The following is a 56,174-nucleotide window of genomic DNA, read 5'->3' as shown; positions in this document are numbered from 1 at the left end:
TGCGCAGCTGTCCGTTGATGTTGTCGCGGGAGGTGAGCGCCTCCTCGAGGTTCAGGCCACCGACCACGTTGCGGAGTGTGGTCGTCGTGAGCTGCTCGACGGCGCCGAGGTAGTTGGCGATCTCGTAGGTGGCCGCGCGGGCGTCGGTGACCTGGAAGTAGACGACCGTGTCGATCGAGACGACGAGGTTGTCCTCGGTGATCACCGGCTGGGGCGGGAACGAGACGACCTGCTCGCGCAGATCGACCGAGGGGCGCACCCGGTCGATGAAGGGGATGACGAGATTGAGGCCCGGCAGCAGCGTGCGGTGGTACTTGCCGAGCCGCTCGACGACCCCCGCGGTGGCCTGCGGGACGATCCTGATGGATTTGAACAGGACGACCAGGGCGAAGACGACGATCACCGCGACGACGATGGTCGTCACGAGTGCGGAGGTGGTCACGAGGAGCTCCTTTCGGCGGGGACGACGACAGCGGTCGCGCCGTCGATGGCGGTGACGACGACACGTTCGCCGAGACCGAGTGGACGTGATTCGACGAGCGGCGACAGGCGTGCCGTCCAGGTCTCGCCGTTGGCCAGCTTGACCTGACCGGGGCCGTCGCCCGCGATCACGACGCTGCCCGCGAGTCCGAGCAGGGCGTCGGCGCCGATCGGAGCCGGATCACCGCCGCGTCGGAGCAGGCGGAGCAGGGGCGGACGGACGGTCAGCAGCAGCAGCACCGCGAGGACCGCGGCGACCGGGACCTGCACCCAGAAGGGCGCTCCGACGAAACCGGTCAGGAGTCCGCCGATGCTGCCGACGGCGAGCATCAGGAACGTGAACTCGAGAGTGATCATCTCGACGATCACGAAGATCAGGATCAGCGCGAGCCAGAGGATCCACGCGTACTGGAGGACAGCGTCCATGCTGGTTGCTCCTTCCCCGGATGAGCGGTTCCACCGTAACAAGGCCCCCCGGAAGCGGGCTGGGAGGGTCGGCGGCCGGGTCGAGGGGCGCGGGGCGGACGGTTTCGGTAGGATCGCCTGTCGGGGCCCCGGCCCGTCATCGTGCCCGCCCCGGTCTTCGCATCGGCGTCCTGGAGGATCTCCTCGTGTCCAACCCCCTCGCTCCCGGCTCGCTCGACGGCAAGCGCGTCCTCGTCACCGGCTCCTCCCGCGGCATCGGCGCCGACACGATCCGCTACTTCGCCGAGGCGGGCGCCCGTGTGGTCGTCAATTACCGCTCCAAGGCGCCGCGGGCGAACAAGCTCGTCGACCAGATCGTCGCCGCGGGCGGCTCGGCCTTCGCGGTCGGAGCGGACCTCACCGACGCGCAGTCGCGCACCGACCTCTTCGCCCGCATCCAGGACGAGCTCGGGGGACTGGACGTGCTGGTCCTGAACGCGTCCGGCGGCATGGAGAGCAACATGGGCGAGGACTATGCGATGGTCCTCAACCGCGACTCGCAGGTGGCGACCCTCGAGGCGGCGCTGCCGCTGCTCGGCGAGGGCTCGCGCATCGTCTTCGTGACGAGCCACCAGGCCCACTTCATCCGCTCGACGCCGACGATGCCCGAGTACGAGCCCGTCGCGCTGTCCAAGCGCGCGGGTGAGGACGCCCTGCGCGACCGCATCCCCGAGCTCGCCGAGCGCGGCATCGAGTTCGTCGTGGTGTCGGGCGACATGATCGAGGGCACCATCACGGCGACGCTGCTCGAGCGCTCGAACCCCGGAGCGATCAGCTCGCGCCGCGAGTCGGCCGGCAAGCTCTACAACGTCGGAGAGTTCGCCGCCGAGGTCGCTCTGGCGGCCGTCGAGCCGATCCCGGCGGAGAACACGCGCCTGGTGGGCGACATCACGGACTTCGTCGGCGCGTAGCCGCCGCCGGCGCTGGGTCGGCGACGATCCGTCGGCACGGGAAACCGGCGCCGGGCGCCTTTCGTGCAATATCCGATAATGCACATTATGTCATTCCGACTCGGGACCGCTCGTCTCCTCGACCGGCGCCTCCTGAGCTCTTCCAGCAGTGACGTCATGGGAGACCACCCCGTCAGAACCACCGTGGGCAGGAGAACCCCTGTTCGCCTCCGCTTTCCACTGAAACCGACACCGCCGCGAAACATTGGGATTAGCTGAATGCTTTAGTGTCTGAGCATCCGGCGTCGCCTCGTGGCGCCGCCGGTCGCCTTGCCCCACGCCGATGACGTCGGCCGCCCTGCTCCACACCGAGGACACGGGGTCGGGCTCGCGGTCCGATGCCCACGTCCCGAAGGAAGACCATCTGATGAGTGCGAACGCCTCTGCTCCCGCCGTCACGCGAACGCGGGTGACCGCGTTCGACGTCGCCCGCGGCTTCGCGATCATCGGCATGGTGTGCGGCCATTCGATCGTCGGGCTGGAGGCCACCGGGCGCGATCTGCCCGAGGCCTACCAGGTCGCGAACGACGTCTTCCACACGTTCCGCATGCCGTTGTTCTTCCTCCTCGCGGGCGTCTTCCTGATCCACACGATGAAGCGCTTCTCGTACGGCGGCTGGGTCGCCGACAAGGCGCAGTTCCTGCTCTACCCCTATGCGGTGTGGGCGTTGCTGCGCGGAGCTGTCGAACTGGGCGCGCTCCAAGTGGGAGTCGGCGAAGACCTGAGCCCCACGGACGTGCTCGTCGGTCTGGTGTGGGATCCGCGGGCCTGGTATCTGCCGGCACTCTTCCTCGCATTCGCCGTGGTCGGCGGCGCCTACGCGCTGCTCCACCGCTTCGCCTGGTGGGGTGCGGTGGCGGCGGCGCTCGTCGGTGGCCTCGTCCTGCTCTCCGACATCGACGGATGGCCGCCGCTCCTCGAAGTGCACCCGTTCACTCTCTACATGCTGCTCGGCGTCCTGGCGTCCCGACAGCTGGTTCGTGCCACGTCTCTCTCCCGGCGCATCGCGGCCGTCGTCGCTGCGGGTGCGGCTGCCGTGTTCACCGTGGTCGTCTTCCTCCTCTACCCCACGGGCGTGCTGGCGGACGACTTGTCCGTGCCGTTCGTCCTGGCGTCCGTGCCGGGGGTCGTCATGCTCATCGCGCTCGGCCGCGCAGTCGACACCACCCGAGCCGGCCGAGTGCTGCAGAAGTTCGGTTCATGGAGCCTCACCATCTACGTCGCCCACGGGATCCCGCTCAGCCTGACGCGGGCGCTTCTCGACCGGGCCGGCGTCGATTCCCTCCCCGTCCACATCATCGCCGGCACTGCGGCGGGGGTCCTGCTGCCCGCGGCGCTGGCGTACCTGATGGAGCGGTACGGCTTCGCGCGATGGCTGATCACCATGCCGGGCTACCGGCGGAGCCGGACGCAGCGGCTTCCCTGAAGTCGAACGCAGCGAGAGGCGAGCACTCGGTCCGCTGCCCGCTGACGTCAGACGTCGGGTGGACGCCGTCCGCGCGGTTCCGGTCGACGGACAGCTGCCCCGACCGTTCGCGATCCGTCGGGCACTTGTGGCCCGGAAACCTTCGTCGTAAAGTAACTTTACGATAAAGATAGTCGTTCGGAGGGACGTGGTCCTTCCGCTGAGGGTTCGGCGCACCGTTCTCCGCCGCAGCCGACGCCTCCAGGAGCAGCCCATCCATGACGACCGCCACCGTGACGACCCGAGATCCGCTGGAGCCGTCCGGGGTGGAGGCGACCCTGCGGTCCCTCGACGGGCCCGTCTTCGGGTTCGCCGCCCAGCCGCACCTCTCCGAGCTCGCGGCGGCGACCCTCAGCGATCGAGCCAGGGTCGACGGCGTCTCCCTCTCGTACACGTACTACCGGCATCCGTTGAACCGGTCGCATCCGTCGAACTTCGTCGACCTCACTCCGCAGCAGGTCGCCGCCATCGAGAGGGCCGAGTCGTCGAGCCTGCCGCTCTGGATGGTCGAGCAGATCCGGCAGATCCGCTATCCGACCCTGTGGGACGCGGTCCGCACGGCGAAGGCCGGGCCGGGCGACCGCAAGGACGCACTCGAGACGCGCCTCGCCGCCCATGCGAACGACGTCCTCCGCGCCCGCGATCCCCGGCACGTCCCGGTCCGCTCCCCCAGGAAGACGTCGGCCGGCCGACTGCACCACTCCGACCTCCTCGAGACGACCTGCGTGACGGTCGATCGGGAGCCCCACCGCGGCCGGCTCCTCGAGGCGGCGCCGTTCCTCACGGCCTTCGGGGCCCGCATCGGGAAGCGCTACCTGACCGTCGTCTACGACACCCGCACCGCGCCGAAGCTCGCGCTCGAGTTCACGGTCCGCCGACCGGTCCCGGAGAGCGGCACCCTCTGATCCGACGTCGCCCGGGACTCCCTCCGAGCCCCGCGTCGGACTGCGCACCGATCATGTCGCTCACAGTCGGCGTACATGTCGCTGAGTATCGTTCGGAGAAACGGAGGTCATCATGAACAGCTCTTCCTCGACCGGTGCGTTCGGCGCCGGCAACCCGATCGACAGCATCTGGCAGGCGATGGAGCAGGCGCGCGCCGGCTTCGAGAAGCGGGTCGGCACCCGGGTCGGACGCGGCGACGTCCGCGCCGCCGTCCTGGCGCTCCTCGCGGAGCAGCCCATGCACGGCTACCAGATCATCCACGAGATCGAGGAGCGCAGCGGAGGCAGCTGGAAGCCGAGCCCCGGCTCCGTCTACCCCACCCTCCAGCTCCTCGCCGACGAGGGACTGATCTCGGCCGACGAGTCGAACGGCCGCAAGACCTACTCCCTCACGGAGGCGGGCCACGCCCAGGTCGCCGCGTCCGGAACCTCCTCCCCCTTCGCCGAGACCGACGGCGTCGAGGCCGGCGCCCTGCCCAAGGCGGGCATCGCGCTGGCGCAGGCCGCCGCGCAGGTGCAGCGCTCGGGCACCCCCGCCCAGATCCGCCAGGCCGTCACCGAACTCGAGGACGTGCGCCGCCGCCTGTACGCGATCCTCGCGCAGGACTGACCCGGGTGCCGTCGGACAGCCCGGGTCCTGGGGACCCGGGCCGCCGAGCGAGCAGTGAGCGGCGGCGCTACCGCCGCATCCTGCGCTTCGCCGCCTGGCACCTCGCGGTGACCTGGTGGTTCGATCTGGTCCTCCCCCGGCTGGGGCTGAACGTGATCGCCCTGCGCACGCGACCGCACCGGATGCGGCGGTTCGCTCGCAGCTTCCACGTGCTCGCGGTCGAGCTGGGCGGTCTGATGATCAAGGTCGGGCAGTTCATGTCGTCGCGCCTGGACGTCCTGCCGCCCGAGATCACGCGGGAGCTCGAGGGACTGCAGGACGAGGTCCCGCCCGTCCCCTTCCCCCGCATCCGCGCCCTCGCCGAGGCCGAGCTCGGCATGTCACTGGAGCGCGCGTATGCCGGAGTCGACGAGTCGCCCGTGGCGGCGGCGTCGCTCGGCCAGGCCCATCGGGCGCTCCTGTCGCCGCTCGACTCGGCCGACACCGGTCACACCACCGCGATCCTGAAGGTGCAGCGACCCGGGATCGACGCGATCGTCGACGTCGACCTCGCCGCGCTCCGCCGGGTCGGGCGCTGGCTCACCCACGTCCGCCTCGTCTCCGACCGCGTCGACGCCCCCGCGCTCGTCGAGGAGTTCGCCGCGACCAGCCTCGAGGAGATCGACTACCTGCAGGAGGCCGCCAACTCCGTCCGCTTCGCCGCGGACTTCGCCGGCGACCCGCGGATCGGCGTGCCGGACGTCGTCTGGGAGCGCTCGACCCGCAAGGTCCTCACCCTGCAGGACGTCACCGCGATCAAGATCACCGACGCCGACGGGCTGCGCGCCGCCGGCATCGACCCGCGCGACGTCGCTCCGGTGTTCGCCGCGGTGATGTTCGACCAGTTGTTCACGACCGGCTGGTTCCATGCGGATCCGCACCCGGGGAACGTGTTCGTCACTCCGACCCCCGGCGCCGAGCTGCCCTGGCGGCTCACCTTCATCGACTTCGGGATGATGGGCGAGGTCCCGCCGACGACTCGGGCGGGGCTGCGCACGATGCTCATCGCGGCCGCCTCGCGCGACGGCAAGGGCCTCGTCGATGCGGCGCGCGACCTCGGCGTTCTGCTGCCCTCCGCCGACTCCCGCGAGCTCGAGAAGGCGATGACGCAGCTGTTCGCGCGCTTCGGCGGGATGGGCTTCGCCGAGCTGCGCGAGGTCGACCCGCGCGAGTTCCGCCAGTTCGCCGAGCAGTTCGGCGACGTCGTCCGCTCGCTGCCGTTCCAGCTGCCCGAGAACTTCCTGCTGATCATCCGGGCCATGTCGCTCACCTCCGGCGTCTGCAGTGCGCTCGATCCGTCCTTCAACCTGTGGGACTCGGTCGAGCCGTACGCGCAGCGGCTGATCCGGGAGGAGCGCGGCAACGTGGCGCAGGATCTGGGCAGGCAGGCGGTCGAGAACCTCGGTCTGCTCTGGCGGCTCCCCCGCCGGTTGGAGTCGCTCGCCTCGACCCTCGAGGACGGCACTCTCGCGGTGACGGTGCCGAGCGTCGAGCGTCGGCTGAACCGGCTCGACGCGACCGTGCGCCGGGTGGTGTCGGCCGTCCTGTTCGCAGGGCTGCTCATCGCGGGCGCGGTGGTGCGGAGCGACGACGGCGGTCTCGGATCCGCGCTCATGATCGTGTCGATCGTGCCGCTGCTCCACGCGCTCCTGTCCGGGCGCCGCGGCGGCTGACTCCGCACCGCGAGCCGCATCACATCGGTGGCCTAGCGTGGAGGCATGGCCAGGACGATCTCCACGAACACCGCCGTCGACCGTGCCGGGATGCTCGCCTTCGTGCGGCCCCGGCACCGGATGATCGTCGCGACCACCCGGGGCGACGGCAGGCCGCAGATGTCGCCGGTCTCCGGCGGGGTCGACGAGGAGGGCCGGATCGTCGTCTCCACGTATCCGGGCCGCGCGAAGACCCGGAACGTCGAACGCCGGTCCGCCGTGTCGGTGCTGGTGCTGTCCGACGAGTGGGACGGTGCCTGGATCCAGGTCGACGGCGACGGCGAGGTCCTCCGCATGCCCGAGGCCGCGGACGGACTGGTCGACTACTACCGCTGCATCGCGGGCGAGCACCCCGACTGGGACGAGTACCGCGCGGCGATGGCACTGCAGGACAAGTCCCTCCTGCGCGTCACTCCGACGCGCTGGAGCCCCGTCTCGACGGGCGGGTTCCCGGCCGACGTGGCGCAGCGGCTCGACGCGCGCTGACGATCCCCGAGGCCTCGGATCGGAGGCCCCGTGCTCAGCCGGACGGGACTGCGCAGGTCTCCTCCGCGGCCGTCTGGCCCGGAGCGGCGACCGCCGCGGGCTCCTGCGGCGGAGCAGGCTCCTGTGCGCCGGCCGTGGGCTCGACGGCGGGCGGCGCGGGCTCGACCGGGTCTCCCGGCGCGGGGGCGAGCACGACGGGCTCGTCCGCCAGGACCCGTGCCATCAGCTCGGCGCCGAGCACCGGATCCGGGACGACCTTCCCCGGGTAGTCCGGGTCGTCGAGCGCGGGGTACTGCACGAACACCATCCGCTCGAGGTCGATGTCCTTGAGGGCGAGCGCGAGGGAGATCATCGTGCTCGGGTTCGTCATCGTCGTCGAGAGGTGCAGGTTCGACGAGGCCGCCTGGGCGAGCCCGTAGAGCACGGGCGGGTTCGAGAGCGTGTCGGCCGAGCGGACGGTGCGCATCAGCGAGGCGAGGTACTGCTGCTGGGAGGAGATGCGCCCCAGATCGCTGCCGTCGCCGACGCCCTTGCGGGTGCGCAGGAACGCGAGCGCCGTCTCTCCGGAGACGGTCGACACGCCGGCGGGCAGGTCGAGCCCGGAGTCGGTGTCCCGGATCGGACCGGCGAGGCAGATCGGCACTCCCCCGACCGCGTTGCTCATCTCGATGACCCCGTTGAACGAGACCCAGCCGGCATAGGGCACGGAGAGGCCGGTGAAGGCCTGCAGGGTGTCGTTGACGCAGGCCAGTCCCCCGGCGCCGAACGCACGGTTGAGCGAGGCGGCGGTCTCGGCCGGTGAGACGACTCCCGTCTCGGGGTCGGTGCACTCGGGGCGGTCGAGGATCAGGTCGCGCGGGAAGCTGATCACCGTCGCGCTGTCGTGGTCCTCCGAGACGTGCAGGAGGATGTTGACGTCGTTGAGCGTGGCGTCGCGGACGCCGAACTGCTCGCCCTGCGCGGCGTCGTTGTCGGTGCCGACGATCAGGACGCTGAAGCCGCCCTCGATCGCGCCGAGCTGCAGGCCTCCGGTGCCGTCGGCCTCGACGCCGAGGTCGACGGCGTTGCCGGTGACGTTGCGACTGATGCTCGCGGCCGCGATGGCCACCAGCGAGGTCGCGCTGACGCCGAGGACGGCCAGTCCCGCCGCCACCGCGACCACCGCGGTCCGCCGTCCCGACCGTCGCCGGAGCCGCCCGTGGCGGATGCTGCGCTCTGCTGCCATTCCGACAGTCTCCCCGACGCGCGGCCCCCGGGTGCTCACCGGCGTGTCCTCACGCGGCGGGCACGCCATCGGCGGGGTCGCGGCGGGCGGCCGGGGCCGTGGTTCTGCTCCGATCCGTCGGGCGTCCCTGCCACGACGTGAAAACCATACATCGGTCGGATTTTCTGCGTCCGATCTCTTGCGGCGTCGATCCGCCCCGTGCATACTCAGTTCCCAAACGACGTTCGGTTTTCGGCAGAGGCTGTGGAGACCCGTCGACTCAACGGTGAGAGGACTCAGAGATGACAACTGCGAGTGGATCCGCGGCGGGTATGCCGTCCGGAATGACGACGGCGACCGCGACGGTCAGGCGCGACCAGGGCTTCCCGGAGCCGACCGAGCCCGCCAAGGGGAGCTACATCTTCTGGCTGCTCGCGGCGCAGCTGGTGTTCTTCATCGCCCTGCTGGGGCCGGCGATCGTCGGCATCGGGATCAAGATCCAGTCGTTCGTCGACGCGGGCGTCATCGACGCGAACGGTGCGACCGGAGCCGCAGCGGTGCTGGGCGGATTCGGTGCCCTGTTCGCCACGATCGCGAACGTCGTCTTCGGTCGTCTCTCGGACCGCACGACGAGCCGCTTCGGCCGCCGACGCGTCTGGATCGTCGCCGGCACGGTCATCATGACCGTCGCCTTCGTGATCATGGCGCTGGCGCCCAGCCTCCTCCTCGCCACGGTCGGCTGGTCGCTCGCCCAGCTCGGCGCCAACATGACGCTCGCCCCCTTCATCGCGACGATCGCCGACCAGGTGCCCAAGTTCCAGCGCGGCAAGATCACCGCGGCCCTCGGCATCGCGCAGAACGTCGGCGTCCTCGGCGGCACCTACGTCGCACAGGCGTTCCAGGACCAGCTCCTCATCCTCTTCGTCGGCCCCTCGGTCCTCGCCATCATCGTCATGGTCGTCTTCGCCGTCGTCCTCCCCGACCGCCGCCTGCCCGCCGCTCCGCCGCGTGCGACCCTCCGCGACTGGGCCGAGACCTTCTGGGTCAGCCCGCGCAAGAACCCCGACTACGCGCTCGCCTGGTGGTCCCGCTTCCTCATCACCTTCGCGAGCTTCGGCTTCACGACGTTCCGCTTCTTCTACCTCCTCAACCACATCGGCGTCGACGCCGAGGACATCCCCGGCGTCATCACGACGAGCGTGCTCATCTACACCGCCACCCTGGTCGGAGCCAGCTACTTCGCCGGCTGGCTGTCGGACCGGATCGGGCGGCGCAAGGTCTTCGTCTGGAGCTCCACCGCGCTGTTCGCGATCGGGACCTTCGCGCTGATCTTCGTGCAGGACGTCCCCACCTTCTACATCCTCGAGGCGCTGCTCGGCATCGCCTACGGCATCTACGTCGGCGTCGACCTCGCCCTCGTCGTGGACGTCCTCCCCGACCCCGAGAACTCGGGCAAGGACCTCGGCGTCTTCAACATCGCCAACGCCCTCCCCCAGACGATCGCGCCGCTCATCGGCGGCATCCTCGTCTACGTCAGCGACCCGTCGGGCAACAACTACGCACTCTGGTTCTCCGTCTGCGCGGTCGCCGCGATCATCGGAGCGCTGGTCATCTTCCCGATCAAGAAGGTCAGGTAGGGCGGGCCGCGCCACCCTTCCTGCGAAGGCCCGCCGGTCACCGATCGGCGGGCCTTCGTGCGCTCCGGGCGAGTCGCGCCTCCTGCGCCCACGCGATCTGATCGGATCGGGACATGTCGCGACCGCTGATCCTCCTGACCGGCATCGGTCTCGTGCTCCTGGCGACCCTCGTCCTCGCGCCGCTCTCGACCGTCTCCACCTGCTACGACGCCGTCGAGCCGTCGGCGTCGCGGTGCGAGACGGCGCACCGGTCTCTTCTCGGAGCTCCGGCGAACCTCTGGGTCTGGCTCGTGATCGTCGCGGTGATCGTCGTCCGGACCGCCCTGCGCCTCCGCCGACCTCGCGCGCAGGACGCGAGCCGTTGATCACCCACGTCGCTCCTGCCGCCGTTCGGATCCGGAGAGGGAGCCGTCCGTGGCGGCGCTGAGCGCGCTCGTCCTGCTCGTGGTCGCCGTCGGCGCGGTGTGCCAGGTGCTGTCGGGAGTCGGATTCGCGCTGGTCACCTCTCCCCTGCTCGTGCTCGCGCTCGGCCACGACCGCGGCGTCCGCACTGTGCTGGCACTGTCGATCGTCCTCAACGCGGTCGTCCTCGTCCGGTCGTTCCGGCACGTGCGTCCGGCGGAGGCACTGCGCCTCCTCGTGCCCGCGGCACTGCTGGTCGTGCCGGCGGCACTCCTGCTGGACGCCGTCCGGCCCGCGGCCCTCGCCGTCGTCGCGGGAGTGGTGATCCTGCTCGCGACGGCGCTCGTGGTAGGCGGACGTGCACTCCCGTTCCTCGACGGCGCGCGGGGCGCGGTCCTCGCCGGGGCGCTCAGCGGAGTCTTCACCGTGCTGGCGGGCGCCGGCGGTCCGCCCGTCGCCCTCTTCGCCGCCCAGCGCCGCTGGACACCCGTCGTCGCGAGCGCGACCCTCCAGGCGTTCGCGCTCCCCCTCAACCTGCTGACGCTGCTGGTGCTCGGCCCGTCCCCGGCTGATCTGTCGGGACTGGGCTGGGCGCTGGCCGGACTCGCCCTCGGGACGATCCTGGCGATGCTCGTCGCGCCCCGGGTGTCGGCCGCAGCGGTGCGACGGGTCACCCTCGTCGTCGCGGCGCTCGGTGGTGCGGGCCTGGTGGTCGGGGGCATCGCCGGCGCGGCGTGACCTGACGCCGCAGCAGGCGCCCCGGGCGAGGAGTCACTCCTCCGCTCTTTTGACACGGCTTCGGCCGCGACGTACTTTATCGATACATGGCCGGACCTGTATCGATACAGGAACGCGAGCACGAAGGAGTGCGATGCACGACACCGACACGAGGGCACCCTCCCCCTCGCCTCTGGAGCGCTTCCTCGCCGATCCGTCGCTCGTCGTCTCCGGCGGCAGATGGCACCTCTTCCCGACGACCGACGGCATCCACGACTGGGGCAGCCGGGCCTTCCGGTGCTACTCCTCCCCCGACCTGGTCGACTGGACGGACGAGGGCGAGATCCTGCGCCTCGGTCGCGACGTCGCCTGGGCCGACTCCTTCGCCTGGGCGCCCGCCGCTCTCGAGCGGGACGGCACCCACTACCTCTACTTCACGGCGGGCAACAGCATCGGAGTGGCCCGCGCCTCCGATGCCGCGGGCCCCTACGCCGACCTCGGCACCCCCCTCGTGCCCGCAGGCCGCTTCCCCGGCACCGCCATCGATCCGTCGGTGTTCGTCGACGACGACGGGGCGGTCTACCTGCTCTGGGGCAACTCCGTCGCCCACCTGGTGCGCCTCGGCGACGACCTGATGTCGTTCCACGAGGACGCGGTGCACTCCTGGGTGCCGACCGGGTTCCGGGAGGCGGCGCACCTGCACCGGCGCGGCGACTCCTACTTCCTGACCTGGTCCGAGAACGACACCAGGGAGGAGGACTACCGCGTGCGCTGGGCGGTCGGCAGCAGTCTGTTCGGCCCGTGGACCGACGGCGGCGTCCTGCTCGAGAAGAACACCGCCGAGGGCATCCTCGCGACCGGTCACCACTCGATCTGCCGCGTCCCCGGCACGGACGACTGGGTCATCGCCTACCACCGCTTCGCCGTGCCGGGCGGAGACGGGGTGCACCGCGAGATCGTCTTCGACCTGCTCCACCACGACGGCGACCGGCTCGTGCCCGTGGTCCCCCGGCACGCCCACCTCCGACTCCCCCTCTCCTGATCCCACCCACCCTTCACAGAACGAGGAATGCAATGTCGCATCGCCCCCACACCGTCGCCCTCCGCACGGCCGCCCTCGCCGTCGCCGCGGCGAGCGCCTTCTCCCTGACCGCCTGCGGCTCCGCCGGCGCCGACTCCGGGAAGACCGAGCTCAGCTTCTTCTCCTGGGACAACGAGGCGACGATGACGCCGGTCATCGAGGCCTTCGAAGCAGCGAACCCGGACATCTCGGTCGAGTTCTCGAACGCGCCTCCGGTCGCCGAGTACGTCTCGACCCTGCAGACCCGCCTCGCGGGGAACAACGCGGCGGACGTGTTCCTGATCGCCGCCGAGAACAAGACGAACCTCATCGACGGCGGCTTCGTGAAAGACCTGACCGACGAGCCGTTCATGGCCGAGATGTCGCCGTACAACACCGAGACGTACAGCAGTGACGGCAAGGCGTACGGCATGTCGACCTCCTCCTGGGCCGGCGGGATCCTCTACAACCGGGCACTTCTGGAGGCGGCGGGCGTCACGGAGGTGCCGACCGACTGGGACGGCTTCCTCGACGCACTGTCGAGCGTCAAGGACACCGGAGTCGTGCCGTACTACGACGCCGCCACGCAGATCCCGATGGGCCTGTCGGCGATGGTCGGCTCGGTCGACGCCGAGCAGGGCGGCGAGGTCGACGAGGCGATCTTCGACGGGAGCGCCGAGTTCGGCGACCTTTGGGACGAGCCGCTCGCCGCCTGGAGCGAGCTGCTCACCAGCGGGCTGATGAGCCAGGACGTCGTCAGCCTGACCGGCGACCAGATCGTGGACGAGTTCGCGAACGGACGCGTCGCGATGATCGCTGCCGGACCGTGGAACCTGCCCGCTGTCCGCGAGAAGGCCCCGGATCTCGACGTCGAGTTCGCTCCCTTCCCCACTCTCGACGGAGCCGGGTTCTGGGCCGGAGCCGCATCCCCGGGCTTCGCGATCAACGCGAAGACCGACCACGAGGCCGAGGCCGAGGCGTTCCTGAGCTTCCTCGGCAGCGAGGAGGGCGTCCGGATCTATCAGGAGGGCACCTCCGCGCTGACGACGACCGCCAACTACACGCCGGTCGTCGACCCGGCGCTCGAGCCGAACCTCGCCGGACTGCAGGAGGGGCGCTTCTACCTCCCCTCGATCGCCTGGCCGCGCGAGCAGGACGCTCTGAGCACCGAGGCGGTCGCTCAGATCCAGCTGCTCGTGCAGGGGCAGGCCTCCCCCGAGGACGTCTCGGCGGCGCTGCAGGCGCGACTCGAGTCGCAGGGCTGAGGGCTCGGCCCGGCTCCGGCCGGGCCGGCCCTCCGGGAACGGAGAACCATGTCTGCCCTCACCGCACCGCACCGCGGAGCCGCCCTTGTCCGGCGCGCCCGCATCGATCCGCTCCGGCGTCGCGAGACCATCAGCACGAGCCTGTTCCTCGTGCCGATCGTGCTCGTCTTCGTCCTGCTCTTCGCCGTGCCGCTCGCCCAGTCGTTCTACTTCAGCCTGACCGACTTCGACGGCTACTCCGTCGACTCCGAGTTCGTCGGACTCGCGAACTACGCCAGCATCGTCCGCGACCCGGCGATGCTGGCCGGGCTCCTCTTCACGCTGACCTACAGCCTCGGGACCACGGTCCTCGTCACTGCGCTGGCGATCCCTCTGGCCCTCGTCCTCAACCGCCCCTTCGTCGGTCGCGGAGCGGTCCGGGCCGTCCTCTTCTTCCCGGCCATCCCCAGCATCGCGATCCTCGGCCTCGTCTGGGGCCTGATCCTGTCGCCGCTGGGCTCCGGAGCCATCAACCGGGTGCTCGAGACCGTCGCTGGGCTCGGTCCGGTGCCGTGGCTCTCGAACGGCACCCTCGCCCAGCTCTCGGTCATCGTCGTGGGCGTCTGGTCGAGCACCGGCTGGCACGCGATCCTCTATCTCGCCTATCTGCAGTCGATCCCCGAGGACTACTACGAGGTCGCCCGCATCGACGGAGCGTCGGCCGTGCGGCGCTTCTTCTCGATCACCCTCCCCCTGCTCGCCCCCGCGGTGACGGTCAGCACGCTGCTCCTCATGACGGGCGGGCTGAAGGTCTACGACCTGCCCTTCACCCTGACCAAGGGCGGTCCTGGGTTCTCGACCTACACGATCACGCAGTCGATCATCCAGAACGGAGTCGGCCAGGCGCAGTTCGGCAAGGCCTCGGCCCTCGCCGTCGTGTTCCTGCTCGTCGTCGGCTCGATCGTCGCCGTGCAGCTGCTCATCTCGCGCCGATTCGAGGAGAGGACCTCATGACCACCACCGCGGTCTCCCTGCCCCCGGCACCGCCGGTCGCCGATCCCCCCGTCCTTCGCCGACGCCCGCGACGGACGCGCGCTCAGCGCCGTCGCGGAGTGGCGGGCGCCCTGACCAGCATCGGCATGATCGCGCTGGCCGCGCTGGTCGGCGCACCCTTCTACTACATCGTCGTCAGCACGCTGAAGACGCAGCAGGAGGTGTCGAACGCTCCGTTCGCCCTGCCGACCCGCCTCGACTTCCGCAACTACGCCGACGTGTTCGCCTCCGTCCCGATCGTCGGAGCCTTCGCGAACACGTTCTACGTCACGGTCGTGTCGGTGGCGCTCATGCTCCTCGTGGGCTCGATGGCGGCCTACGCGATGCTGCTGCGCACCACGCTCCTCACCCGGATCGTGTCGGTCGTGCTGATCATCGCGTTCCTGGTGCCCGGTCAGGCGACGCTGATCCCGCTCTACCGCCTCCTGGCGAGCGCCGGTCTGGTCGACAGCCTGGAGGGGCTGATCCTGCTCTACGCCGCGGGGTCGATCTTCTGCTACTTCCTGATCCAGGGGTACATGAAGTCGCTCCCGCTCGAGATCTTCGAGGCCGCGCGGATCGACGGGGCGGGTCCGTGGCAGATCTACTGGCGCATCGTGCTCCCCCTGATCCGGCCGATCCTCATCACCGTGGGCGTCTTCCAGACGATGTGGGTCTGGAACGACTTCATCACCCCGAACGTCTTCATCAGCTCGTCCGAGAAGCAGACGCTCGTGCTGCAGGTGTACAAGGCGGTCGGGCAGTTCGGAGTGAATTGGCCCGCGTTCCTCACGCTGAGCGTCGTCGTGCTGCTGCCGATGGTGGTCTTCTTCGTCCTGATGCAGAAGCACATCGTGGGCGGTCTGGTGTCCGGCAGCGTGAAGGGGTGACCGGGTACCTCCTCGCCTACTTCCTCCCGGGGCCCGGTGGGGAGGCCGTGCGGTTCGCCGTGAGCGCGGACGCGACTCCGCTCGTCTTCCACGCACTGCCGGGCGGGCCGCTGTGCTCGAACGTGGGCGAGCGCGGCGCCCGGGACCCGTTCCTCGTGCGGGACACCGCCTCGGGACGGGTCGTGCTGCTCGCCACGGACCTGCGCACGGAGGACGACGACTGGCACCGGGCGGTGCGGCACGGCAGCCGGTCGATCCTGGTGTGGGAGTCGTCGGATCTCGTCGACTGGGGCGATCCCCAACTGCGAGCCGTCGCTCCGGAGGAGGCGGGCAACGCGTGGGCGCCGAAGGCGTACCGGAACGAGGAGCACGGCTGCTGGCAGGTCTTCTTCTCGAGCGCGCTCTTCCCGCCCGGGCAGGATCGCGGCACCGCCGTCCACCAGAGGATCCTCGTCGTCGAGACGGAGGACTTCGTGCGCTTCTCCCCCGCGAGGGCCGCCCTGGACACCGGTCGCGACGTCATCGACGCGACGTTCCTCCCCGACGGCGACGAGTGGCTCCGCTTCACTGTCGAGACGCCGGTGGGAGCCGACGCGACCTCGATCACGCTCGCGCGCGGAGCGTCCCTCGACGGCCGCTTCGAGACCGTGCGGACGGGGATCGGCCGCCCCGAGCTCGCCCGCGGAGAAGGTCCCGCGGTCATCCGCTCCGCCGACGGGGCCGCGACCTGGCTGCTGATCGACGAGTTCGGCCTGCGCGGGTACCGCGTCTTCTCCTCCGCCCGACCCGGGAAGGGAGGGTTCGAACCGGTCCGTGGCGCGTGTCTACCCGACGACGCGCGCCACGGGTCGCTCCTCGCGCTCACCGACGACGAAGCGGCACGACTCCGCTCCCGTGCCGGGATCGGGCCTGCACCCGTGGGAAGCTCGAGGGGAGGAGGTGCGTCATGGTGACGATCCACGACGTGGCGAAAGAGGCCGGGGTCTCGGCGATGACCGTGTCGCACGTGCTGAACGACCACCCGCACGTCCGCGAGACCACGCGCGAGAAGGTGCTCGACGTGATCACGCGGCTCGACTACCGGGTCAACGTCGCCGCGCGGAACCTGCGGACGGGACGCACCGGCACCATCGGACTCGCGGTGCCCGAGATCGACCGGCCGTACTACGGGCGCCTCGCCGCCGAGATCATCGCCGCCGCCGAGAAGCACGACCTCCGCGTCGTGATCGAGCAGACCGGCGCCCAGCGCGAGAACGAGCTCGGAGCGCTCGCGTCCTCCCGGAAGCGGCTGTACGACGGCATCATCCTGAGCACAGTCGGGCTCGGCGCGGCCGACACCGAGCTGCTGCGCGTCGATCATCCACTCGTGATCCTCGGCGAGCGGATCTTCGAGGGGCCGGTCGATCACGTGGCCATGGCGAACGTGGACGGAGCCCGGATGGCCGTCGCCCACCTGATAGAGAAGGGCTGCCGCCGGATCGTGATGGTCGACGATCCCGCACCCGACGAGGTCGACGTGTCGAGTCTGCGTCTCGAGGGCTACCGTCGCGCGCACGGGGAGGCCGGACTCGCGGTCGATCCTGCCCTGCACATCGAGGTCGGCGAGTTCACGATGGCGGGCGGATCCCGCGGCATCCGCGACTTCGTCGACCGCGGCGTCCCCTTCGACGGGGTGTTCTGCATCACCGACACAGTCGGGATCGGGGTCCTCCGTGGTCTCGCCGATCGGGGTATCCCGGTGCCGGGACAGGTCAGGGTCGCCGCCTTCGACGCGATCCTCGAGGGCGAGTACACGGTGCCGAGGCTGACCACGGTCGATCCCGACCACGCGTTCATGGCGCGCACCGCGGTCGAGCGGCTCGTCTACCGCATCGCGGGCGGGACCACGGCGGCCGAGGAGCACATGGCCGCGCCGCGCCTGATCGTGCGGGAGAGCTCGGCCTGAGCCCTCGGGGCCGCGCACAGCGCTCCCCCCGCTAGGGTGGGCGGACCGCAGCGCGAAGGGGGCCTCGATGGCGCGGAGCAGGACGAGGGACGGACGACGGATCGCCGCGCTCGCGGTCGTGCTCGCGGCGCTGCCGCTGCTCTCGGGATGCGCGGGACCGATCGCGTTCTCGGACTTCGGTCGCGAGCGCACCGACGCCGATGTACTGCCGGATCTCGGAGTCGTCACCGACGGGATCGATCCGGAGTCGGCGCGCTACGCGGGCTCGGTCGAGGGCCTGGAGGTGTACCTCGGCTCCTCCGTCGAACGCGGCGATCAGTGCGTGATCGTCGACGCCGGCGCTCAGTCGAGCAGCGCCTGCACGACGGGCGGAGGGACCGTGTCGTCGGGTCCGGGCGCCTGGACGGTGCAGCTCCATCCCGACGGCGGCGGGCCGGAGGACTCCTCCTTCGAGGACTGGACGCCGCTCGGCGAGAACGTCTCGGTGCGGGCCGACTGAGCCCGTCCCGGCACGGGCCGGTGTGGAATCAGGGTTCTCCCCGATCCGCTCGGCCGCGCGCCCCGACAGGATCGGAGCGTGCCCTCCGCCTCGCGATCCTCCCTGCTGTCCGCCCTCGCCCTCGCCCTCGTCGGCGGACTGCTGCTGGGAGGGGCGACGAGCCTCCTGCAGACCGTCCTCCCGCCCGCGCTGAACTCGTTCGCCAACTCGTCCGGTGGCTGGTCGATGCTGGTGTTCGCCCTCGTGCGGCTCACGCGGGTGCGTCCCGTGCCCGGCGCGGTCGTCGGCCTCGTCTCGTTCCTCGCGATGCTCGAGGGCTACGACCTGGTCACCGGCTGGCGCGGCTTCGGCTGGTCGCCGCCGTTCTCCGATCCGTTCTGGCTGCTCGCCGTCCCCGCCGGCCCGATCCTCGGAGCCGCCGCGGCGCTCACTCTGCACGGCACGACCGCCTGGCGGGTGCCGGCCGTCGCTCCGCTCTCGGGGGTGCTGATCGGCGAGGGGATCTGGGCGCTGGGCGCCGTCGCCGACACCACGAGCCCGGTCTACTGGTGGCTCGAGATCGTGCTCGGCGTCGGGTTCCTCCTGCTCGCCGTCCTGCGTCGCAGGCCCGGCCCGCTGGTCGTGCTCGCGTCACTCGCGGTCACGGCGGCCGCGGCGGTCTGCTTCGACGTGGTGTACTCGCTGTTCTGACCTCGGGAATGCGCGGCCCTCCTCCGTTGCTGCACGAGGGGGCTGAGGAGGATCACGTGGAGCTCGTGCACTGGCTGTTCGATGCGCAGATCGTCCTGGGCGACCAGAGGCTGCTCTGGCGCGAGGTCATCGGCAACGTCTTCGGGCTCGCGAGCGCTCTGGGCGGCATGCGGCGGAAGGTCTGGGCCTGGCCGGTCGGGCTCGTCGGCAACGCCCTGCTTTTCACGGTCTTCATGGGCGCCCTCTTCGGCACTCCCAACCCCGTGAACCTGCTCGGACAGGCCGGACGGCAGGTCATGTTCATGATCGTGAGCGTCTACGGCTGGTACCGGTGGACCCACCGCCCGGAGTCGTCGCCGACCGTGATCGAGCCGCGGTGGGCGTCCTGGCGGACCCGCGCGCTCCTGGTGCTCGGGATGGTCGGCGGCACCGCGGTGCTCACTCCGCTGTTCCGCGCCCTCGGCTCCTACGAGCCGGTGTGGAGCGACGCGTGGATCTTCACCGGATCGCTGCTCGCGACCTATGGCATGGCGAAGGGATGGGTCGAGTTCTGGCTGATCTGGGTCGCCGTCGATGTCGTGGGCGTGCCCCTGCTCTTCTCGGCCGGGTACTACGCCTCCGGCCTCATGTACGTCGTCTACGGAGCGTTCACGCTGGTCGGGTTCTTCGTCTGGATGCGGCACGGGCGCAAGCCTTCCAGCGCGGCGGTCACGGTCGGCTGATCGACGGGAGCGGCCCGTAGGCTGGGACGATGACGTCCCGGGTGCGCCTCCTCCTGGCCTCGTCGCACCCCGGGCCCACCGTCACCGTCACGGTCCTCGCCACGGTGCTCGCCGCCGCGGCGGGCCGTCCCCTCCCCGTCGTGGTGCTCGTCGCGCTGGCCGTGCTCGCGGGGCAGCTCTCGATCGGGCTCGCCAACGACTGGATCGACGTCGACCGCGACCGCGCGGTCGGGCGCACCGACAAGCCGGTGGCCGTCGGAGCGATCAGCGTCCGCGCCGTGCGGACCGCCGCGATCGTCACCGCCGCCGTCTCGGTCGTGCTCTCGCTCCTGCTCGGTCCGGTCTCGGCGGTCGCCCACATCGTGCTGGTCGCGGCCGGCTGGGCGTACGACGCCGGACTCAAGCGCACCGCCGTCTCGGTGCTCCCCTTCGTCGTCGCGTTCGGCCTCCTCCCCGTCGTCGCCGTCGCGGCCGGCGGCGGTCCCCTCCCGGCCGTCTGGGCGATCGCGACCGGAGCCGTGTTCGGCGTCGCGATCCACTGCACCAACGTGCTGCCGGACCTGGTCGACGACGAGGCCACCGGCGTCCGCGGGTTCCCGCACCGACTGGGACTCCGGTTCTCGGGCGTCGTCGCCTTCGGCTCCCTCGTCGTCGCCGCGCTCCTGGTGCTCCTCGGTCAGATCGGGGGTGCGGAGGCGGTGCGCGTGCCGGGCATCGCGCTGGCCGTCGCCGGGGCCCTCGCCGTGATCGCGCTCGCCGCCGTCGGGATCCGCCTCGTGCTGACCGGACCCCCGACGCGCCTGCTCTTCCGCCTGGTGATCGCGGCGTCGCTCGTGCTCGTCGTCGAGCTGGGGCTCTCGGGCGCCCGTCTCGTGGCCTGACCCGGATCAGGACCAGCGCATCGCGTAGACGCGCGCCAGGAGGTCGGACGTCGGCAGCGCGAGCAGCGTGCGCAGGAGGGCCGTGCGACCTCGATGGGCGACGGCTCCCAGCGGCCGGCCCAGCGCCATGTTCAGCTCGGCCTGTCGGGCGGCCCGGCGCGCCACGCGCATCCGTCGACGGGCGAAGGCGGACCACGGGCCGGCCGTTCCCGAGCGGACGCCGTGCACCAGGAGCGGAGCGAGTTCCGCCGCATCGAGCCAGCCCAGGTTCATCCCCTGGCCGCCGATCGGGCTGATCTCGTGCGCAGCGTCGCCGACGAGCACCACGCGCCCCATCCCGACGAGGCCCGCCTCGCGCCGGCGGACCCGGAAGCCGCTGACCATCGTGCAGGTAGCCGCGTCGACGGGTGCTCCCGTGCGCGCGCGGACGACCGCGGCGAGCGCGGCCGCCGCCGCCGTGTCCGGAGCCGCGTCGGGGCGCCAGGCGGGGGCGCCGAGCGAGGCCTCCGGTCCGCTGAGCGCGACGTAGCGCCGCCGACCGCCGGGCAGGGGGAAGGACTCCACGACGCCCTCCGGACCGACGTCGACGAGAGCGGAGGAGGCCAGCGAGGCCACCTCGGGGTCGGCGAAGTCGCCCATCACGTAGCGATCGGAGTAGTCGCGGCCGGAGACGCCGATGCCGAGCAGCTCCCGCACAGCGCTCCGGGCGCCGTCCGCCCCGACGACGAAGGAGGCATGCAGCTCGATCGCCTCGCCGTGCCAGCCGGTGCCCGTCACCTCGACCTGCGTCCCGCGACGGTGCAGGCCGGTCACCTCGATCCCCGTCCGCAGGGCCGTCGGGTCGAGGGCCTCCAGCCGGCCGCGGAGGATCGTCTCCGTCCGGTGCTGATCGAGGGTCGCGACGTAGGGATGCGTCCGCGACGCGCGAGCGAACGACAGCACGCCCAGATCGCGGCCCCGGCTGCGCGCGACGCCGTGCGTCACGAGCGCCGCCTCCGCGAGGACGGGCCCCGCCGCTCCGATCACCTCGAATGCGTCGAGGGACGGCGGATGGATGCCGATCGCGCGGGATCCCGCGGGCACCGACGCCCGCTTCTCCCACACCTGCACGCCGACGCCCGCCTGCGCGAGCAGCGCGCCGAGGAACACCCCGACGGGCCCGCCGCCGACCACGAGCACGTCCGTCCGCTCCACCGTCACGCTCCGAGCCTACGGAGCGGTGCCCCCTCGCGCGGGCACTCGTGCCGCGGGCGGGCGCTGGCTAGGGTGTCGCCATGACCGACCGCGTTCTCGCTCCGGAACCGCCCGCCGACGGCTCGAAGCCGAAGGGCCCCGCCTCCTACTTCCCGAGCATCGAGAAGACCTACGGTCGACCGGTGCAGGAGTGGCTCGATCTCGTCGACGAGCGCCTCGACTCCGAGCCCCACATGCAGGTCGTGGCGTGGCTGAAGTCGGAGCACGGCCTCGGTCACGGGCACGCGAACGCGCTCGTCGCCTACGTGAAGGCCGCCAGAGCCTGATCCGGGCTCGGCGGCGACCGAACGTGCGCGGCCGGATCAGCCCTTCGCGGCCGCCCGGGCGGCCTTGGCAGCCTCCCGCTTCGCGACCTTCGCGGCCGCGCGCTCGGCGACCTTCCGCCGGTTGAGCGCCACGGCTTCGCGGACGAGCTCGGCGAGCGCCTCCGCGTCGACCGTGTCGCCCTCGCCGAACTCGACCGAGCGGCGCTGGTTGCCGCCCAGCTCGCCGTTGAAGATCCCGTGCGGATCGGGCAGCGAGGCCCCGTAGAGGAAGCCGAGCTTGACCTTGGCCTTAAAGACGTCGCCGACGCAGAGGATCCCGTCGAGCTCCCACACGGGCGATCCCATCCACTTCCACTCCTCGACGATGCCGGGCTCGGCGGCGAGGACGACTCGGCGCAGCTCCGCGAGCACCTCCCCGCGCCAGTCGGGGGTGCGGGCGATCAGCGCGTCGATCTCGTCGCTCGGGGTCATGGCGGTCCTCTCGTCGGCGGGAACGGGCCGATGCTACTCCGGTGCCGCAGGATCGGAGGAGCCGTGCTGAGGACGACGGAGGGGATCGACCAGCGTCACCGACGTGCCCCGCGCCGAAGGGAAGCTCAGCGGCGTCCCTGACGGCGTCAGGCGAGGAGGCGCCGCACCGCCTCCGCCACCAGGGCGTCGTCCGCCGGTTCGTCGTCGAGCGCCCGGTGGATCGTCAGCCCCTCCATCAGCGCGTCGAGCATCCGCGCGGTCGCGGGATCGAAGTGCTGCTCGAGCGCCGCGCGGGTCCGTGCCATCCAGCGGTGGGTCAGAGCGCGGAACTCGGGCTGCCGGGAGGCGAGCGTGTACAGCTCGTGCGTCAGCACGAGTTCGCGCTGGCTGCCGAAGACGTCGTGCACGACCAGGTCGACCAGTGCCTGCCGCGCCTCGTCCCGCGTCGAGGCGCCGTCCATCCGGCGCTGCGCCTGCGCCGCCACCGAGTCGGAGAAGCGCGCGAACGCGGCGTGCAGCAGCTCGTCCATCCCGGCGAAGTGGTAGGTCATCGAGCCGAGCGGGACATCGGCGGCCGCGGCCACGCGCCGGTGGGACGTCCCGGAGACGCCGACCTCCGCGATCACGTCGAGGCAGGCGTCGATGATCCGATCGCGCCGGTGCGGGTCGGTGCGCCGGACCGCGCGCACCCGGTCCTCCCCGGTCACCGGTCGGCCTCCGGGTCGCCGACCGCACGCGGAGAGCCGGCAGGCGTTCGCCGGTCCGTCCGATCGTCTTCTGCGAAGCACTCCATGTGCACGATCGTACACATGACGTGTACGTTCGTACGCATGCCTGCTCCCGACTCCGCTCCTCCGACCAGGGAGGCCCGCCGCGCCCGCGGTGCCGTCGCCGCCCTGTTCCTCACCAACGGCGCGCTGTTCGCCAACCTCGTGCCGCGCCTCCCCGAGATCAAGTCCGACCTCCTGCTCGACAACGCGGCGTACGGAGTCGCGATCGCCGCCTTCCCGACCGGTGCGGTCCTCGCCGGCCTCGCCTCCGCCTCCGTGATCCGGCGCTTCGGGAGCGGCCGCGCGGCCGTGGCCGGCACCGTCCTGACCGCGATCGGCACGATGGTCGCCGGCTTCTCACCGACCCTGCTCGCCTTCGCCGCAGCGCTCCTCCTGGCCGGTGCGACCGATGCGATCACCGACGTGGCGCAGAACACCCATGGACTGCGGGTCCAGCGCCGCTACGGCCGCTCCATCATCAACTCCTTCCACGCGGTGTGGTCGATCGGAGCGGTGCTCGGCGGTTCGATGGCGGCCGGCGCCCTCGCGCTCGGCGTGCCCCGCTCCCTCCACCTCGTGCTCTCCGGGACCTTCTTCGCGATCGTGGCGCTGGCCGCGCTGCGGTTCTGCCTGCCGGGCCGCGACGACGAGGCCCGACCGGATCCCGTGGCCGGCGACCGCACTCCGCGGGCCCGCGTCGGCGCGCGGGTCGCCCTCGTCCTCGCCGCGCTGGTCGGCGTGGCGATAGCGGGCACGCTCGTCGAGGACGCGGGATCGACCTGGGCGGCCCTCTACCTGTCCGCCGATCTCGGAGCGAGCGCCCCGGTCGCCGCGTACGGCTTCGTGGCCCTCGTCGGCGCCCAGTTCGTCGGCCGGATCCAGGGAGACCGCCTGGTCGACCGCTTCGGTCAGCGGGCCGTGGTGCGCACCGGAGGAGCGATCGCCGGGATCGGGATGGGTCTCGCTCTCCTGCTCCCCTCGGTCCCCGGCACGATCCTCGGCTTCGCCGCCGCCGGCTTCGGTCTCGCGACGACCGTCCCCGCCGCGATGCACGAGGCCGATGAGATCCCGGGGCTGCGCGCCGGCACCGGAGTGACTCTCGTCTCGTGGCTCATGCGGCTCGGCTTCCTCCTGTCGCCGCCGCTCGTCGGATTGATCGCCGACAGCGCGGGCCTGCGCGCCGGCCTGGCCGTCGTCCCGCTCGCGGCGGTCCTGGCGGTCGTCCTCTCCCCCGTGCTGAGTACGCGCCGCTCCCGCGGGGAGGCCGCGCAGTGAGTCGGGAGCTCGCCGCCGTCCTCTGGGACATGGACGGCACCCTCGTCGACTCCGAGCCCGCCTGGATCGCCGCCCAGTACGCCCTGGTCGAGCGCTCCGGCGGAGTCTGGAGCGACGCCGACGCGCTCGCGCTCGTCGGATCGACCCTGGAGCAGACCGCCGTCGCCCTCCGCGCGGCGGGGGTGGCCCTCGACGACGCCGCGATCGAGGACGCGCTCGAGGGCGACGTCGCGGCCGCCCTACGCGCGGGCATCGCGTGGCGACCCGGAGCGCGCGAACTCCTCCGCTCCGTCACGGCCGCGGGGATCCCGCAGGCGATCGTGACCACCTCGTCGTGGCGACTCGCCTCGATCGTCGCCGAGGCGCTGGCCGAGGTGGTCTCCTTCGCCGAGATCGTCACGGGCGACGACGTCGTCCATGGGAAGCCGGATCCCGAGCCCTACCTGCTCGCCGCCCGCCGCCTCGCAGTCGCGATCGAGGACTGCGCGGCCGTCGAGGACTCCCCGACGGGTCTCGCCGCCGCCGTCGCCTCGGGTGCAGCGGCCGTCGGGGTTCCGCACCAGGTGGCGCTCGCCGAGGGCGCCGATCGTGTGCTCTGGCCGACCCTCGAGGGCCGGACGGTGGAGGACCTGCGCGCACTCCTGGGCTGATCCGCCCGGCGTGGGACTACTGCCGGTACGACGACAGGAAGTTGCCGAGCCGCTCGATCGCCTCCGAGATCACCCGCTCCTCGGGGAGGGTGACGATGCGGAGGTGGTCGGGCGTCGGCCAGTTGAACCCCGTCCCCGGCACCAGCAGGATGTGCTCCGCGATCAGCAGGTCGTAGACGAGCCTCCCGTCGTCGCGGATGTCGTGCACTTCGGGGTCCAGCCGTGGGAACGCGTAGAGCGCACCGCGCGGCAGCTCGCACGAGACGCCCGGGATCCGCTCGAGCCCCGACCACGCGGCGTCCCGCTGGCGGTGCAGCCGCCCCTCCGGTGCGACCAGCGCCTCGATCGACTGCACGCCCGACAGCGCCGCCTGGATCGCGTACTGCCCGGGCACGTTCGGGCACAGCCGCGTCGACGCGAGCAGAGTGATGCCCTCGAGGAACCCCTCCGCGTGCGCCCGCGGCCCCGTGACCGCCATCCATCCGGAGCGGTAGCCGGCCACCCGGTACGTCTTCGACAGCCCGTTGAACGTCAAGCAGAGCAGGTCGGGAGCGAGCGAGGCGAGCGGGATGTGCACCGCGTCGTCGTAGAGGATGCGGTCGTAGATCTCGTCGGCGAGCAGCAGCAGCGAGTGCTCGCGGGCGACGGCGACGATCCCCTCCAGCACCGCGCGGCTGTAGACCGCTCCGGTCGGGTTGTTGGGGTTGATCACGACGATCGCCTTGGTCTTCGGCGTGATCTTCGAGCGGATGTCCTCGAGGTCCGGCTGCCAGGCGTCCTCCTCCGCGCAGCGGTAGTGCACCGCCGTGCCGCCGGCGAGGCTCGTCATCGCCGTCCAGAGCGGGTAGTCGGGCGCCGGGATCAGCACCTCGTCGCCGTCGTCGAGCAGGGCCTGCAGCGTCATCGTGATGAGCTCCGACACGCCGTTGCCCAGGAAAACCCACTCGGGATCGACCGGCGGGAAGCCCGGGATCTCCTCGTAGCGGTAGGTGACGGCCTGGCGTGCCGAGAGGATCCCGCGGCTGTCGCTGTAGCCGTGGGCGTTCGGAACCGCGGCGATCATGTCGCGCACGATCTGGTGCGGCGCCTCGAAGTCGAAGCCGGCCGGGTTGCCGGTGTTGAGCTTGAGGATGCGGTGCCCCTCGCTCTCGAGCCGCGACGCCTCGACGAGGGCCTTCCCGCGGATCTCGTAGAGGACGTTCCGGAGTTTCGCGGACTGCTCGAGGGGGCGCGGAGTGCTCATCCGGCCAGGGTATCCACCCGGTGACCACCGATCGCCCTCAGGCGCTGCGTCGAGGTGCGCGTGTCACGCTGGTCGGATGAGCTCACCCGCCGATCCCCGCACCTACGACCTCGACGCGCTGCGCCGCCGGGTCCTCGCCGACGACGGGGACGAGGTCGGCGCCGTCGACGACAGCATCCCCGAGCTCGCCGCCGCCGACCCGCACCTGCTCGCCCTCGCCCTCGTGCTGCCCGACGGCTCCGTGCGTTCCAGCGAGGAGGCGGACGTGCCCTTCAGCATCCAGTCGGCCGTGAAGCCGTTCCTGTTCGCCCTGGCGCTGCTCGACACCGGCGGTGACGCACTCGAGCGGGTCGGCATCGAGCCGACCGGCGAGGCGTTCGACGCGGTCAAGCTCGAGAGCGGGACCGGCCGTCCGCCGAACCCTATGGTGAACGCGGGCGCGCTGCTCACCGCCTCCCTCGTCGACGGCGACGGCGCCGACGAGCGGAGCGAGCGCATCCTCCGCGGTCTGTCGGCGTTCGCCGGCCGCCCCCTCGAGATCGACGACTCCGTCGCCCGCAACGAGCACCTGCTCGGCGATCGCAACCACGCCCTCGCGCACCTCATGCGCGCCGAGGGCACGCTGCACGTCGGAGCCGACGACGCGGTCTCGGCCTACGCGCGCGCCTGCGCCGTTCTCGTCGACACCCGCGCGCTCGCGGTCATGGGCGCCACTCTCGCCCTCGGCGGAGTGAACCCCGTCACGGGCGAGCGCGTCGTCCCTCCCTCGGGCGCGCGCGATGTGCTCTCGGTGATGGCCACCTGCGGGGTCTACGACGGCTCCGGCCGCTGGATGCGCGCGGTCGGGATCCCCGCGAAGTCGAGCGTGTCGGGCGCACTGGTCCTCTCGGTCCCCGGTCGGCTGGGCGCGGCCGTCGTGAGCCCGCCCCTGGACCGCGACGGCACCAGCGTCCGCGGCCGCCGGGTCAGCGATCGGCTGAGCGCCGACCTCGACCTCCACGTCTTCGGCCGCGGCATCTGAGTGCCGGGCCGCTTCCCGAGGGCGGGCACGGCGCTCTAGGGTGGCCCGCATGACTGCGCCGCTGCCCTACCTCGCTTTCCCCGGCACAGCCCGGTCCGCCCTCGGCTTCTATCGCGACGTCTTCGGCGGCGAGCTCGCCCTGCACACCTTCGCGCAGTTCGGCCGGACCGACGGCCCCGGCGAGGCGATCGCCCACGGCGTGCTCACCGGCCCGGTGGCGCTCGGCGCGTCCGACGCGGCGACCGGCGAGGAGTCGCTCCACCTCGAGGGCGTCCTCTTCGCGCTCCTCGGAGCCGCGGAACCGGAGGTGCTCGAGCGGTGGTTCGAGGGGCTCGCCGAGGGCGGCGCCGTCGTCGATCCGCTCGGGGCGAAGCCGTGGGGAGCGACCGACGGTCAGGTCCGCGACCGGTACGGCATCACCTGGCTCCTCGGCTGGGAGGGCTGACGGTCCATCCCCGAGGTCGGGCTCCGTCCCGCCCGCTACCGTGGGACGATGCAGTGCCGGGGAGTACACCGATGACCGCCGTCCGCTACGTCGCGATCGGCGACTCCTTCACCGAGGGCGTCGGCGACGAGCTGCCCGACGGGACCACCCGCGGCTGGGCCGACCTGGCCGCGCAGGGCTGGGCCGAGGCGACCGGCGAGCGGATCGGCTACGCCAACCTCGCGATCCGGGGCCGGCTCATCGCGCCCATCGTCGAGGAGCAGCTCGAGCCCGCCCTCGCCCTGAAGCCGACTCACCTGTCCTTCAACGGCGGCGGCAACGACATGCTCCGCCCCCGCGCCGACATCGACAGGATCGCCGATTCGTACGCGCACGTGCTCCGCCGCTGCGACGAGGAGGGCGTGGTGCTGATCGCCCTGGCCGGCGCCGACCCCTCCGCCCGACTGCCGCTGGGGCGCATGATCAAGCGCCGTGGCGACGCTCTCACCACCGCGGTCCTGGACCGCATCGGCGGACGCGACGACATCGTCGTCGCCGACAACTGGAACGACTCCGCCTTCCAGCGTCCCGAGATGTGGTCGGAGGACCGGCTGCACATGGGACCGCGCGGGCACCACCGCGTCGCGTCCAAGGTCCTCTCGGCGCTCGGGCTGACCCCGCCCGCCGCCTGGCGGGACATCCCGTCGGAGCCGGCCGCCCGGCAGGGATCCGCGCAGTACTACCGCGAGCACGTGGCCCCGTGGGTGCGCAGGCGCCTGACCGGCACCTCCTCCGGCGACGGCCGCACGGCGAAGTTCCCGGACTTCGTGCCGATCGATCCTCTGGCCTGAGCCGCCGTGGCCCCGTCCGGAACGGGCGGGCGCCGTCAGCGCCAGCCGTAGCGCGCCGAGACGGCCTTCGCGATCGGGTCGAACCGCGAGCGCTCGAGCACCGCGCCCTCGCGGCGCATGCCGGCGGGGTGGATGCGGAACACCCGCTCCGGGTCGACCCAGCTCGGCCGCCCCTCGGCGTCCCAGTCCCCCGTGCCGACCGGCAGGTAGCCGTCGTGCTGCTTCGAGCTCAGGCGCACCGCGAGGACGGTCCCGGCCTTCTCGACCGCGAGGACGAGCACCGGGCGGTCCTTGCCGCGCCCGTCGTCCTCCTCGTAGGGGACCCAGGTCCAGACGATCTCCCCCGGGTCGGGGTCGCCGTCGGCGGTCGGCGCGTAGCCGGCGTGCACTCCGCGCAGGCGGGCCGGGTCGATCTCGACCGTCCGGCCGACTCCGCTCGCTCCCGGAGTCGACGCCGTCGGCGTCAGGAACGGACGCTGCGCCGGCGGCTGCGCGTCGGCCCGCGGCGCGACGGTGCGGCCGAGGAGTCGGAGGAGCAGGGACACGACCGAGCGCGAGGAGGGCACCCGGGAACCCTAGCCCGGATCCCCGGCGCGGCGCGGGAACAGCGACGGGGTGCCGCTCTCGGAAGAGCGGCACCCCGTGCGGTGCGGTGCGGGTGGGAGGGGTCAGTCCGCGAGGACGTAGCCCGCCTCGCCGTGGATCGCGGTGTCGATGCCGGCGACCTCGTCCTCGTTCTTGACGCGGAACCCGATGGTCTTCTGGATCACGAAGCCGATCAGGAGGGTCATCAGGAAGGAGTAGGCGAGGACCGTGAAGGCCGCGAGAGCCTGCGCGCCGAGCTGAGCGGCTCCGCCGCCGAGGAACAGTCCGACGTCGGTGCCGAAGAAGCCGATGTAGAGCGTTCCGATCAGACCGCCGACCAGGTGGACACCGACCACGTCGAGCGAGTCGTCGTAGCCGAGGCGGTACTTCAGGTCGATCGCCAGGGCGCAGACGGCTCCGGTGATGATGCCCAGGACGATCGCCCAGAACGGCGACAGGCTGGCGCACGCGGGGGTGATCGCGACGAGACCCGCGACGGCACCGGAGGCTGCGCCGATCGAGGTGGGCTTGCCGTCCTTGATCTTCTCGACGACGAGCCAGCCGAGGATCGCGGCGGCGGGAGCGGCGATGGTGTTCAGGAAGGCGATCGCAGCGATGCCGTCGGCCGCCAGCTCGGAGCCCGCGTTGAAGCCGAACCAGCCGAACCAGAGGAGACCCGCGCCGAGCAGCACGAACGGCGGGTTGTGCGGCTGGTGCGCGCCCTTGGTGAAGTTGACGCGCTTGCCCAGGACCAGGGCGAGGGCCAGGGCCGCCGCACCGGCGTTGATGTGCACCGCGGTGCCACCGGCGAAGTCGATCGCTCCGACGTTGTAGGCGATCCAGCCTCCGTCCACGACGCCCTCGTCACCGAGGGTGAAGTTGAAGACCCAGGAGGCGACCGGGAAGTACACGAGGGTCGCCCAGACGCCGGCGAAGACCATCCAGGCGCCGAACTTCGCGCGGTCGGCGATCGCACCCGAGATGAGCGCGACCGTGATGATGGCGAACGTGGCCTGGAACGCCGCGAACGCGATCGTCGGGTAGGCCGCGGTCTGCTCGCCGAGCGCGTCGTTGTAGAGGCCCTGCAGGCCGATCTGCGCGACGTCGATGCCGAGGAAGCCGTCGATCCCGAAGAAGGTGTCGGTGCCGGCGGGGCCCGCGGGGCCGTTGCCGAACGCGATGGCGTAGCCGTAGAGGACCCAGAGGACTCCGATCAGCCCCATCGCTCCGAAGCTGAGCATCATCATGCTGATGACGCTCTTCGCCCGGACGAGACCGCCGTAGAAGAACGCCAGTCCCGGCGTCATCAGCAGCACGAGTGCCGCGGCGATGAGAAGGAAGGCGGTGTTGCCTTGATCCATTCTGAAACCTTTCTTCGGGTGCGCAGGAGCGACCCGGAGAACGCCTGGGCGTCAGCGGAGTCGAGTCGCTTGAGTACGCGGACAGTCTGGCCGTGCGACGTTTCGTTCCGAGGGGCGCCGCGTTTCGGGCGCGTTACAGGGAAGCGATTCGTGTGAACAACGCGTTACACGGACCTGCCGGAGCGCTCTGCGGAACGACTCGGACCCTCCGATGGGGCTCGGATCCTACGAAGACGGCGCCGCGAACGCCGCCATGCTCGTCAGCGCGATGAGCCGGGACATCGAGCGGAGGTACTTCTTGCGGTAGCCGCCGCTGAGCATGTCGCCCCCGAAGACCTCGTCGAGCGGCACGCCCGAGGCGAGCACCGGGATCTGCGCGTCGTAGACGCGGTCGATGAAGGCGACGAGGCGCAGCGCGTCGGTCTGGTCGGTCAACGCCACGACGTCGCGCAGCACGATCGCATCCACTCCGTCGATCACCTTGATGTAGCGCGAGGGGTGCACGGAGCCGAGGTGGTCCACGGCCGCGCGGAAGGAGTCGTCGGTGACGACGGCATCGGTCGGCGCCTGCGCGAGGGCCTCGGCGATCTCGGCATCGGTCCGGGTGACGGCGTGGCCCTCGATGTCGCGACGGCGGTAGTCCGTGCCGTCGATCCGCATCGTCTGGAAGTGCTCCGCCATCGCGTGGATCTCGCGGAGGAAGTCGGCGGCCGCGAACCGGCCCTCGCCGAGTGCGTTCGGCGGGGTGTTCGAGGTCGCCGCGATCCGGGTGCCGGAGGCGACGAGCTCGCCCAGCAGGCGGGTCATCAGCATCGTGTCACCCGGGTCGTCGAGCTCGAACTCGTCGATGCAGAGGAGGGCGGAGCCCTTCAGGAGCGACACCGTCGCCGCGTACCCGAGCGCGCCGACGAGGGCGGTGTACTCGATGAACGTGCCGAAGTAGGTGCGGCCCGGCACCGCGTGCCAGATCGCGGCGAGGAGGTGCGTCTTGCCGACGCCGAACCCTCCGTCGAGGTACACGCCCGGCTTCACCTCCGGGGCCTTCTTCCGGCCGAAGCCGAAGAACCCGCCGCCGCCCCCGCGGGAGCCGCCGCCGGCGGCGAATACACGCAGCGCCTCGACCGCCTCCGCCTGGGACGGGTACTCCGGGTCGGGGCGGTAGCTCTCGAAGGTCGCGCCCTCGAACTGGCGCGGCGGCACGAGGGTCGACGCGATCTCGTGCCCGCTGATCTGGGGCGAGCGAGTCGTGAGGCTGCTCGTCGAACGGACGTCGTCGGGGATCACGCGCACCTCGCATCGTGCGTCCGGAGGGTTCCGGCCGCTCTGTCTGACTCTGCATCGAACCGTGCGGCACGGGCCGCGGGACTCCGTGGAGGACCCGGACGGCTCTGTGTCGAACTCTTACGGCCCCTTCCGTGCACCCGCGCTCGGGGGCGCGTACTGTCGCTGAAGGGCGGGCTCCAGCGTAGCCCGCTCCTGGATTCACGCCCGCGCTCCGCGCACCACCCTGGAGGTCCTCCTTGTCCGTTGAACTCGATCCGTCGCCGAAGTTCGCCGCCTACGCGCACCCCGAACGACTCGTCAGCGGTGAGTGGCTGGAGCAACGGCTGGGCACCCCCGGCCTCGTCGTCGTCGAGTCCGACGAGGACGTCCTCCTCTACGAGACCGGGCACATCCCCGGCTCCGTGAAGGTCGACTGGCACACCGATCTCAACGACCCGGTCGAGCGCGACTACATCGACGGAGCGGCCTTCGCGGCCCTGGTCGGCGCGAAGGGCATCACCCGCGACACCACGGTCGTCATCTACGGCGACAAGAACAACTGGTGGGCGGCCTACGCCCTGTGGGTCTTCACGCTCTTCGGTCACGAGGACGTCCGCCTGCTCGACGGCGGCCGCGACAAGTGGATCGCCGACGGCCGCCCCCTGACCACCGACGCCTCGACGCCGGAGGCGGTCGAGTACCCCGTCGTCGAGCGCCGCGACGGTGACATCCGCGCCTTCAAGGAGGACGTGCTCGCGCACTTCGGCAACCCGCTGATCGACGTCCGCTCGGCCGAGGAGTTCTCGGGCGAGCGCACCACGGCTCCCGCCTACCCGGAGGAGGGGACGCTGCGCGCCGGCCACATCCCGAGCGCGAAGAACGTGCCGTGGGGCAAGGCGGCCGCCGAGGACGGCACCTTCCGTCCGCTGGAGGAGCTGAACGGCATCTACCGCGACGGTGCGGGCCTCGCCGAGGGCGACACCGTCATCGCCTACTGCCGCATCGGCGAGCGCTCCTCGCACACGTGGTTCGTCCTCACCCACCTCCTCGGCTTCGAGGGCGTGCGCAACTACGACGGCTCGTGGACCGAGTGGGGCAGCGCAGTGCGCGTCCCGATCGTCAAGGGCTCCGAGCCCGGCGAGGCCCCGGCCGCCCGCTGACCGTCCGTGAGGCCCCGACCGTTCCGCGGTCGGGGCCTCACGCGGTGAGAGAATCGACACGATGACTTCCGACACGGTGCCGACCGACGACCTGCTGCCCGACGCCCTCCGCGAGATCCGCGACGAGTTCCTCGCCCTCGAGAAGCCGGAGCGGCTCCAGCTCCTCCTCGAGTTCTCGAACGAGCTGCCCGAGCTGCCCGAGCGCTACCGCGACCACCCCGACCTGTTCGAGCGGGTCGAGGAGTGCCAGTCCCCCGTCTTCATCGTCGTCGAGTTCGCGGGCGACGTGATCCACCTGCACGCGACCGCGCCGCGCGAGGCGCCGACGACCCGAGGCTTCGCCTCGATCCTCGCGCAGGGCCTCGACGGGCTGACCCCGGAGCAGGTCCTCGCCGTGCCCGACGACTTCCCGCAGACGATCGGACTCTCGGAGGCGGTCTCGCCGCTACGTCTGCGGGGGATGAGCGCGCTGCTCGGCCGTACGAAGCGCCAGATCCGCGCGCATGCGGCCGCGTGATCCTGCAGCCGCTCGTCCCCGGCGGACCCGCGGTGCGGCTGGAGGACGACGGCGCGAGGGCAGCGATCGAGGACGCCTACCGGCCGTCGGACGCGGTCCGCGTCCGCCTCAACATGATCGCGAGCGTCAACGGGTCGAGCATCGGCTCGGACGGCACGAGCGAGACCCTCACCAACCGCGTCGACCGCACGATCCTCGGTGTGATCCGGGCGCAGGCGCAGGTGGTCCTCGTGGGCGCCGCGAGCGTGCGGGCCGAGGGCTACCGGGTCCCCCGGCGCGTCCCGCTTGCCGTCGTCTCGTCGCGCGGCGACCTCGCCGGCCACCGGCTGCGTCTGCAGGACGGCGCCCGCGTGCTGCTGCTCGTCCCGGAGTCGCTCGCCGCCACCGGGCCCCTGCCGCCCGGGGTCGAGGTGGTGCGCGTCCCCGCCGTCGACGGTCGGATGAGCCCGGCGGAGATGCTCGCCGCCCTCGCCGCCCTCGGGCTCGAGCGCGTCGTCTGCGAAGGAGGAGCCTCCCTGTCGGGTCAGTTCCTGGCGGCCGGGCTCGTCGACGAGATCTGCCTGACGACCGCCCCGCGCGTCGTCCTCCCCGGGCTTCCCGTCGCGACGACGGATGCGGCGGTCGACGAGAGCTACGCGCTCGAGCGGCTCGCGGTCGACGACGCCGGATTCACGTACGCGCGCTGGACGCGGATCCGCTGATCCCCCGCCGGTCGAGCCACTGCGCGACGGCCTGCTCCCAGCGCACGGGATCGTCGTTCCAGATCCGGGTGTGCCGGGCGCCGTGCACCAGCACGAGCTCGACGAGGTCGGGCCGGGCGGCGGCGAGTGCCTCGGAGGGTGCGCTCGGCACGAAGTCGTCGTCGACGCTGTGCAGCAGCAGCACCGGAGTCGTGAGCTCGGCGGCACGCGCCACGAGGTCCAGGTTCTGGAGCGGTATCAGCTCGCTCTGCCCCGTGACGGCCGTCGACCACGGGAGCTGCATCGCAGTCAGCGCCAGAGCGGCGATCACGGGAGGGAGTCGCCGGAGCCGCGCCTGACCGCGCAGCGTCTCACGCCAGTCGATCACGGGCGAGTCCAGGACCACCCCGGCGATCAGGTGGCGCAGGGAGGAGCGCAGCGCGGTCTGCAGCGAGATCGCCCCGCCCATCGACCAGCCGACCAGCACGACGGAGCGGGCACCGCGCCGGTGCGCGAAGCGGATCGCCGCGTCGACGTCCCGCCACTCCGTGTCGCCCAGCCCGTAGCGGCCGTCCGGACTCGACGGAGCGTCGCCGTCGTTGCGGTACGAGACGACCAGCGAGCTCAGCCCGGCCCGATGGAACACGGCCACACCGCGCAGGGTCTCCTCGCGGTGCGTCGCCCGGCCGTGCACGTGGATCGCCCACGTGCCGCCGTCACCCGCCGGGAAGAGCCAGGCGGGTGCGGGCCCGTACTGCGTCGGCACCTGCTCGGAGCTGAAGGGCAGCCCCGTCTCCCGGGGGGAGAGGAGCAGCCAGCCGTTGATGCGGCCCCGAGCCCCCGGCCGCAGGGTCCCCCGGTCCACGGTGCCGAGCTCCCGCACCACGCGCCCCTGCCCCGTCGCGAGCACGCGACCGATGCGCGCATGACCGCGGCCGCCGTCGAACCAGAGGCTGAAGCCGCCGTGCACGGTCGTGTCGGCGTCGGCGGCGAGGACGATCTCGCGGGCGGCGGGACGCACGTCGAGCACGCGGGCGTCCTCGCTCCGTCGCGAGGGCGGGATGACCACTCCGCGCACGAAGGCGGTGACGAGGGCGGAGGTGCCGAGCGCGACGGCGGAGGCGAGAGCGGGGAGGGCGACGAGGGCGAGCAGGAGGGCGCCGGTGCGCCGACCGCCCTCCGCGGCGTGCCTGCGGGCATCGGGCATGCCGGAACTCTAGTCTTCGGAACGTGCCCGACTTCCCAGCGCCGTCTCAGCCTCCGGAGGAGTTCCGGGCCGCGACGGAGGCGATCCGCGCGGTCTCGACCCGTTCCGAGCTCACCGTGTCCGAGATCCCGTCCCCCACCGGGCTCGCGCCGTACGCACTGGCGCTCTCGGGCGACGTGTCGCCGCACGCGCACGGACGCGACTCCGAGCTGGGAACGGGCCGCTTCATCCTGCTGCACGACCCCGAGGAGCCCGAGCAGTGGGGCGGCGCCTTCCGCGTCGTCTGCTTCGCCCAGGCGCCGCTCGAGGTCGAGATCGGCACCGACCCCTTCCTGGCCGAGGTCGCGTGGTCGTGGCTCATCGACGCCCTCGACGCCCGCGGAGCCGCCTACCACGCCGCCTCGGGCACGGCGACGAAGGTCCTCTCCACCGGATTCGGCGAGCTCGCCGCCCAGGGAGACGGAGCGCAGATCGAGATCCGCGCCTCCTGGAGCCCCGATGATGCGCAGCTCGCCGCACACGTGGAAGGCTGGGGGGAGCTGTTGTGCATGCTCGCGGGTCTCCCGCCCGTATCGAGCGACGGTGTGACCTCACTCGCCTTCCGACGGAACAACCGTGACTGATTACCGTGTCCTCTCCACTCCCGACGAGTTCCTCACCGCCGTCGACGCCCTCGCCGCGGGCGAGGGGCCGGTCGCGGTCGACGCGGAGCGCGCGTCCGGCTTCACCTACTCCCAGCGCGCGTACCTGATCCAGGTCTACCGACGCGGTGCGGGAGCGTTCCTCTTCGATCCTCCGGCGATCGGGCGGATGGACGCCCTGCAGGACGTCATCGGCGACGAGGAGTGGGTGCTGCACGCGGCCAGCCAGGATCTCGCCTGCCTGCGCGAGGTCGGACTCGACCCGACGCGCATCTTCGACACCGAGCTCGCCGCGCGCCTGCTCGGGCTCCCGAAGGTGGGCCTCGGCGCGGTGGTGGAGGATCTCCTCGGCATCCACCTGGCCAAGGAGCACTCCGCGGCCGACTGGTCGACCCGCCCCCTTCCCCAGAGCTGGCTCGTCTACGCCGCGAAGGACGTCGAGCTCCTCGTCGACCTTCGCGACCGGATGGAGGAGATGCTCATCGAGGCGCGGAAGACCAGGATCGCGCGCGAGGAGTTCGAGGCGACACTCGCTCGGCAGCCCAAGGCGGCGCTCCCGGATCCGTGGCGCAGGCTCTCGGGCATGCACTCCCTCCGCGGCCTGCGCGCCCTCGCCGTCGCGCGCGAGCTCTGGCTGGCCCGCGACGCGTTCGCGCGCGAGCGCGACATCGCCCCGGGCCGACTCATCCCCGACTCCTCGATCGTCGCCGTGTCCCGCAACATCCCCACCAGCCTCGGCCAGCTCTCGGGCCGCCGCGACTTCACCGGGCGCGCGAGCCGCGGCGAGGTCGAGCGCTGGTGGGCGGCCATCCAGCGCGGCATGACGACCGAGGACCTCCCCTCGGCGACGCGGCCCGCCGTCGAGACGCTCCCTCCGCCGCGGGCCTGGGGCGACCGCAATCCGCCCGCGGATCTGCGGCTCAAGTCGGCGCGCGCGGTGGTCATCGAGATCGCGGAGCTGCTCTCGCTCCCCGTCGAGAACCTGCTCACCCCGGAGCTGCTGCGCCGCCTCGCCTGGAACCCGCCGGAGCCGCTCACTCCCGAGACCGTCGCCGCCGAGCTCCGCCGCGGTGGAGCGCGCGCCTGGCAGGTCGACGCGACTTCCGGTCCGCTGGTGACCGCGTTTGTGGAAGCCGCCCAAGCGGCCGAGGACAGCACGGAAAACGCTTCGTAGGAAGCGGCAAAGGATTCCGGCGGCGACCGTGCTCTTCCTACGATCGGGGCGACCGTGAGTTCCAGGGAGGCATTGTGGCCGAGAGATCCGAAGTCGTGTTCGTCGATGGAGTGCGTACTCCGTTCGGACGTGCGGGCGAGAAGGGCGTGTACTGGCAGACGCGGGCAGACGACCTGGTCGTGAAGGCCATGATCGGCCTGCTGGAGCGGAACCCGTCGCTGCCGAAGGACCGCGTCGACGAGGTCGCGATCGCGGCGACGACGCAGCAGGGCGATCAGGGCCTCACCCTGGGGCGAACCACTGCCCTCCTCGCGGGGCTCCCCCGCACCGTCCCCGGCTTCGCGATCGACCGGATGTGCGCAGGTGCGATGACCTCCGTGACGACGACGGCCGGGGGCATCGCCTTCGGTGCCTACGACGTCGTGCTCGCCGGAGGCGTCGAGCACATGGGGCGCCACCCCATGGGCTTCAACGCCGATCCGAACCCGCGCTTCCTCTCGGAGCGGCTCGTGGGCGACGAGGCGCTGAACATGGGCAAGACGGCCGAGCGGATCCACGACCGCTTCCCCCAGCTCACCAAGGAGCGCTCCGACCGCTACGCGCTGCGCAGTCAGCAGAAGCTCGCCGCGGCCTACGCCGCCGGTGACATCCAGCCCGACCTGATCCCCGTCGCGACCCGCAGCGCCGCGGGATGGGGACTCGCCACCGCCGACGAGGCTCCGCGCCCCGAGACCACGCTCGAGGGGCTCGCCGGACTGCGGACGCCGTTCCGCCCGCACGGGCGGGTGACCGCCGGCAACTCCTCCGGGCTCAACGACGGCGCGACCGTCTCCCTCCTCGCGAGCGCCGACGCCGCGAAGGAGCTCGGCCTGTCGACGAAGATGCGTCTCGTCAGCTTCGCCTTCGCCGGAGTCGAGCCCGAGATCATGGGGATCGGACCGGTCCCGAGCACCGAGAAGGCGCTGCGCAAGGCGGGCCTGACCATCGAGGACATCGGCCTCTTCGAGCTGAACGAGGCCTTCGCCGTGCAGGTGCTGTCCTTCCTCGACCACTTCGGCATCGACGACGACGATCCGCGCGTGAACGAGTACGGCGGAGCCATCGCCGTCGGTCATCCGCTGGCCTCCTCGGGGGTGCGGCTGATGATCCAGCTCGCCCGGCAGTTCGAGGCGCACCCGGAGGTGCGCTACGGCCTCACCGCCATGTGCGTGGGCCTGGGGCAGGGCGGGAGCGTCGTGTGGGAGAACCCGCACTTCGACGGCAAGCGCGCACGACGGAAGGGACGCTGATCATGCTCGACGGTTTCGAGGACCTCGCCGAACTCTCCGACGGAGAGGTCGTCACCCACTCCTACGTCCGCGACGTGACGCTGGCAGGCGGCCGCGTGCTCGCGCTCATCACCCTCGACAACGACCGCGATCACACGCGGCCGAACACGTTCGGTCCGGCATCGCTCTTCGAGCTCGCCGACGTGCTGATCGCGCAGAAGGAGCGGGCGGCCGCCGGCGCGATCCAGGGCGTCGCGGTGACGGGCAAGCCGTTCATCCTCGCCGCGGGCGCCGACCTGAGCAAGGTCGGGAGCATCCCGAGCCGCGAGATCGGCCGCCAGCTGGCGCGGCTCGGCCATCGCACGCTCGGAATGCTCTCGGAGCTCGGCGTCCCGTCCTTCGTGTTCATCAACGGACTGGCGCTCGGCGGCGGCACCGAGATCGCGCTCAACGCCGACTACCGCACCGTCGACGCCTCCATCCCGGCTCTCGGGCTGCCCGAGGTGTTCCTCGGCATCATCCCGGGCTGGGGCGGCAGCTGGCTGCTGCCGAACCTGATCGGCATCGAGAACGCGCTCAAGGTCGTGGTCGAGAACCCGCTCAAGAACAACCGGACCCTCAAGGCCCGCGAGGTCCTCGACCTGGGCATCGCGGATGCGCTCTTCCCCTCCGCCTCGTTCCTCGAGGACTCGCTGCGCTGGGCCGACGGCGTGCTCGGCGGCACGGTCGTCGTCTCGCGCCCGAACGCTCCCGGGCGTCTCGAGCGGATGGTGAAGTGGGACGTCGCCGTCGGCATCGCCCGGAAGCAGCTCGAGTCGCGCATCGGGACCGTCGCGGCCTCGCCGTACCGAGCCCTCGACCTCCTCAAGGGCGCGAAGAGCGCGACGCGCGAGGAGGGGTTCGCCGCCGAGGACGAGGCCCTCGCCGATCTGATCTCGGGAGACCAGTTCCGCGCGAGCATCTACGCCTTCGACCTCGTGCAGAAGCGCGCCAAGCGTCCTGCCGGTGCTCCCGACAAGGCGCTCGCGAAGCCGGTCACGAAGGTCGGCGTCGTCGGCGCGGGGCTGATGGCCACGCAGTTCGCCCTCCTCTTCGTCCGACGGCTGCAGGTGCCCGTCGTCATCACCGACCTCGACCAGGAGCGGGTCGACCGCGGAGTGGCGGGCATCGTCGGCGAGATCGACGCTCTGCTCGCGAAGGGCCGGGTCTCCCCCGACGAGGCGAACCGGCTCCGGAGTCTCATCACCGGCACGACCGATCGCGCCGATTTCGCCGACGCCGACTGGGTGATCGAGGCCGTCTTCGAGGAGCTGTCGGTGAAGCAGGACGTCTTCGCCGACATCGAGCGGTACGTCTCCCCCACCGCCGTCCTGGCGACCAACACCTCGTCGTTGTCGGTCGAGCGGATCGGCGAGCGTCTCGAGCACCCCGAGCGGCTCGTCGGCTTCCACTTCTTCAACCCGGTCGCGGTCATGCCGCTCGTCGAGGTCGTCCGGACTCCTCTCACCGACGAGGAGACGCTGTCGACCGCGATGGTGACGGCGGCGAAGCTCAAGAAGAACGCCGTCATCACGCGCGACACCCCGGGCTTCGTCGTGAACCGCGTCCTCGCGAAGGTCCTCGGAGAGGCGATGCACGCCGTCGACACCGGCACGCCGTTCGAGGTGGTCGAGCAGTCGCTCGCTCCGTTCGGGCTGCCGATGACTCCGTTCGAGCTGCTCGAGCTCGTCGGGCTGAAGGTCGGGGCGCACGTGCTCGACACGCACCACGCCGCGTTCCCCGACCGCTTCTTCGACAGCGAGAACCTGCACCGCCTGGCCGAGCTCGGCCACGTCTTCGAGCGCGACTCGAAGGGCCGCGTGAAGGGCGTCGACAAGCGCGCGGTGGCGATCGTCGCGGGGGGAACGGATCCGATGACCGCCGAGGAGCTGCGTCTGCGCGTCGAGACGGGCCTCGCCGACGAGGTGAAGCGGATGCTCAACGACGACGTCGTCCACGCCGCCGAGGACATCGACCTGTGCCTGATCCTGGGCGCCGGCTACCCGTTCCAGATGGGCGGACTGACGCCCTACCTCGATCGGGTGGGCGCGAGCGAGCGGGCCTTCGGCGACACCTTCCACCACCCGGTGATCCGCGGAGTCGACTGACGGTCGCGTCCGCGGTCGGCAGGACGACCTCCGGTTCGCGGGAACCGGTCCGGCTCACCGGAGCCGCCGGTTCCCGTGTGCCGGCGTCGTCCCCGGTCGCCGGCGATCCTGCCGCGAACGACGGAGTCGGATCTTCGGCCCGTGTCGGACGTCCGGTCTAGCCTCCCCGCATGACCCGCATCGTCTACTCCGTCGCCTCCTCCCTCGACGGCTTCATCGCCGACTCCGACGACGGCCTCGAGTGGCTCCTCCAGTTCGGCTTCGAGGCCTTCCAGGAGCACTACGACCGGTTCCTCGAGACGGTCGGCGCGGTGGTGATGGGCTCCACGACCTACGAGTTCGTCCGTCGCGAGGGCGCCTGGCCGTACGAGCTCCCCGCCTGGGTGCTGACCTCCGCCGACCGACCGCAGCCCGAGGGCGGCGAGGTGCGCTTCGCCTCCGGCGGCCTCGCCGAGCTGCTCCCCGCGATCCGCGGATCCGCCGGCGGTCGCGACGTCTGGGTCGTCGGCGGAGGCGGCGTCGCAGCCGGCCTCGCCGAGATCGGAGCGCTGGACGAGATGCGGGTCACGATCATGCCCGTCGTGCTCGGGAGCGGTCGGCCGCTGCTGCCGATGCGCCGCACCGAGCCGTTCGAGCTCGTCGGCACGACACCGTTCTCGGGCGGAGCGATCGAGCTCGTCTACCGGCTCTGATCGGTCCTGCGACAGGCCTCGTCAGTCGGTGCGGGCCTCGTCGTGCGCCTCGGCCTCTTCGGGCAGCGGGCGCGCCACGGGGATCTTGCTGCCGAGGACCTGGGCCACGACGTCGCGCGCGATGTGTTGCGGGGTGAGCCCCACGTCCTCCAGGATCTCTTCGCGCTTCGCATGGTCGAGGAACTGATCCGGCAGGCCGAGCTCGGTCACCGCGGTGTCGACACCGGCCTCCCGCAGGTCCTGGCGGATGCGGGTGCCGATGCCGCCCACGCGGACGCCGTCCTCGATCGAGATGACGAGTCGGTGGTCGCGGGCGAGCTCGATGATGCTGGCGGGCACGGGGACGACCCAGCGCGGGTCGACGACCGTGGCGCCGATGCCCTGCGCCGCGAGGCGGCGCGCGACGTCCAGACCCATCGTCGCCATGGGGCCGACGGTGACGATCAGCACGTCCTGACGCTCGGCGCGCGAGAGCACGTCGACGCCGTCGGACAGCCGCTCGAGGGCCTCGATCTCCTCGCCGACGTTGCCCTTCGAGAAGCGCACGACGGTCGGGGCATCGGTGACGCCGACGGCCTCGCGCAGCTCCTCGCAGAGGCGGACGGAATCGCGCGGCGCCGACAGCCGGATGTTCGGCACGACCTGCAGGATCGCGAGATCCCACATGCCGTGATGGCTCGGACCGTCCGGCCCCGTCACCCCGGCACGGTCGAGCACGAATGTCACTCCGGCGCGGTGCAGCGCCACATCCATCAGCACCTGGTCGAAGGCGCGGTTGACGAAGGTCGCGTAGAGGGCGACGACGGGGTGGAGACCGCCGAAGGCGAGCCCCGCCGCGGAGGTGACCGCGTGCTGCTCCGCGATGCCGACGTCGAAGACGCGGTCCGGGTGCTTCTCGGCCATCTTGTGCAGCCCGACGGGTCGGAGCATCGCGGCGGTGATGCCGACGATCGTCGCGTCCTCGTCGGCGAGGGCGACGATCTCGTCGGCGAACACCGAGGTCCACGACTGGGCTCCCGGAGCCGCGAGAGGCTCGCCGGTCTCGGGGTCGATCTGGCCGACCGCGTGGAACTGGTCGGCGAGGTCCTTGACCGCCGGGCCGAACCCCTTGCCCTTCTGGGTGATCGCGTGGACGATGACGGGCTGGCCGTAGTCCTTGGCCTGCTGCAGCGCCTCCTCCATCGCGGTCACGTCGTGCCCGTCGATCGGGCCGAGGTACTTGATGTCGAGGTTGGAGTACAGCGCCTCGTTGTTGATGAAGCGGCTGAGGAAGCCGTGGAGGCCCCCGCGCACGCCGCGGTACACGGCGGCGGCCGGGCTGCCCAGGCGCTCCGACACGGCACGCGAGCCCCGGTGCAGGGTGCGGTAGCTGCGCTTCGTGCGCACGCCGTTGAGGAACCGCGCCATGCCGCCGATCGTGGGCGCGTAGGAGCGGCCGTTGTCGTTGACGACGATGACGAGACCGCGCGCGTTGTCGTCGCTGATGTTGTTCAGCGCCTCCCAGGTCATGCCGCCCGTGAGGGCGCCGTCGCCGACGACCGCGACGACGTGGCGATCGGTCTGACCGGTCATGGTGAAGGCGCGCGAGATGCCGTCGGCCCACGAGAGCGAGCTCGAGGCGTGCGAGCTCTCGACGATGTCGTGCGGCGACTCCGAGCGCTGCGGGTAGCCGGCGAGGCCGCCGCGCTGGCGCAGGCCCGAGAAGTCCTGCCGTCCGGTCAGCAGCTTGTGGACGTACGACTGGTGCCCCGTGTCGAAGATGATCGCGTCGCGCGGCGAATCGAAGACCCGGTGGATCGCGATCGTGGTCTCGACGACCCCGAGGTTCGGACCGAGGTGCCCGCCGGTCTTCGAGACCTCGCGCACCAGGAAGTCCCGGATCTCCTGCGCCAGGGCCTCGAGCTCGGTGCGGGTCAGGCGATCGAGGTCGCGCGGTCCGCCGATGGTCTCGAGAACAGCCATTCGCGCCGCCTTCCGGGGTCGATGAGAGGGAGTGGACGTCTCCCGAGTCTACGCACGCGGCCCCCGGGAACGGCTGTGCGCCTCCCCCTTGCGGGGAGGCGCACAACCGTGTCGGCGCTAGACGAGCGAGCGGAGGACGTACTGCAGGATCCCGCCGTTGCGGTAGTAGTCGGCCTCGCCGGGGGTGTCGATGCGGACGACCGCGTCGAACTCGATCGTCTGCTTGCCCTCGGACGAGTGGGCGGTCGGCTCGGCGACGACGTGCACCGTCTTGGGCGTGACGCCCTCGTTCAGCGCCTCGATGCCCGAGATGCTGATCGACTCGGTGCCGTCCAGCCCGAGCGAGGCCCAGGTCTCGCCGGCCGGGAACTGCAGCGGGATGACGCCCATGCCGATGAGATTCGAGCGGTGGATCCGCTCGAAGCTCTCGACGATGACCGCCTTGACGCCCAGGAGGCTCGTGCCCTTCGCCGCCCAGTCGCGCGAGGATCCGGAGCCGTACTCCTTGCCGCCCAGGATGACGAGCGGCGTGCCCTCGGCCTGGTAGTTCTGCGACGCGTCGTAGATGAACGACTGCGGAGCGTCGGCCTGGGTGAAGTCGCGGGTGTAGCCGCCCTCCACGCCGTCCAGCAGCTGGTTCTTCAGGCGGATGTTCGCGAACGTGCCGCGGATCATGACCTCGTGGTTGCCGCGACGCGATCCGTAGGAGTTGTAGTCCTTCCGGTCGACGTTGTGCTCGGCCAGGTACTGGCCGGCGGGGCTGTCGGCCTTGATCGAGCCCGCGGGGCTGATGTGGTCCGTCGTGACGGAGTCGCCGAGCTTCGCGAGCACGCGGGCCGAGGCGATGTCGGTGACAGGAGTCGTCTCCATCGTCATGCCGTCGAAGTACGGGGGCTTCCGCACGTAGGTCGACTCCTGGTCCCACTCGAAGGTCGCGCCCTCGGGGGTCTGGAGCGAGCGCCAGCGCTCGTCGCCGTCGAACACGCCGCTGTACTGCGTGTCGAACATCGACTTGTCGATCGACGAGTCGATCGTCGCCTGCACCTCGGCGGCGTCGGGCCAGATGTCCTTGAGGAACACGTCGTTGCCGTCGGCGTCGGTGCCCAGCGCGTCGACCTCGAAGTCGAAGTTCATCGACCCGGCGAGGGCGTACGCGATGACCAGCGGCGGGCTCGCCAGGTAGTTCATCTTGACGTCGGGGTTGATGCGGCCCTCGAAGTTGCGGTTGCCCGAGAGCACCGCGGTCACGGCGAGGTCGTTGTCCTGGACCGCGGCCGAGATCTCCTCGAGCAGCGGACCGGAGTTGCCGATGCAGGTCGTGCAGCCGTAGCCGACGGTGTAGAAGCCGAGCGCCTCGAGCGACTCGGTCAGGCCGGCCTTCTCGTAGTAGTCGGTGACGACCTTCGAGCCGGGCGCGAGGGTCGTCTTGACCCACGGCTTGGCCTTGAGGCCCTTCTGCGCGGCGTTCCGGGCGAGCAGGCCCGCGGCCAGCATCACGGAGGGGTTCGACGTGTTGGTGCACGACGTGATCGCGGCGATCGCGACGGCACCGTGGTCGATCGTGAAGGTCTCTCCGCGGTCGCCGAGCTCAACCGTGGTGGGCTTGGACGCCGTGCTCGGAGCGTGCGAGCGGTGCACGTGCTCGTGCGTGCTGTGCGCGTCCTGCGGCTGGAGCTCGCCCGGATCCGAGGCGGGGAACGACTCCGCGATCGTCAGGTCGACGATGTCGTGCGAGACGTCGGCGTAGTTGTTGAGGTCCGACTCGAACTGCGTCTTGGCCGAGGTCAGCTCGATGCGGTCCTGCGGGCGCTTCGGGCCGGCGATCGACGGGACGACGGTGCTGAGGTCGAGCTCGAGGTACTCGCTGAAGACGGGCTCCACGTCGGCGTCGTGCCAGAGCTTCTGCAGCTTCGAGTACTGCTCCACGAGGGCGATCTGCTCGTCGCTGCGGCCGGTGAGACGCAGGTAGTCGAGGGTCACGTCGTCGATCGGGAACATGGCGGCGGTCGAGCCGAACTCGGGGCTCATGTTGCCGATGGTCGCGCGGTTCGCGAGGGGGACCTCGGCGACGCCGGCTCCGTAGAACTCGACGAACTTGCCGACGACGCCGTGCTTGCGCAGCATCTCGGTGATCGTGAGCACGACGTCGGTCGCGGTGACGCCCGTGGGGATCGCGCCCGACAGCTTGAAGCCGACGACCTTCGGGATGAGCATCGAGACGGGCTGGCCGAGCATGGCCGCCTCGGCCTCGATGCCGCCGACGCCCCAGCCCAGCACGCCGAGGCCGTTGACCATGGTGGTGTGCGAGTCGGTGCCGACGCAGGTGTCGGGGTAGGCGCGCAGGATTCCGCCGATCTCACGGGTCATGGTGACCCGGGCGAGGTACTCGATGTTGACCTGGTGGACGATGCCCGTTCCGGGCGGGACGACCTTGAAGTCGTCGAAGGCGGTCTGGCCCCAGCGGAGGAACTGGTACCGCTCGCCGTTGCGCTCGTACTCGAGCTCGACGTTGCGCTCGAGGGCGTCCTCGGTGCCGAACAGGTCGGCGATGACGGAGTGGTCGATGACCATCTCGGCCGGAGCGAGCGGGTTGATCTTGTCCGGGTCGCCGCCGAGGGCCGCGACGGCCTCGCGCATGGTGGCGAGGTCGACGATGCAGGGCACGCCGGTGAAGTCCTGCATGACCACCCGCGCCGGCGTGAACTGGATCTCGGTGTCGGGCTCCGACTCCGGGACCCACTCGCCGAGGGCTCGGATGTGGTCGGCGGTGATGTTCGCGCCGTCCTCCGTGCGGAGGAGGTTCTCGAGCAGCACCTTGAGGCTGAACGGGAGCTTCTCGTGACCGGGGACCCGGTCGATGCGGAACACCTCGTAGTCGGTCTGACCGACCTTCAGGGTGTCTTTCGATGCAAAGCTGTCTACCGCGGACACGTCGCCCTCTCCTTCGCTGACGTGGATCCCGCCGACGGGCGGACCCACATATCCGAGTCCATCTTGGCGACCGCGCAGAGCGGCCTCCACCAAGGAGGACCTAACACCGGTGCGTCGTCGCACCCGCTGCACGGCGCATCGGAGCGCGCGGCGAACGGGAGCTATTTATCTCGACGTCGAGACAATTCTACGTGTACGGAGCAGCCGTCACGCACGCGGCGCGGCGGTTCCCTCGTCCGCGCGCTCCCGAGCGCCGCGGTACTCGGCGCGCACGGCGAGCACGGTGAGCACCAGCAGCGGCGCGTAGAGCGGAAGGCCGAGCACGAGCTTCCACGTGCCGAGCGCAGTCGTGTCCTCGGCGAGGAACAGCGGGTACTGCACCGCGAGGCGGAGCAGGAACAGTCCGGCCCAGGCGAGCGTCAGCGCGGCGAAGAGGCGGCGCTTGCGCTTGTCGTCCCGCCACGCGGTGCCCTCGCCCATCAGGTAGCCGGCGGCCACTCCGATCAGCGGCCACCGCACGAGCACGGACACCAGGAAGACCGCGCCGTAGACCAGGTTGGTGATCAGCCCCGGCACGAAGTTGTCGACCGCGCGTCCGGTGACCAGCGCGAGCACCGCCGACACGACGACGCCGAGCAGTCCGCCCACGGCCTGGATCACGGGTGTCCGACCGAGGATCCTGGCGACGGTGAAGGCGACCGCCAGGCCGACCGACGCGACGAGCGAGAGCACGAGCTCGCCGGTGATCGTGAAGAGGAGGACGAAGGCGACTCCGGGCACGACGGCCTCGAGGATCCCGCGCACCCCGCCCATCGAGCGCAGCAGCGCGCGGCCGTCGAACGGCTCGCCGTCGGCGACGGCTCCGAGGGCCGAGCGCCGCGCGGCCTGCGCGATCGCCTCGCCCACCTCGGGTCGGGGAGCCTCGGGCTCCCCCGGCCGCTCCTCGGACGGGCTCTGCTCCATGCGGGTCAGCTCGCGCTCTGCTGGGTCTGCCCGCCGGTGGGGACCTTGAGCGGGATCAGGTCGCGGGGAGGCATGGGGCCGGAGCCGCGGACGACGACGATGCTGCGGAACAGGTCCTCCACCGCGGCGGCCGCCTCTTGGTTCACCGCACCCGCGCCGGCGATCACTCCGCGCAGGAACCAGCGGGGACCGTCGACGCCGACGAAGCGGGCGACGCGCGACTCCCCTCCCGCGATCGGGAGCTGCGCGACGAGCTCGGGTCCGAAGACGCCCTCCCGCTCGGCGGTGCGACCGCCCTGCTTGGCGACCTGGTCGGCGATCTGACCGCGGATCTCGTGCCACAGTCCGGACGAGCGCGGTGCGGCGAACGGCTGCACCTGCAGGGTCGAGCCGGCGTAGTCGAGGCCGACGGCGATGACCCGCTTCGTCCCCTCCTCGACTTCGAGGCGGATGTGCATGCCCTCGCGCGGGAGCACCTTCACTCCGCCGAGGTCGATGTAGGGACGGACCGGGTTGGCCTCGCGCTCGTCGAGGGGCCCCGCCTCCGCGCGATCCTCGGGAGCGGACTTCTCGAAGTCCTGCTCGACGGTCTCGGCGGGCGCGTCCGAGCCGGTCGCTGCCTGGATGTCGCTCATGCGTTCTCCTTCGGAGTGCTGGTCGTGGAGGCGTCGTAGCCGGTCGATCCGAAGCCGCCGAGTCCGCGGACGGAGTCGGGCAGCTCGTCGACCGGGGTGAAGCGCGCGCGGACGACGGGGACGATCACGAGCTGCGCGATCCGGTCGCCCGCCGAGACGCGGTAGGCCTGCTCCGCATCGGTGTTGAGGAGCGCGACGCGGATCTCGCCCCGGTAGCCGGCGTCGATGGTGCCGGGGGCGTTGACGATGGTGATGCCGTGCTTGAAGGCCAGCCCGCTGCGCGGGACGACGAAGCCGACGTGGCCGTCCGGGAGGGCGATGGACACTCCGGTGCCGACGCTGGCTCGCCGACCGGGGGCGACGACCACGTCCTCGCTCGCTCGCAGATCTGCTCCGGCGTCTCCGGGGTGCGCGTAGCCGGGGATGCTGTCCGCGCGGATCGGGACGTCGACGGATTCGTTCACGTGACGAGGGTAGACCAGTTGTCTGGTGCAATAGGGACATGCAGTCCTACCGGGAGAGGCTCTGGCCCGCGCCGTGGCTCTTCGTCTCCACAGCCCTCGTGATCCCCGCCAGCATCCTGGTCTTCGCGCCGATCGATCCGGTCGTCGGCGTCGTCGTCGCACTCGTGCTGTACGGAGGGACGATCGGCGCCCTGCTCGCGCTCTCGCCCGTGATCGAGGTCGTCGACGGGGAGCTCCGGGCCGGGCGGGCGCACATCCCGCTGGAGCTCGTGGGCGAGCCGACGACCCACACGGGGCAGCAGGCGTTCGCGGAGCGGGGGCCGCGGCTGGACGCGCGGGCGTACCTCGTGATCCGCGGGTGGGTGCGGGACGTGGTGCGGGTGCCGATCGAGGACCCTGAGGACCCGACGCCGTACTGGCTGCTGTCGAGTCGCCGCCCGAACGACATCGTCGCCGCGATCCGGGGATCACGGCGACGGAGAGGTCGTCCTTCGGAGCGTGGAGAGGCCTAAGCGGCGCACTCCAGGCAGATCGGTCCCAGCTTCTCCTCGTGGTCGATCTGAGAGCGGTGCTTCACGAGGAAGCAGCTCACGCACGTGAATTCGTCCGCCTGGGGCGGAAGGACCACGACGTCCAGATCGAGGTCGGAGAGATCGGCTCCGGGCAGTTCGAATCCGCCCGGGTTGTCGGCGTCATCGACGTCGACGACTCCGGACATCTTGTCGGGGACTCGCTCCTTCAGGGCCTCGATCGACTCGGAGTCGTCATCGGTCTTGCGGGGGGCGTCGTAGTCCGTAGCCATTCCCATCCACTTCTTATATTCAGCTGTTCAACAAATCGGCGGGGACAGTGTGCATCAAGACGTATCGATTCGCAAACCAAATGGATCCGTGGTTGACACCGCCTGTCAGCGCCCTCGTCCGGCCCAACTTTCGACCCGCCCGCGGTATTCCCGGGCATCGGGCGCAACCCGTGTCATCCTTGCCCCGTTCGCGTCCAGAAGGAGGTCCCGCACGATGATGGAACTGAAGGTGATCGGCGTCGAGAGCGGATCGCTCGTCCTCGTCTCCGACGGAGGCGAACGGTTCTCGGTGCGGATCGACGAGACGCTGCAGAGCCAGCTCCGCCCGCGCGTGCACTCCCTGCCGCCGCGCGAGACGCGCGTCTCGCCCCGCGAGATCCAGGCCCACATCCGCTCGGGGCTCTCCCCCGAAGAGGTCGCCGAGCTCACCGGCGCCTCGCTCGAGCACGTGCAGCGCTTCGAGGGCCCCGTGACCGCCGAGCGCGAGCACGTCGTCGCCTCCGCACTCTCCGTGCGCGTCTACACGAGCGCCGACCCGGATCCCCTCGAGGAGGGCACGCCGTTCGGCGACGTCATCCGGGAGCGCCTCGCCTCCCTGGGCGCCGAGGGCGAGCAGTGGTCGAGCTGGAAGGAGGAGGACGGCTGGGTCGTCAAGCTCCTGTTCCGCTCGGACGAGATCGACCACGACGCGCGCTGGCGCTTCGACCCGCGGAAGGCGCTGCTCTCTCCGCTGACGCCCGAGGCCACGACCCTCTCCCAGCAGGGCGAGATCCGGCCGACCCTCATCCCCCGCCTGCGCGCCGTCATCCCTGCCGCCGTGGACGAGCTCGCGACGCGCTTCGACACCGACGCCTTCTCCCGATCGGGCGACTCCTCGAGGAGCTCCCGCGGCGAGCACCCCGCGACCGGACGCCCGTCGGCCCTGCCGCATGCGCGGCCGACCGCTGTCCGCCCCTCCGACACGGAGCCGCAGCCGGCCCTCGCCGAGACGCCCCGCGTGGTGTCGACCCTCCCCCGCGTCTCGACCACGACCGAGCAGCGGGAGCGGAACCTCAACGACACCGCCGATCTGCTCGATGCGCTGCGGCGTCGTCGGGGCGAGCGCGATCACGCATCGTCGCTGCGCGTGCGCGAGGAGCCCGTGCAGGAGGCGCCGGTCGTCGAGAAGGCCCCCGAGCCCGAGCGCCCGGCACCGCCCGCCGCCGCCGCTCCCGCTCCGGCCAAGGAGCAGGCCCCGTCGAGCGCCCGCGGCGGCTTCCGCCGGGGTCGGGCGTCGATGCCGAGCTGGGACGAGATCGTCTTCGGAGCCCGCAGCGAGGACTGAGGCGCGGCTCGCCGGATCCCGTCAGACGCCCGCGAAGGCTCCGAAGCCGATCAGCGGCACCTGGGTCTCCTCGGGGGTGAGCGAGCCGTGCTGGCCGACCATGGAGCGGCCGGAGGCGTCCTCGGCGTCGTAGTAGGCGATCGCCTTCCGGGCTGCGACGAACACGTCGCCCATCCGGTCGGCGGCGGCGGGGCCGACCTCGCCGAACCAGCCGCTGGCGGCGACCTCGTCGCGCGAGGCGATCCACGCTCTGTCGCCCTCGGCAGCCCGCCAGCGCTCGAGCACGGCTCCGAGATCGGCGTCGGCCTCCAGGTGCAGCTGGAGGCAGCGGGGCTCGCCGGCGAGGTGGCGCACCCCCTCCAGAAGCGGTCCTCCGACGAGCACGTGGGAGGAGGCAGGGACGTCGAGGACGCCGTGATCGGCCGTGACCAGCGCGGCCTCGCGCGGCCCCAGGCCGCGGACGAACGACGAGACCTCGCCGTCGAGGAGCTCGAGGGCGGCGGTCCACTCCGGCGACTCCCAGCCGCGGGCGTGCGAAGTCATGTCGAGCTCGGGCACGTACAGGTAGACGAGGCGGCGCCCACCGCCGTCGAGCAGATCGCGCGCGGCCGCGAAGCGCTCGGCGATGCTGCCGGCCGACCGGTACTCGGCCCCGCGGAGGATCGCGCGGGTCAGGCCCGACCTGGCGTACCGCGACGGGCCGATGACGCTCGCGGCGACGTGCTCCGCGGTCGCCCGCTCGAAGACCGTCGGACGCGGCTGCCACAGCTCCGGGACCATGCCCGCGTCCCACCCCGAGAGCTGGTTGACGAGGCGGTCGGCCGAGCGGTCGAGCACCCGGTACCCCACCATGCCGTGCTCTCCGGGCCGCGTCCCCGTCGTGAGACTGGCGAGTGCTGCGGCGGTGGTCGTCGGGAACCCGGAGGGGATGGTCGTCGCGCGCGTCAGCGCGGGCGCGAGGGTGCGGGCGTGGCCGGCACGCTGCTTCAGGCTCGACGCCCCCAGCCCGTCCACCAGGACGACGACGACGCGGTCGACCCTCGGGGCGCCGAACACGCCCGGCACGCCGAGCACCGCGTCGAGGGCACCGGGGAGGACGTCGGCGAGGCTCCGCCGCCCGAGGGGGGCGGCGGGTAGCATGTGGGTCATCGCGCTCAGTTTCGCACAGTGCTCCTCGCGCGCGGCGAGCCCCGCGGGGCCGAGGCCCGTGCGGGTCGGCGTCACCGGGGTCCGCCCGACACCCCCGTGATTCCGGTCGTCGCCCCGTCCGCTCGTCCGCGGAGGTGGGCGCACCGCCCTCGGAGCGCGAGAGGTGCCGCTCCGGTGCCGCGCCCGCGTCCGCCGTCGAAGTGAGTCATGAACGCTGCAACCCCCTCCCAGCCCGCGCACTCCTCGCTGGTCGAGCGCATCGAGGACGTCGACGTCTCCACCGAGATGGAGGGCTCGTTCCTCGAGTACGCCTACTCGGTCATCTATTCGCGCGCCCTTCCCGATGCTCGCGACGGTCTGAAGCCCGTGCAGCGCCGGATCCTCTACATGATGAGCGAGATGGGTCTGCGTCCCGATCACGGCCACGTGAAGTCGGCCCGCGTGACCGGCGAAGTGATGGGCAAGCTGCACCCGCACGGCGACGCCTCGATCTACGACTCCCTCGTGCGCCTCGCGCAGCCGTTCACCCTCCGGGTCCCGCTGGTCGACGGGCACGGCAACTTCGGCTCCCTCGACGACGGTCCTGCGGCCGCCCGCTACACCGAGGCGCGTCTCGCCCCCGCCGCCCTGGCGATGACGGAGCACCTCGGCGAGGACGTCGTCGACTTCGTCCCCAACTACGACAACTCGCACCAGCAGCCGGAGGTGCTGCCGGCCGCGTTCCCGAACCTCCTGGTCAACGGCGCGAGCGGCATCGCGGTCGGCATGGCCACGAACATGGCCCCGCACAACCTCATCGAGGTCATCGGCGCGGCGCGGCACCTCATCGCGCACCCCGACGCCTCGCTCGAGGATCTGATGTCCTTCGTGCCCGGTCCCGACTTCCCGAGCGGGGGGACCATCGTCGGTCTCGCGGGTGTGCGGGACGCCTACGCCACCGGGCGGGGCAGCTTCAAGACCCGCGCCCGCGTCTCGGTCGAGAGCATCACCGCCCGCAAGTCCGGGCTCGTGGTGACGGAGCTCCCGTACCTCGTCGGCGCCGAGAAGGTCATCGACAAGATCAAGGACGGCGTCCAGAACAAGAAGCTGAGCGGCATCGCCGACGTCACCGACCTCACCGACCGCGACAACGGACTCCGACTCGTCATCGGGATCAAGACCGGCTTCAGCCCGGAGGCGGTGCTCGAGCAGCTCTACCGCTACACCCCGCTGGAGGACGCGTTCGCGATCAACAACGTCGCGCTCGTCGACGGCCAGCCCCGCACCCTCGGGCTCAAGGAGCTCCTGCAGGTCTACGTCGGCCACCGCGTGACGGTCGTGACGCGACGCTCGCGGTACCGCCTCCGCAAGCGTCAGGAGCGACTGCACCTCGTGGAGGGACTCCTCGTCGCGATCCTCGACATCGACGAGGTCATCCAGCTCATCCGCGGCAGCGACGACACCGCGGCCGCGCGCGCCCGCCTCATCGAGGTCTTCGACCTCAGCACGATCCAGGCCGACTACATCCTCGAGCTCCAGTTGCGCCGCCTGACGAAGTTCTCGCGCATCGAGCTCGAGACCGAGCGCGACACCCTTCTCGCCGAGATCGCCGAGCTCGAAGAGCTCCTGGGCAGTCGCGCCCGGATCGAGGCGCTCGTCTCGGACGAGCTCGACGACGTCGCCCAGCGCCTCGGCACCCCCCGCCGCACCCTGCTGACCGAGGCGCGGCCGTCCGTCGCGACGACCGGTCGCAAGACCGCGGCCGTGCTCGAGATCGCCGACGTCCCGTGCCGCATCCACCTCAGCACCACGGGCCGCATGGTCCGCGTCGACCGCGATCCGGAGGCGGCCGCGCAGCCCGTCCGCGCGACGCGCCGCAGCAAGCACGACGCCGTGCTGAGCACCCTCGACACGACCAGCCGGAGCGAGATCGGCGCCGTCACGTCCGCCGGACGCCTCCTGCGCTTCTCCCCCGTCGACGTCCCGTCCGTCCCGTCGTCGTCCGTGCAGCTCGGAGCGGGCGTCCGGATGGCCGACTACCTGACCGGCCTGGCCAAGAACGAGCGCGTCCTCGCCCTCGTCGCGCTCGACGACACCCGGCCGATCGCCCTCGGCACCCTCCAGGGAGTCGTCAAGCGCGTCTCGGTCTCCGAGCTGCAGAGCCGGCCCGACATCGAGCTCATCGCACTCCGTCCGAAGGACGCGGTGGTCGGAGCGGCACCCGCCGCCGACGACGACGAGCTCGTCTTCGTCACCGGCGAGGCCCAGCTGCTGCGCTTCTCCGCCTCCGCTGTGCGCCCCCAGGGCCGGACCGCGGCGGGCATGGCGGGCGTGAAGCTCGGCGAGACGGACGAGGTGGTGCACTTCTCGGTCGTCTCGGCGGACGATCGCGAGGACGCCGTCGTCGCGACCGTCGCCGTCGACAGCTGGGCGCTGACCGGCACCGACGCCGGCAGCGCGAAGGTCTCGCCGTTCTCGGAGTTCCCATCGAAGGGCCGCGCGACGGGCGGTGTCCGCGCGCAGCGCTTCCTCAAGGGCGAGACGGCGCTCGGAGTCGCCTGGGTCGGCCCGGGTCCCGCCCACGCCCTCGAGGCCGACGGCTCGGTCGCCGCGCTGCCCGAGTCCGGGATGAAGCGCGACGGTTCGGGTGTGCCCGTCGCGGCCCCGATCGCGACGATCGGCGCGGCACCCGAGCTGCTCTGACGCGCGAGCGCGCCGGAACCTGGGCGCTGCCCTCTCGAAGGGGGCCCCGCGCGGGTCAGACGTCGATTCGGTCGCGCGAGAGCGTCTCGGACCCGCGGACGATGAAGTCCTTCCGCGGCGCGACCTCGTTGCCCATCAGCAGCTCGAAGACGCGGCCCGCGTTCTCGGCGTCCGAGACGCGGACGCGTCGCAGCGTCCGGCGCGCCCGATCCATCGTGGTGGTCGCGAGCTGGTCCGCATCCATCTCCCCGAGGCCCTTGTAGCGCTGGATGGGGTCCTGGAACCGGCGTCCGGCCTTGGCGAGACCGGCCAGGACGCCCTGCAGCTCCTTCTCGGAGTAGGTGTAGATCGTCTCGTTCGGCTTCTTGCCCGCGTTCATGACGACCACCCGGTGCAGCGGGGGCACGGCGGCGAACACGCGCCCCGCCTCCACGAGCGGACGCATGTAGCGGAAGAAGAGCGTCAGCAGCAGGGTCCGGATGTGGGCGCCGTCGACATCGGCGTCGCTCATCAGGATGATCTTCCCGTAGCGCGCGACCGACAGGTCGAAGGAGCGGCCCGAGCCGGCTCCGATGACCTGGATCATGGACGCGCACTCCGTGTTCGAGAGCATGTCGGCGACGCTGGCCTTCTGCACGTTGAGGATCTTGCCGCGGATGGGCAGCAGCGCCTGGTACTCGCTGTTGCGGGCCAGTTTGGCCGTGCCGAGCGCCGAGTCGCCCTCGACGATGAACAGCTCGCTGTTCTCGACGTCGTTGCTGCGGCAGTCGACGAGCTTCGCGGGAAGCGAGGAGGACTCCAGCGCGTTCTTGCGGCGCTGCGTCTCCTTGTGCGCGCGGGCCGAGATGCGCGACTTCATCTCGGCGACGACCTTCTCGAGCAGCTGCGACATCTGCGTCTTGTCCTCGCGCTTGGACGACGAGAAGACCGCGCCCAGCGTCGATCCGACGGTCTGGGCCACGATGGCGCGCACCGCCGGCGTCCCGAGGATCTCCTTCGTCTGCCCCTCGAACTGCGGCTCGGGCAGGCGCACGGTCAGCACCGCGGTCAGGCCGGCCAGGACGTCGTCCTTCTCGACCTTGTCGGAGCCCGCCTTGAGTCGGCGGGCGTTCGCCTCGACCTGCGAGCGGAGCAGCTTCAGCAGTCCCTGCTCGAAGCCGGTCTGGTGCGTCCCGCCCTTGGGAGTGGCGATGATGTTGACGAAGCTGCGCATCACCGTCTCGTAGCCCGTTCCCCAGCGCAGCGCGATGTCGACCTCGCAGGTGCGCTCGACCTCGGTCGAGACCATCGCACCGCCGGGGGTGAGCACGGGCACGCTCTCGGTGAAGGTGCCGGTGCCCGTGAGCCGGAGCACGTCGGTCACCGCGGAATCGGGGGCGAGGAACTCGACGAACTCCGAGATGCCGCCGTCGTAGCGGAACATCTCGGCGCGCCGCTCCTCGGCGCGGTCGTCGACGATGTCGATCGTGAGCCCCGGCACCAGGAACGCCGTCTGCCGCGCCCGGGTCACCAGGTCCTCCGTCTGGAACGCGGCGCCCTTGGTGAAGATCTGCCGATCGGCCCAGTAGCGCACACGCGTGCCGGTGACGCCCTTCGCCACCTTGCCGACGACGGTCAGCTCCGAGCCGTTCTCGAAGGGCGTGAACGGGGCGTCCGGAGTCGGCTCCCCCGCATCGGCGAACCGCCCGGGCTCGCCGCGGTGGAAGGACATCCGGTAGGTGCGGCCGTTGCGGTCGACCTCGACGTCGAGTCGCTCGGACAGCGCGTTGACGACGGACGCGCCGACGCCGTGCAGGCCGCCGGACGCCGCGTAGGAGCCGGAGCCGAACTTGCCGCCCGCGTGGAGCTTCGTGAACACGACCTCGACGCCGGACAGCCCCGTCTTGGGCTCGATGTCGACCGGGATGCCCCGCGCGCGGTCGCGCACCTCGACGCTGTCGTCGGCGTGCAGCACGACGCTGATCTCGCTTCCGTGCCCGCCCAGGGCCTCGTCGACGGAGTTGTCGATGATCTCCCACAGGCAGTGCATGAGTCCGCGCGAATCGGTCGAGCCGATGTACATGCCCGGCCGCTTCCGGACCGCCTCGAGGCCCTCCAGCACGGAGAGGTGACGGGCGGAGTAGTCGGTGGAGGCCATTCCTCCAGTTTACTTTCGCGGGGTCGTCCCGCCCCGACGCGACGCGGCACTCCGAGGGGCCGAGCGCCAGTGCTCGGGCGCCCCTACGCGCAGAGCGAAATGCCCCTCGATCGTCTCTGCGCGGAAACAAT

The 56,174-nt window shown here is 71.4% G+C and carries 55 protein-coding genes (1 of these 55 only partly in view); 36 read left to right on the top strand and 19 right to left on the bottom strand.

The features are described from left to right. Together C1I63_RS14230 and C1I63_RS14225 are read right to left on the bottom strand one after the other, a co-directional pair. Positions 1-442, bottom strand: the start of a protein-coding gene (locus tag C1I63_RS14230; RefSeq protein ID WP_055792140.1) for an SPFH domain-containing protein. It extends 497 nt beyond the left edge of the window; only the first 442 of its 939 coding nucleotides appear in the window; the start codon lies at positions 440-442; its stop codon lies beyond the left edge, outside the window. Next, positions 439-906, bottom strand: a complete 468-nt coding sequence (locus C1I63_RS14225; protein ID WP_107575201.1) for an NfeD family protein — start codon at positions 904-906, stop codon at positions 439-441. The genes C1I63_RS14230 and C1I63_RS14225 overlap by 4 nt, the downstream gene beginning before the upstream one ends. A 185-nt stretch (positions 907-1,091) precedes the next feature. Between C1I63_RS14225 and C1I63_RS14220 the strand changes: the two genes are divergently transcribed. From C1I63_RS14220 to C1I63_RS14195, 6 genes are all read left to right on the top strand, one after another. Beyond that, on the top strand, positions 1,092-1,856 hold the full coding sequence (locus tag C1I63_RS14220; RefSeq protein WP_055792146.1) for an SDR family oxidoreductase: 765 nt from the start codon (positions 1,092-1,094) through the stop codon (positions 1,854-1,856). A gap of 406 nt (positions 1,857-2,262) precedes the next feature. Then, positions 2,263-3,321, top strand: a complete 1,059-nt coding sequence (locus C1I63_RS14215; RefSeq protein ID WP_170116391.1) for an acyltransferase family protein — start codon at positions 2,263-2,265, stop codon at positions 3,319-3,321. A 257-nt stretch (positions 3,322-3,578) separates the two neighbouring features. After that, entirely contained in the window at positions 3,579-4,265 is a 687-nt protein-coding gene (locus C1I63_RS14210) for a hypothetical protein (RefSeq protein WP_107575199.1), read from the top strand. 112 nt (positions 4,266-4,377) lie between these two features. Then, on the top strand, positions 4,378-4,914 hold the full coding sequence (locus C1I63_RS14205) for a PadR family transcriptional regulator (RefSeq protein ID WP_055792151.1): 537 nt from the start codon (positions 4,378-4,380) through the stop codon (positions 4,912-4,914). Continuing rightward, entirely contained in the window at positions 4,911-6,626 is a 1,716-nt protein-coding gene (locus tag C1I63_RS14200; protein WP_082481507.1) for an ABC1 kinase family protein, read from the top strand. The genes C1I63_RS14205 and C1I63_RS14200 overlap by 4 nt, the downstream gene beginning before the upstream one ends. A gap of 45 nt (positions 6,627-6,671) precedes the next feature. Continuing rightward, complete coding sequence (locus C1I63_RS14195) at positions 6,672-7,151, top strand: PPOX class F420-dependent oxidoreductase (protein WP_107575198.1); 480 nt, start codon at positions 6,672-6,674, stop codon at positions 7,149-7,151. A 34-nt stretch (positions 7,152-7,185) separates the two neighbouring features. On the opposite strand, the gene C1I63_RS14190 is transcribed toward C1I63_RS14195, so the two are convergent. Further along, a complete protein-coding gene (locus tag C1I63_RS14190; RefSeq protein WP_107575197.1) occupies positions 7,186-8,376 on the bottom strand; it encodes an LCP family protein in 1,191 nt (396 codons plus the stop codon). Positions 8,377-8,699: 323 nt separating this feature from the next. Here C1I63_RS14190 and C1I63_RS14185 point away from each other — a divergent pair, with 323 nt between their 5' ends. The 13 genes from C1I63_RS14185 (at position 8,700) to C1I63_RS14125 (ending at position 20,074) form a co-directional block, all read left to right on the top strand. After that, positions 8,700-9,992, top strand: coding sequence for an MFS transporter (locus C1I63_RS14185; protein WP_235577248.1), 1,293 nt, complete (start codon positions 8,700-8,702; stop codon positions 9,990-9,992). Between the two features lie 113 nt (positions 9,993-10,105). Then, positions 10,106-10,357: a hypothetical protein gene (locus C1I63_RS14180; protein WP_055792166.1), complete on the top strand. Its 252-nt coding sequence runs from the start codon at positions 10,106-10,108 to the stop codon at positions 10,355-10,357. A 49-nt stretch (positions 10,358-10,406) separates the two neighbouring features. Further along, complete coding sequence (locus C1I63_RS14175) at positions 10,407-11,132, top strand: TSUP family transporter (protein WP_107575195.1); 726 nt, start codon at positions 10,407-10,409, stop codon at positions 11,130-11,132. A 133-nt stretch (positions 11,133-11,265) separates the two neighbouring features. After that, positions 11,266-12,153, top strand: a complete 888-nt coding sequence (locus tag C1I63_RS14170; protein WP_107575194.1) for a family 43 glycosylhydrolase — start codon at positions 11,266-11,268, stop codon at positions 12,151-12,153. A gap of 32 nt (positions 12,154-12,185) precedes the next feature. Further along, on the top strand, positions 12,186-13,436 hold the full coding sequence (locus C1I63_RS14165; RefSeq protein WP_107575193.1) for an ABC transporter substrate-binding protein: 1,251 nt from the start codon (positions 12,186-12,188) through the stop codon (positions 13,434-13,436). A gap of 48 nt (positions 13,437-13,484) precedes the next feature. Beyond that, complete coding sequence (locus C1I63_RS14160; RefSeq protein ID WP_107575192.1) at positions 13,485-14,429, top strand: carbohydrate ABC transporter permease; 945 nt, start codon at positions 13,485-13,487, stop codon at positions 14,427-14,429. Then, complete coding sequence (locus tag C1I63_RS14155; protein ID WP_082485318.1) at positions 14,426-15,337, top strand: carbohydrate ABC transporter permease; 912 nt, start codon at positions 14,426-14,428, stop codon at positions 15,335-15,337. Before C1I63_RS14160 ends, C1I63_RS14155 begins: the two co-directional genes overlap by 4 nt. Next, on the top strand, positions 15,334-16,290 hold the full coding sequence (locus C1I63_RS14150) for a glycoside hydrolase family 43 protein (RefSeq protein ID WP_107575191.1): 957 nt from the start codon (positions 15,334-15,336) through the stop codon (positions 16,288-16,290). Before C1I63_RS14155 ends, C1I63_RS14150 begins: the two co-directional genes overlap by 4 nt. Continuing rightward, on the top strand, positions 16,284-17,282 hold the full coding sequence (locus C1I63_RS14145) for a LacI family DNA-binding transcriptional regulator (protein WP_107575190.1): 999 nt from the start codon (positions 16,284-16,286) through the stop codon (positions 17,280-17,282). Before C1I63_RS14150 ends, C1I63_RS14145 begins: the two co-directional genes overlap by 7 nt. A 67-nt stretch (positions 17,283-17,349) precedes the next feature. Beyond that, positions 17,350-17,781, top strand: a complete 432-nt coding sequence (locus tag C1I63_RS14140; RefSeq protein WP_107575189.1) for a hypothetical protein — start codon at positions 17,350-17,352, stop codon at positions 17,779-17,781. Between the two features lie 78 nt (positions 17,782-17,859). Further along, complete coding sequence (locus C1I63_RS14135; RefSeq protein WP_055792185.1) at positions 17,860-18,471, top strand: DUF6518 family protein; 612 nt, start codon at positions 17,860-17,862, stop codon at positions 18,469-18,471. Positions 18,472-18,527: 56 nt separating this feature from the next. Next, positions 18,528-19,193, top strand: a complete 666-nt coding sequence (gene pnuC / locus C1I63_RS14130) for a nicotinamide riboside transporter PnuC (RefSeq protein ID WP_107575188.1) — start codon at positions 18,528-18,530, stop codon at positions 19,191-19,193. Between the two features lie 29 nt (positions 19,194-19,222). Next, complete coding sequence (locus C1I63_RS14125) at positions 19,223-20,074, top strand: UbiA family prenyltransferase (RefSeq protein ID WP_107575187.1); 852 nt, start codon at positions 19,223-19,225, stop codon at positions 20,072-20,074. Positions 20,075-20,080: 6 nt separating this feature from the next. Here C1I63_RS14125 and C1I63_RS14120 read toward each other — a convergent pair whose 3' ends face one another. After that, positions 20,081-21,274 (bottom strand): FAD-dependent oxidoreductase, encoded by a 1,194-nt coding sequence (locus C1I63_RS14120; RefSeq protein ID WP_244907094.1) that lies wholly within the window; start codon positions 21,272-21,274, stop codon positions 20,081-20,083. Positions 21,275-21,348: 74 nt separating this feature from the next. Between C1I63_RS14120 and C1I63_RS14115 the strand changes: the two genes are divergently transcribed. Beyond that, positions 21,349-21,594, top strand: a complete 246-nt coding sequence (locus C1I63_RS14115; RefSeq protein ID WP_055792197.1) for a DUF4287 domain-containing protein — start codon at positions 21,349-21,351, stop codon at positions 21,592-21,594. 36 nt (positions 21,595-21,630) lie between these two features. Here C1I63_RS14115 and C1I63_RS14110 read toward each other — a convergent pair whose 3' ends face one another. Both C1I63_RS14110 and C1I63_RS14105 read right to left on the bottom strand, forming a co-directional pair. After that, a complete protein-coding gene (locus tag C1I63_RS14110) occupies positions 21,631-22,065 on the bottom strand; it encodes a DUF1801 domain-containing protein (RefSeq protein WP_107575185.1) in 435 nt (144 codons plus the stop codon). Positions 22,066-22,211: 146 nt separating this feature from the next. After that, on the bottom strand, positions 22,212-22,772 hold the full coding sequence (locus C1I63_RS14105; protein WP_230670643.1) for a TetR/AcrR family transcriptional regulator: 561 nt from the start codon (positions 22,770-22,772) through the stop codon (positions 22,212-22,214). Between the two features lie 123 nt (positions 22,773-22,895). Here C1I63_RS14105 and C1I63_RS14100 point away from each other — a divergent pair, with 123 nt between their 5' ends. Together C1I63_RS14100 and C1I63_RS14095 are read left to right on the top strand one after the other, a co-directional pair. Continuing rightward, entirely contained in the window at positions 22,896-24,110 is a 1,215-nt protein-coding gene (locus C1I63_RS14100) for an MFS transporter (RefSeq protein ID WP_211315627.1), read from the top strand. Further along, on the top strand, positions 24,107-24,760 hold the full coding sequence (locus C1I63_RS14095; RefSeq protein WP_244907092.1) for an HAD family hydrolase: 654 nt from the start codon (positions 24,107-24,109) through the stop codon (positions 24,758-24,760). Before C1I63_RS14100 ends, C1I63_RS14095 begins: the two co-directional genes overlap by 4 nt. Positions 24,761-24,776: 16 nt before the next feature. On the opposite strand, the gene C1I63_RS14090 is transcribed toward C1I63_RS14095, so the two are convergent. Continuing rightward, a complete protein-coding gene (locus C1I63_RS14090) occupies positions 24,777-26,003 on the bottom strand; it encodes a pyridoxal phosphate-dependent aminotransferase (RefSeq protein WP_107575183.1) in 1,227 nt (408 codons plus the stop codon). Between the two features lie 76 nt (positions 26,004-26,079). Between C1I63_RS14090 and glsA the strand changes: the two genes are divergently transcribed. The 3 genes from glsA to C1I63_RS14075 all read left to right on the top strand — a co-directional run bounded on the left by glsA (position 26,080) and on the right by C1I63_RS14075 (position 28,299). Then, positions 26,080-27,024, top strand: a complete 945-nt coding sequence (gene glsA / locus C1I63_RS14085; RefSeq protein WP_107575182.1) for a glutaminase A — start codon at positions 26,080-26,082, stop codon at positions 27,022-27,024. 49 nt (positions 27,025-27,073) lie between these two features. Continuing rightward, a complete protein-coding gene (locus C1I63_RS14080) occupies positions 27,074-27,469 on the top strand; it encodes a VOC family protein (protein WP_107575181.1) in 396 nt (131 codons plus the stop codon). Positions 27,470-27,540: 71 nt separating this feature from the next. Then, on the top strand, positions 27,541-28,299 hold the full coding sequence (locus C1I63_RS14075) for an SGNH/GDSL hydrolase family protein (RefSeq protein ID WP_107575180.1): 759 nt from the start codon (positions 27,541-27,543) through the stop codon (positions 28,297-28,299). A 35-nt stretch (positions 28,300-28,334) separates the two neighbouring features. Here C1I63_RS14075 and C1I63_RS14070 read toward each other — a convergent pair whose 3' ends face one another. The 3 genes from C1I63_RS14070 to zapE form a co-directional block, all read right to left on the bottom strand. Further along, the gene (locus tag C1I63_RS14070) at positions 28,335-28,865 is read right to left on the bottom strand and encodes a type II toxin-antitoxin system PemK/MazF family toxin (protein ID WP_055792218.1); all 531 of its coding nucleotides are present in this window, start codon (positions 28,863-28,865) and stop codon (positions 28,335-28,337) included. 102 nt (positions 28,866-28,967) lie between these two features. Further along, positions 28,968-30,245: an ammonium transporter gene (locus C1I63_RS14065; RefSeq protein ID WP_055792223.1), complete on the bottom strand. Its 1,278-nt coding sequence runs from the start codon at positions 30,243-30,245 to the stop codon at positions 28,968-28,970. 225 nt (positions 30,246-30,470) lie between these two features. Beyond that, on the bottom strand, positions 30,471-31,529 hold the full coding sequence (zapE, locus tag C1I63_RS14060; protein ID WP_244907090.1) for a cell division protein ZapE: 1,059 nt from the start codon (positions 31,527-31,529) through the stop codon (positions 30,471-30,473). A gap of 236 nt (positions 31,530-31,765) precedes the next feature. Between zapE and C1I63_RS14055 the strand changes: the two genes are divergently transcribed. The 3 genes from C1I63_RS14055 (at position 31,766) to C1I63_RS14045 (ending at position 33,886) form a co-directional block, all read left to right on the top strand. Next, complete coding sequence (locus tag C1I63_RS14055) at positions 31,766-32,668, top strand: sulfurtransferase (RefSeq protein WP_107575179.1); 903 nt, start codon at positions 31,766-31,768, stop codon at positions 32,666-32,668. Positions 32,669-32,729: 61 nt separating this feature from the next. Continuing rightward, positions 32,730-33,185, top strand: a complete 456-nt coding sequence (locus C1I63_RS14050) for a SufE family protein (RefSeq protein ID WP_055792228.1) — start codon at positions 32,730-32,732, stop codon at positions 33,183-33,185. Beyond that, positions 33,182-33,886 carry a dihydrofolate reductase family protein gene (locus C1I63_RS14045; protein WP_244907087.1) on the top strand — a complete coding sequence of 235 codons (705 nt, stop codon included), beginning with the start codon at positions 33,182-33,184 and terminating at the stop codon, positions 33,884-33,886. The genes C1I63_RS14050 and C1I63_RS14045 overlap by 4 nt, the downstream gene beginning before the upstream one ends. Here C1I63_RS14045 and C1I63_RS14040 read toward each other — a convergent pair. Then, the gene (locus C1I63_RS14040; protein WP_107575178.1) at positions 33,855-35,072 is read right to left on the bottom strand and encodes an alpha/beta hydrolase; all 1,218 of its coding nucleotides are present in this window, start codon (positions 35,070-35,072) and stop codon (positions 33,855-33,857) included. The two genes, C1I63_RS14045 and C1I63_RS14040, sit on opposite strands and share 32 nt — an antisense overlap. A 23-nt stretch (positions 35,073-35,095) precedes the next feature. Here C1I63_RS14040 and C1I63_RS14035 point away from each other — a divergent pair, with 23 nt between their 5' ends. The 5 genes from C1I63_RS14035 (at position 35,096) to C1I63_RS14015 (ending at position 40,994) form a co-directional block, all read left to right on the top strand. Further along, positions 35,096-35,695: a DUF3000 domain-containing protein gene (locus C1I63_RS14035; protein ID WP_055792238.1), complete on the top strand. Its 600-nt coding sequence runs from the start codon at positions 35,096-35,098 to the stop codon at positions 35,693-35,695. After that, a complete protein-coding gene (locus C1I63_RS14030; RefSeq protein ID WP_107575177.1) occupies positions 35,688-36,887 on the top strand; it encodes a ribonuclease D in 1,200 nt (399 codons plus the stop codon). The genes C1I63_RS14035 and C1I63_RS14030 overlap by 8 nt, the downstream gene beginning before the upstream one ends. Positions 36,888-36,961: 74 nt before the next feature. After that, on the top strand, positions 36,962-38,176 hold the full coding sequence (locus C1I63_RS14025; RefSeq protein ID WP_055792244.1) for a thiolase family protein: 1,215 nt from the start codon (positions 36,962-36,964) through the stop codon (positions 38,174-38,176). A gap of 2 nt (positions 38,177-38,178) precedes the next feature. Continuing rightward, on the top strand, positions 38,179-40,302 hold the full coding sequence (locus tag C1I63_RS14020) for a 3-hydroxyacyl-CoA dehydrogenase NAD-binding domain-containing protein (protein ID WP_107575176.1): 2,124 nt from the start codon (positions 38,179-38,181) through the stop codon (positions 40,300-40,302). 170 nt (positions 40,303-40,472) lie between these two features. Further along, positions 40,473-40,994, top strand: a complete 522-nt coding sequence (locus C1I63_RS14015) for a dihydrofolate reductase family protein (RefSeq protein WP_107575175.1) — start codon at positions 40,473-40,475, stop codon at positions 40,992-40,994. 21 nt (positions 40,995-41,015) lie between these two features. Here C1I63_RS14015 and dxs read toward each other — a convergent pair whose 3' ends face one another. The 5 genes from dxs to dut form a co-directional block, all read right to left on the bottom strand. Continuing rightward, positions 41,016-42,956 (bottom strand): 1-deoxy-D-xylulose-5-phosphate synthase, encoded by a 1,941-nt coding sequence (gene dxs / locus C1I63_RS14010; RefSeq protein ID WP_107575174.1) that lies wholly within the window; start codon positions 42,954-42,956, stop codon positions 41,016-41,018. Positions 42,957-43,073: 117 nt separating this feature from the next. After that, positions 43,074-45,887 (bottom strand): aconitate hydratase AcnA, encoded by a 2,814-nt coding sequence (gene acnA / locus C1I63_RS14005; RefSeq protein ID WP_107575881.1) that lies wholly within the window; start codon positions 45,885-45,887, stop codon positions 43,074-43,076. Positions 45,888-46,094: 207 nt separating this feature from the next. Next, positions 46,095-46,850 carry a DUF3159 domain-containing protein gene (locus C1I63_RS14000; RefSeq protein ID WP_107575173.1) on the bottom strand — a complete coding sequence of 252 codons (756 nt, stop codon included), beginning with the start codon at positions 46,848-46,850 and terminating at the stop codon, positions 46,095-46,097. A gap of 5 nt (positions 46,851-46,855) precedes the next feature. Continuing rightward, positions 46,856-47,485 carry a DUF3710 domain-containing protein gene (locus tag C1I63_RS13995; RefSeq protein WP_055792260.1) on the bottom strand — a complete coding sequence of 210 codons (630 nt, stop codon included), beginning with the start codon at positions 47,483-47,485 and terminating at the stop codon, positions 46,856-46,858. Then, positions 47,482-47,949 carry a dUTP diphosphatase gene (gene dut / locus C1I63_RS13990; protein ID WP_107575172.1) on the bottom strand — a complete coding sequence of 156 codons (468 nt, stop codon included), beginning with the start codon at positions 47,947-47,949 and terminating at the stop codon, positions 47,482-47,484. The genes C1I63_RS13995 and dut overlap by 4 nt, the downstream gene beginning before the upstream one ends. A gap of 38 nt (positions 47,950-47,987) precedes the next feature. Between dut and C1I63_RS13985 the strand changes: the two genes are divergently transcribed. Beyond that, positions 47,988-48,461, top strand: a complete 474-nt coding sequence (locus tag C1I63_RS13985; protein ID WP_107575171.1) for a DUF3093 domain-containing protein — start codon at positions 47,988-47,990, stop codon at positions 48,459-48,461. Here C1I63_RS13985 and C1I63_RS13980 read toward each other — a convergent pair. Beyond that, positions 48,458-48,751, bottom strand: coding sequence for a DUF4193 domain-containing protein (locus tag C1I63_RS13980; protein ID WP_055792269.1), 294 nt, complete (start codon positions 48,749-48,751; stop codon positions 48,458-48,460). The two genes, C1I63_RS13985 and C1I63_RS13980, sit on opposite strands and share 4 nt — an antisense overlap. A gap of 214 nt (positions 48,752-48,965) precedes the next feature. On the opposite strand from C1I63_RS13980, the gene sepH reads away from it, so the two are divergent. Then, positions 48,966-50,075, top strand: a complete 1,110-nt coding sequence (gene sepH / locus C1I63_RS13975; protein ID WP_107575170.1) for a septation protein SepH — start codon at positions 48,966-48,968, stop codon at positions 50,073-50,075. 21 nt (positions 50,076-50,096) lie between these two features. Here the strand turns inward: sepH and C1I63_RS13970 are convergent, their stop codons facing one another. Continuing rightward, positions 50,097-51,224 carry an alkaline phosphatase family protein gene (locus tag C1I63_RS13970; protein WP_211315626.1) on the bottom strand — a complete coding sequence of 376 codons (1,128 nt, stop codon included), beginning with the start codon at positions 51,222-51,224 and terminating at the stop codon, positions 50,097-50,099. A 207-nt stretch (positions 51,225-51,431) separates the two neighbouring features. On the opposite strand from C1I63_RS13970, the gene C1I63_RS13965 reads away from it, so the two are divergent. Next, positions 51,432-53,906, top strand: a complete 2,475-nt coding sequence (locus C1I63_RS13965) for a DNA gyrase/topoisomerase IV subunit A (RefSeq protein WP_107575169.1) — start codon at positions 51,432-51,434, stop codon at positions 53,904-53,906. Positions 53,907-53,961: 55 nt separating this feature from the next. Here the strand turns inward: C1I63_RS13965 and C1I63_RS13960 are convergent, their stop codons facing one another. Next, entirely contained in the window at positions 53,962-56,043 is a 2,082-nt protein-coding gene (locus C1I63_RS13960; protein WP_055792282.1) for a DNA gyrase/topoisomerase IV subunit B, read from the bottom strand. Positions 56,044-56,174 lie beyond the last annotated feature (131 nt).

It is taken from the genome of Rathayibacter caricis DSM 15933 (genome assembly GCF_003044275.1).
Lineage (GTDB): Bacteria > Actinomycetota > Actinomycetes > Actinomycetales > Microbacteriaceae > Rathayibacter > Rathayibacter caricis.
Note: the sequence above shows the minus strand (reverse complement) of the source record. Positions and strands in the feature narration are given on the sequence as shown.

Bases quoted from the DNA above. Each gene is read 5' to 3' on its own strand.
- C1I63_RS14225 (WP_107575201.1), bottom strand. From the start codon at position 906: ATGGACGCTGTCCTCCAGTACGCGTGGATCCTCTGGCTCGCGCTGATC.
- sepH (WP_107575170.1), top strand. From the start codon at position 48,966: ATGATGGAACTGAAGGTGATCGGCGTCGAGAGCGGATCGCTCGTCCTC.
- C1I63_RS14155 (WP_082485318.1), top strand. From the start codon at position 14,426: ATGACCACCACCGCGGTCTCCCTGCCCCCGGCACCGCCGGTCGCCGAT.
- C1I63_RS14125 (WP_107575187.1), top strand. From the start codon at position 19,223: ATGACGTCCCGGGTGCGCCTCCTCCTGGCCTCGTCGCACCCCGGGCCC.
- C1I63_RS14020 (WP_107575176.1), top strand. From the start codon at position 38,179: ATGCTCGACGGTTTCGAGGACCTCGCCGAACTCTCCGACGGAGAGGTC.
- glsA (WP_107575182.1), top strand. From the start codon at position 26,080: ATGAGCTCACCCGCCGATCCCCGCACCTACGACCTCGACGCGCTGCGC.
- C1I63_RS14185 (WP_235577248.1), top strand. From the start codon at position 8,700: ATGACGACGGCGACCGCGACGGTCAGGCGCGACCAGGGCTTCCCGGAG.
- C1I63_RS14140 (WP_107575189.1), top strand. From the start codon at position 17,350: ATGGCGCGGAGCAGGACGAGGGACGGACGACGGATCGCCGCGCTCGCG.
- C1I63_RS13960 (WP_055792282.1), bottom strand. From the start codon at position 56,043: ATGGCCTCCACCGACTACTCCGCCCGTCACCTCTCCGTGCTGGAGGGC.
- C1I63_RS14110 (WP_107575185.1), bottom strand. From the start codon at position 22,065: ATGACCCCGAGCGACGAGATCGACGCGCTGATCGCCCGCACCCCCGAC.
- dxs (WP_107575174.1), bottom strand. From the start codon at position 42,956: ATGGCTGTTCTCGAGACCATCGGCGGACCGCGCGACCTCGATCGCCTG.
- C1I63_RS14215 (WP_170116391.1), top strand. From the start codon at position 2,263: ATGAGTGCGAACGCCTCTGCTCCCGCCGTCACGCGAACGCGGGTGACC.
- C1I63_RS14080 (WP_107575181.1), top strand. From the start codon at position 27,074: ATGACTGCGCCGCTGCCCTACCTCGCTTTCCCCGGCACAGCCCGGTCC.
- C1I63_RS14090 (WP_107575183.1), bottom strand. From the start codon at position 26,003: ATGAGCACTCCGCGCCCCCTCGAGCAGTCCGCGAAACTCCGGAACGTC.
- C1I63_RS14190 (WP_107575197.1), bottom strand. From the start codon at position 8,376: ATGGCAGCAGAGCGCAGCATCCGCCACGGGCGGCTCCGGCGACGGTCG.
- C1I63_RS14165 (WP_107575193.1), top strand. From the start codon at position 12,186: ATGTCGCATCGCCCCCACACCGTCGCCCTCCGCACGGCCGCCCTCGCC.
- C1I63_RS14145 (WP_107575190.1), top strand. From the start codon at position 16,284: ATGGTGACGATCCACGACGTGGCGAAAGAGGCCGGGGTCTCGGCGATG.
- C1I63_RS13985 (WP_107575171.1), top strand. From the start codon at position 47,988: ATGCAGTCCTACCGGGAGAGGCTCTGGCCCGCGCCGTGGCTCTTCGTC.
- C1I63_RS14205 (WP_055792151.1), top strand. From the start codon at position 4,378: ATGAACAGCTCTTCCTCGACCGGTGCGTTCGGCGCCGGCAACCCGATC.
- C1I63_RS14160 (WP_107575192.1), top strand. From the start codon at position 13,485: ATGTCTGCCCTCACCGCACCGCACCGCGGAGCCGCCCTTGTCCGGCGC.
- C1I63_RS14180 (WP_055792166.1), top strand. From the start codon at position 10,106: ATGTCGCGACCGCTGATCCTCCTGACCGGCATCGGTCTCGTGCTCCTG.
- C1I63_RS14100 (WP_211315627.1), top strand. From the start codon at position 22,896: ATGCCTGCTCCCGACTCCGCTCCTCCGACCAGGGAGGCCCGCCGCGCC.
- C1I63_RS14040 (WP_107575178.1), bottom strand. From the start codon at position 35,072: ATGCCCGATGCCCGCAGGCACGCCGCGGAGGGCGGTCGGCGCACCGGC.
- C1I63_RS14050 (WP_055792228.1), top strand. From the start codon at position 32,730: ATGACTTCCGACACGGTGCCGACCGACGACCTGCTGCCCGACGCCCTC.
- C1I63_RS14115 (WP_055792197.1), top strand. From the start codon at position 21,349: ATGACCGACCGCGTTCTCGCTCCGGAACCGCCCGCCGACGGCTCGAAG.
- C1I63_RS14195 (WP_107575198.1), top strand. From the start codon at position 6,672: ATGGCCAGGACGATCTCCACGAACACCGCCGTCGACCGTGCCGGGATG.
- C1I63_RS13980 (WP_055792269.1), bottom strand. From the start codon at position 48,751: ATGGCTACGGACTACGACGCCCCCCGCAAGACCGATGACGACTCCGAG.
- C1I63_RS13995 (WP_055792260.1), bottom strand. From the start codon at position 47,485: ATGAGCGACATCCAGGCAGCGACCGGCTCGGACGCGCCCGCCGAGACC.
- C1I63_RS13965 (WP_107575169.1), top strand. From the start codon at position 51,432: ATGAACGCTGCAACCCCCTCCCAGCCCGCGCACTCCTCGCTGGTCGAG.
- C1I63_RS14075 (WP_107575180.1), top strand. From the start codon at position 27,541: ATGACCGCCGTCCGCTACGTCGCGATCGGCGACTCCTTCACCGAGGGC.
- C1I63_RS14015 (WP_107575175.1), top strand. From the start codon at position 40,473: ATGACCCGCATCGTCTACTCCGTCGCCTCCTCCCTCGACGGCTTCATC.
- C1I63_RS14170 (WP_107575194.1), top strand. From the start codon at position 11,266: ATGCACGACACCGACACGAGGGCACCCTCCCCCTCGCCTCTGGAGCGC.
- C1I63_RS13970 (WP_211315626.1), bottom strand. From the start codon at position 51,224: ATGACCCACATGCTACCCGCCGCCCCCCTCGGGCGGCGGAGCCTCGCC.
- C1I63_RS14065 (WP_055792223.1), bottom strand. From the start codon at position 30,245: ATGGATCAAGGCAACACCGCCTTCCTTCTCATCGCCGCGGCACTCGTG.
- C1I63_RS14000 (WP_107575173.1), bottom strand. From the start codon at position 46,850: ATGGAGCAGAGCCCGTCCGAGGAGCGGCCGGGGGAGCCCGAGGCTCCC.
- C1I63_RS14210 (WP_107575199.1), top strand. From the start codon at position 3,579: ATGACGACCGCCACCGTGACGACCCGAGATCCGCTGGAGCCGTCCGGG.